This window comes from Bradyrhizobium iriomotense (genome assembly GCF_018130765.1).
Lineage (GTDB): Bacteria > Pseudomonadota > Alphaproteobacteria > Rhizobiales > Xanthobacteraceae > Bradyrhizobium > Bradyrhizobium iriomotense_A.
This window is the reverse complement of record NZ_JAFCJZ010000002.1, coordinates 113,736-171,406: the sequence shown is the minus strand read 5'-3', so window position 1 is coordinate 171,406 and position 57,671 is coordinate 113,736. Positions and strand designations below refer to the sequence as shown.

Annotated in this window: 51 protein-coding genes (2 of these 51 cut by a window edge); 35 read left to right on the top strand and 16 right to left on the bottom strand. The window is 64.7% G+C overall.

The features are described 5' to 3' along the window. Window positions 1-33, top strand: partial view of a hypothetical protein gene (locus tag JQ635_RS04300; RefSeq protein ID WP_211408632.1) — the final stretch only. The gene continues 261 nt to the left of window position 1, outside the view; only the last 33 of its 294 coding nucleotides appear in the window; its start codon lies beyond the left edge, outside the window; it ends in the stop codon at window positions 31-33. A gap of 93 nt (window positions 34-126) precedes the next feature. Here JQ635_RS04300 and purU read toward each other — a convergent pair whose 3' ends face one another. Beyond that, window positions 127-990 carry a formyltetrahydrofolate deformylase gene (gene purU / locus JQ635_RS04295; RefSeq protein WP_211408631.1) on the bottom strand — a complete coding sequence of 288 codons (864 nt, stop codon included), beginning with the start codon at window positions 988-990 and terminating at the stop codon, window positions 127-129. 141 nt (window positions 991-1,131) lie between these two features. Here purU and JQ635_RS04290 point away from each other — a divergent pair, with 141 nt between their 5' ends. Continuing rightward, window positions 1,132-1,971: a uroporphyrinogen-III synthase gene (locus tag JQ635_RS04290; RefSeq protein ID WP_211408630.1), complete on the top strand. Its 840-nt coding sequence runs from the start codon at window positions 1,132-1,134 to the stop codon at window positions 1,969-1,971. Window positions 1,972-1,988: 17 nt separating this feature from the next. On the opposite strand, the gene JQ635_RS04285 is transcribed toward JQ635_RS04290, so the two are convergent. Next, complete coding sequence (locus JQ635_RS04285) at window positions 1,989-2,669, bottom strand: redoxin domain-containing protein (RefSeq protein WP_211408629.1); 681 nt, start codon at window positions 2,667-2,669, stop codon at window positions 1,989-1,991. A gap of 21 nt (window positions 2,670-2,690) precedes the next feature. Further along, window positions 2,691-5,999: an adenylate/guanylate cyclase domain-containing protein gene (locus tag JQ635_RS04280; RefSeq protein WP_211408628.1), complete on the bottom strand. Its 3,309-nt coding sequence runs from the start codon at window positions 5,997-5,999 to the stop codon at window positions 2,691-2,693. 293 nt (window positions 6,000-6,292) lie between these two features. On the opposite strand from JQ635_RS04280, the gene JQ635_RS04275 reads away from it, so the two are divergent. Beyond that, a complete protein-coding gene (locus tag JQ635_RS04275; protein ID WP_211408627.1) occupies window positions 6,293-7,555 on the top strand; it encodes an MFS transporter in 1,263 nt (420 codons plus the stop codon). Window positions 7,556-7,561: 6 nt separating this feature from the next. On the opposite strand, the gene JQ635_RS04270 is transcribed toward JQ635_RS04275, so the two are convergent. After that, on the bottom strand, window positions 7,562-8,236 hold the full coding sequence (locus JQ635_RS04270; protein WP_211408626.1) for a Crp/Fnr family transcriptional regulator: 675 nt from the start codon (window positions 8,234-8,236) through the stop codon (window positions 7,562-7,564). A gap of 330 nt (window positions 8,237-8,566) precedes the next feature. Between JQ635_RS04270 and JQ635_RS04265 the strand changes: the two genes are divergently transcribed. The 6 genes from JQ635_RS04265 (at window position 8,567) to JQ635_RS04240 (ending at window position 15,827) form a co-directional block, all read left to right on the top strand. Beyond that, window positions 8,567-9,388 carry an ABC transporter ATP-binding protein gene (locus JQ635_RS04265; RefSeq protein ID WP_211408625.1) on the top strand — a complete coding sequence of 274 codons (822 nt, stop codon included), beginning with the start codon at window positions 8,567-8,569 and terminating at the stop codon, window positions 9,386-9,388. After that, complete coding sequence (locus tag JQ635_RS04260) at window positions 9,385-11,316, top strand: long-chain fatty acid--CoA ligase (protein WP_211408624.1); 1,932 nt, start codon at window positions 9,385-9,387, stop codon at window positions 11,314-11,316. The genes JQ635_RS04265 and JQ635_RS04260 overlap by 4 nt, the downstream gene beginning before the upstream one ends. A gap of 214 nt (window positions 11,317-11,530) precedes the next feature. Continuing rightward, complete coding sequence (locus JQ635_RS04255; RefSeq protein WP_211408623.1) at window positions 11,531-12,424, top strand: branched-chain amino acid ABC transporter permease; 894 nt, start codon at window positions 11,531-11,533, stop codon at window positions 12,422-12,424. 3 nt (window positions 12,425-12,427) lie between these two features. Next, window positions 12,428-13,501, top strand: a complete 1,074-nt coding sequence (locus tag JQ635_RS04250; RefSeq protein ID WP_211408622.1) for a branched-chain amino acid ABC transporter permease — start codon at window positions 12,428-12,430, stop codon at window positions 13,499-13,501. 43 nt (window positions 13,502-13,544) lie between these two features. After that, complete coding sequence (locus tag JQ635_RS04245) at window positions 13,545-14,825, top strand: ABC transporter substrate-binding protein (protein ID WP_211408621.1); 1,281 nt, start codon at window positions 13,545-13,547, stop codon at window positions 14,823-14,825. A 162-nt stretch (window positions 14,826-14,987) separates the two neighbouring features. After that, window positions 14,988-15,827: an ABC transporter ATP-binding protein gene (locus JQ635_RS04240; protein WP_018643250.1), complete on the top strand. Its 840-nt coding sequence runs from the start codon at window positions 14,988-14,990 to the stop codon at window positions 15,825-15,827. On the opposite strand, the gene JQ635_RS04235 is transcribed toward JQ635_RS04240, so the two are convergent. Then, a complete protein-coding gene (locus JQ635_RS04235) occupies window positions 15,824-16,978 on the bottom strand; it encodes an AGE family epimerase/isomerase (RefSeq protein WP_211408620.1) in 1,155 nt (384 codons plus the stop codon). The two genes, JQ635_RS04240 and JQ635_RS04235, sit on opposite strands and share 4 nt — an antisense overlap. Before the next feature lie 86 nt (window positions 16,979-17,064). On the opposite strand from JQ635_RS04235, the gene JQ635_RS04230 reads away from it, so the two are divergent. Further along, the gene (locus JQ635_RS04230; protein ID WP_211408619.1) at window positions 17,065-18,288 is read left to right on the top strand and encodes a phenylacetate--CoA ligase family protein; all 1,224 of its coding nucleotides are present in this window, start codon (window positions 17,065-17,067) and stop codon (window positions 18,286-18,288) included. A gap of 97 nt (window positions 18,289-18,385) precedes the next feature. Here JQ635_RS04230 and JQ635_RS04225 read toward each other — a convergent pair whose 3' ends face one another. Genes JQ635_RS04225 through JQ635_RS04215 form a run of 3 tightly spaced genes read right to left on the bottom strand, consistent with a single transcriptional unit; the run spans window position 18,386 to window position 21,023 of the window. Then, on the bottom strand, window positions 18,386-19,483 hold the full coding sequence (locus JQ635_RS04225; RefSeq protein WP_211408618.1) for a DegT/DnrJ/EryC1/StrS family aminotransferase: 1,098 nt from the start codon (window positions 19,481-19,483) through the stop codon (window positions 18,386-18,388). A 26-nt stretch (window positions 19,484-19,509) separates the two neighbouring features. Next, complete coding sequence (locus JQ635_RS04220) at window positions 19,510-19,965, bottom strand: acyltransferase (RefSeq protein ID WP_211408617.1); 456 nt, start codon at window positions 19,963-19,965, stop codon at window positions 19,510-19,512. Then, entirely contained in the window at window positions 19,962-21,023 is a 1,062-nt protein-coding gene (locus tag JQ635_RS04215; protein ID WP_211408616.1) for a Gfo/Idh/MocA family protein, read from the bottom strand. Before JQ635_RS04215 ends, JQ635_RS04220 begins: the two co-directional genes overlap by 4 nt. Before the next feature lie 402 nt (window positions 21,024-21,425). Between JQ635_RS04215 and JQ635_RS04210 the strand changes: the two genes are divergently transcribed. From JQ635_RS04210 to JQ635_RS04180, 7 genes are read left to right on the top strand one after another with little or no spacing between them, the layout of a single operon-like run. After that, window positions 21,426-22,802: a CBS domain-containing protein gene (locus JQ635_RS04210; protein WP_246583304.1), complete on the top strand. Its 1,377-nt coding sequence runs from the start codon at window positions 21,426-21,428 to the stop codon at window positions 22,800-22,802. A gap of 20 nt (window positions 22,803-22,822) precedes the next feature. Beyond that, window positions 22,823-24,742, top strand: coding sequence for an N-acetylneuraminate synthase family protein (locus JQ635_RS04205; RefSeq protein WP_246583303.1), 1,920 nt, complete (start codon window positions 22,823-22,825; stop codon window positions 24,740-24,742). Beyond that, window positions 24,742-25,431 (top strand): acylneuraminate cytidylyltransferase family protein, encoded by a 690-nt coding sequence (locus JQ635_RS04200; RefSeq protein ID WP_211408614.1) that lies wholly within the window; start codon window positions 24,742-24,744, stop codon window positions 25,429-25,431. The genes JQ635_RS04205 and JQ635_RS04200 overlap by 1 nt, the downstream gene beginning before the upstream one ends. Further along, window positions 25,424-26,188, top strand: a complete 765-nt coding sequence (locus tag JQ635_RS04195; RefSeq protein WP_211408613.1) for an SDR family oxidoreductase — start codon at window positions 25,424-25,426, stop codon at window positions 26,186-26,188. The genes JQ635_RS04200 and JQ635_RS04195 overlap by 8 nt, the downstream gene beginning before the upstream one ends. Next, entirely contained in the window at window positions 26,185-27,033 is an 849-nt protein-coding gene (locus JQ635_RS04190; protein WP_349631837.1) for a sugar phosphate isomerase/epimerase family protein, read from the top strand. Before JQ635_RS04195 ends, JQ635_RS04190 begins: the two co-directional genes overlap by 4 nt. Next, window positions 27,030-27,791, top strand: coding sequence for an SDR family NAD(P)-dependent oxidoreductase (locus tag JQ635_RS04185; RefSeq protein WP_211408612.1), 762 nt, complete (start codon window positions 27,030-27,032; stop codon window positions 27,789-27,791). Before JQ635_RS04190 ends, JQ635_RS04185 begins: the two co-directional genes overlap by 4 nt. A 14-nt stretch (window positions 27,792-27,805) precedes the next feature. Further along, window positions 27,806-28,645 (top strand): SDR family oxidoreductase, encoded by an 840-nt coding sequence (locus JQ635_RS04180; protein WP_211408611.1) that lies wholly within the window; start codon window positions 27,806-27,808, stop codon window positions 28,643-28,645. A gap of 11 nt (window positions 28,646-28,656) precedes the next feature. Here the strand turns inward: JQ635_RS04180 and JQ635_RS04175 are convergent, their stop codons facing one another. From JQ635_RS04175 to JQ635_RS04165, 3 genes are all read right to left on the bottom strand, one after another. After that, window positions 28,657-29,010, bottom strand: a complete 354-nt coding sequence (locus JQ635_RS04175; RefSeq protein WP_211408610.1) for a hypothetical protein — start codon at window positions 29,008-29,010, stop codon at window positions 28,657-28,659. Between the two features lie 542 nt (window positions 29,011-29,552). After that, complete coding sequence (locus JQ635_RS04170; protein ID WP_211408609.1) at window positions 29,553-30,428, bottom strand: hypothetical protein; 876 nt, start codon at window positions 30,426-30,428, stop codon at window positions 29,553-29,555. A 59-nt stretch (window positions 30,429-30,487) separates the two neighbouring features. Next, complete coding sequence (locus JQ635_RS04165; RefSeq protein ID WP_211408608.1) at window positions 30,488-31,228, bottom strand: hypothetical protein; 741 nt, start codon at window positions 31,226-31,228, stop codon at window positions 30,488-30,490. Window positions 31,229-31,525: 297 nt separating this feature from the next. On the opposite strand from JQ635_RS04165, the gene JQ635_RS04160 reads away from it, so the two are divergent. The 6 genes from JQ635_RS04160 (at window position 31,526) to neuB (ending at window position 39,938) form a co-directional block, all read left to right on the top strand. Continuing rightward, a complete protein-coding gene (locus JQ635_RS04160; protein WP_211408607.1) occupies window positions 31,526-34,012 on the top strand; it encodes a hypothetical protein in 2,487 nt (828 codons plus the stop codon). 103 nt (window positions 34,013-34,115) lie between these two features. Then, window positions 34,116-35,339, top strand: coding sequence for an HAD-IIIA family hydrolase (locus JQ635_RS04155; RefSeq protein WP_246583302.1), 1,224 nt, complete (start codon window positions 34,116-34,118; stop codon window positions 35,337-35,339). 134 nt (window positions 35,340-35,473) lie between these two features. Then, complete coding sequence (locus tag JQ635_RS04150; protein ID WP_211408606.1) at window positions 35,474-36,493, top strand: NAD-dependent 4,6-dehydratase LegB; 1,020 nt, start codon at window positions 35,474-35,476, stop codon at window positions 36,491-36,493. Then, on the top strand, window positions 36,486-37,700 hold the full coding sequence (locus JQ635_RS04145; protein WP_211408605.1) for a LegC family aminotransferase: 1,215 nt from the start codon (window positions 36,486-36,488) through the stop codon (window positions 37,698-37,700). Before JQ635_RS04150 ends, JQ635_RS04145 begins: the two co-directional genes overlap by 8 nt. Beyond that, window positions 37,693-38,871: a UDP-N-acetylglucosamine 2-epimerase gene (gene neuC / locus JQ635_RS04140; protein WP_211408604.1), complete on the top strand. Its 1,179-nt coding sequence runs from the start codon at window positions 37,693-37,695 to the stop codon at window positions 38,869-38,871. The genes JQ635_RS04145 and neuC overlap by 8 nt, the downstream gene beginning before the upstream one ends. Next, window positions 38,868-39,938 carry an N-acetylneuraminate synthase gene (gene neuB / locus JQ635_RS04135; protein WP_211408603.1) on the top strand — a complete coding sequence of 357 codons (1,071 nt, stop codon included), beginning with the start codon at window positions 38,868-38,870 and terminating at the stop codon, window positions 39,936-39,938. Before neuC ends, neuB begins: the two co-directional genes overlap by 4 nt. A gap of 85 nt (window positions 39,939-40,023) precedes the next feature. Here the strand turns inward: neuB and JQ635_RS04130 are convergent, their stop codons facing one another. Next, window positions 40,024-40,635, bottom strand: coding sequence for an acetyltransferase (locus tag JQ635_RS04130; protein WP_211408602.1), 612 nt, complete (start codon window positions 40,633-40,635; stop codon window positions 40,024-40,026). Between the two features lie 198 nt (window positions 40,636-40,833). Between JQ635_RS04130 and JQ635_RS04125 the strand changes: the two genes are divergently transcribed. The 12 genes from JQ635_RS04125 (at window position 40,834) to JQ635_RS04070 (ending at window position 53,759) form a co-directional block, all read left to right on the top strand. Next, on the top strand, window positions 40,834-41,883 hold the full coding sequence (locus tag JQ635_RS04125) for a nucleotidyltransferase family protein (protein ID WP_211408601.1): 1,050 nt from the start codon (window positions 40,834-40,836) through the stop codon (window positions 41,881-41,883). Beyond that, window positions 41,880-42,788 (top strand): Gfo/Idh/MocA family protein, encoded by a 909-nt coding sequence (locus JQ635_RS04120; protein WP_211408600.1) that lies wholly within the window; start codon window positions 41,880-41,882, stop codon window positions 42,786-42,788. Before JQ635_RS04125 ends, JQ635_RS04120 begins: the two co-directional genes overlap by 4 nt. Further along, window positions 42,785-43,483: an acylneuraminate cytidylyltransferase family protein gene (locus JQ635_RS04115; protein ID WP_211408599.1), complete on the top strand. Its 699-nt coding sequence runs from the start codon at window positions 42,785-42,787 to the stop codon at window positions 43,481-43,483. The genes JQ635_RS04120 and JQ635_RS04115 overlap by 4 nt, the downstream gene beginning before the upstream one ends. 13 nt (window positions 43,484-43,496) lie before the next feature. Continuing rightward, window positions 43,497-44,318 (top strand): SDR family oxidoreductase, encoded by an 822-nt coding sequence (locus JQ635_RS04110; RefSeq protein WP_211408598.1) that lies wholly within the window; start codon window positions 43,497-43,499, stop codon window positions 44,316-44,318. Between the two features lie 10 nt (window positions 44,319-44,328). Continuing rightward, a complete protein-coding gene (locus JQ635_RS04105) occupies window positions 44,329-45,852 on the top strand; it encodes an oligosaccharide flippase family protein (RefSeq protein WP_211408597.1) in 1,524 nt (507 codons plus the stop codon). Next, the gene (locus JQ635_RS04100) at window positions 45,853-46,743 is read left to right on the top strand and encodes a class I SAM-dependent methyltransferase (protein WP_211408596.1); all 891 of its coding nucleotides are present in this window, start codon (window positions 45,853-45,855) and stop codon (window positions 46,741-46,743) included. Then, window positions 46,740-47,672: a hypothetical protein gene (locus JQ635_RS04095; RefSeq protein WP_211408595.1), complete on the top strand. Its 933-nt coding sequence runs from the start codon at window positions 46,740-46,742 to the stop codon at window positions 47,670-47,672. Before JQ635_RS04100 ends, JQ635_RS04095 begins: the two co-directional genes overlap by 4 nt. Before the next feature lie 23 nt (window positions 47,673-47,695). Continuing rightward, entirely contained in the window at window positions 47,696-49,084 is a 1,389-nt protein-coding gene (locus JQ635_RS04090) for a surface carbohydrate biosynthesis protein (RefSeq protein ID WP_211408594.1), read from the top strand. Between the two features lie 4 nt (window positions 49,085-49,088). After that, window positions 49,089-50,492 (top strand): capsule biosynthesis protein, encoded by a 1,404-nt coding sequence (locus JQ635_RS04085; RefSeq protein WP_211408593.1) that lies wholly within the window; start codon window positions 49,089-49,091, stop codon window positions 50,490-50,492. Between the two features lie 11 nt (window positions 50,493-50,503). Further along, window positions 50,504-51,253 (top strand): glycosyltransferase family 2 protein, encoded by a 750-nt coding sequence (locus JQ635_RS04080; protein WP_211408592.1) that lies wholly within the window; start codon window positions 50,504-50,506, stop codon window positions 51,251-51,253. A gap of 158 nt (window positions 51,254-51,411) precedes the next feature. Then, a complete protein-coding gene (locus JQ635_RS04075) occupies window positions 51,412-52,374 on the top strand; it encodes a UDP-glucuronic acid decarboxylase family protein (protein WP_211408591.1) in 963 nt (320 codons plus the stop codon). A 41-nt stretch (window positions 52,375-52,415) separates the two neighbouring features. Continuing rightward, window positions 52,416-53,759, top strand: coding sequence for a hypothetical protein (locus JQ635_RS04070; protein WP_211408590.1), 1,344 nt, complete (start codon window positions 52,416-52,418; stop codon window positions 53,757-53,759). On the opposite strand, the gene JQ635_RS04065 is transcribed toward JQ635_RS04070, so the two are convergent. The 4 genes from JQ635_RS04065 to JQ635_RS04050 form a co-directional block, all read right to left on the bottom strand. Next, on the bottom strand, window positions 53,756-54,949 hold the full coding sequence (locus JQ635_RS04065) for a glycosyltransferase family 4 protein (RefSeq protein WP_211408589.1): 1,194 nt from the start codon (window positions 54,947-54,949) through the stop codon (window positions 53,756-53,758). The genes JQ635_RS04070 and JQ635_RS04065 overlap by 4 nt on opposite strands. Then, a complete protein-coding gene (locus tag JQ635_RS04060) occupies window positions 54,942-55,874 on the bottom strand; it encodes an NAD-dependent epimerase/dehydratase family protein (protein WP_211408588.1) in 933 nt (310 codons plus the stop codon). The genes JQ635_RS04065 and JQ635_RS04060 overlap by 8 nt, the downstream gene beginning before the upstream one ends. A gap of 67 nt (window positions 55,875-55,941) precedes the next feature. Next, the gene (locus tag JQ635_RS04055) at window positions 55,942-56,355 is read right to left on the bottom strand and encodes an acyltransferase (protein ID WP_246583301.1); all 414 of its coding nucleotides are present in this window, start codon (window positions 56,353-56,355) and stop codon (window positions 55,942-55,944) included. A 352-nt stretch (window positions 56,356-56,707) separates the two neighbouring features. Continuing rightward, on the bottom strand, window positions 56,708-57,671 hold the 3' portion of the coding sequence (locus JQ635_RS04050; protein ID WP_211408586.1) for a glycosyltransferase. The gene runs 125 nt beyond the window's last position; only the last 964 of its 1,089 coding nucleotides appear in the window; its start codon lies off the right edge, out of view; its stop codon occupies window positions 56,708-56,710.

Genomic DNA, 57,671 nt, shown 5'->3' with positions numbered 1-57,671 from the left:
ACGGGGACGACGTCAGCTGGCGCGGTGCGCTGAGAGACAATCGTCATTCCGGGATGGTCCGAAGGACCAGACCCGGAATCTCGAGATTCCGGGTTCGCGCTTCGCGCGCCCCGGAATGACGGTGCCCTAATCCACGAACACCACGGTCTTGCGGCCGTTGAGGATGACGCGGTCGTCGAGATGGTAGCGGATGGCGCGGGCGAGCACGCGACGCTCGATGTCGCGGCCCTTGCGGACGAGATCCTCCGGTGTGTCGCGGTGGCTGATGCGCTCGACGTCCTGGTCGATGATCGGGCCCTCGTCGAGGTCGCGCGTGACGTAATGCGCGGTGGCACCGATCAGCTTCACCCCGCGCTCATGCGCCTGGTGATAGGGTTTTGCGCCCTTGAAACCGGGCAGGAACGAGTGGTGGATGTTGATGCAGCGTCCCGAAAGCTTTGCCGAGAGATCGTCGGACAGGATCTGCATGTAGCGGGCGAGCACCACCAGATCGGTCTTCGTCTTGCCGACGAGGTCCATGATCTGCGCCTCCTGCTCCCGCTTGGTCTCCTTGGTCACCGGCAAATGGTGGAACGGGATGCCGCCGAAGTCGAGCCCGGCATAGACCTCGCGCGGATGGTTGGAGACGATCGCCGCAAGCGTCATCGGCAACTCGCCGGTGCGCCAGCGGTAGAGGATGTCGACCAGGCAATGGTCGGACTTCGACACCAGCAGCATCACCTTGCGATGCGCGGCGCGGTCGCGCATCTGCCACTCCATGCCGAAACGCTCGGCGATCGCGGCAAAGCCGGTCTGGAGCGCCGCGAGCTCCACGGCAAGATCGGCCGCGGTGAACACCACGCGCATGAAGAAGTTCTTGGTCTCGACGTCGTCGAACTGCTGGGCGTCGAGAATGTTCTGTCCATTATGGGCCAGGAAGGTCGACACCGCCGAGACGATACCGGGACGATCTGGACAGGACAGGGTCAGGACATATTGATGATCGGGCATGGGTCTTGATGAAGGTTTGTGCAACGGCTGCGGAACACCCCGCGATTTGCGCCCTGCTCTAGCACCGACGCTGGCCTTGCGCCAATCCCGGGCGCAGAGTCAGGATGAACGTACCATTGCGATTGATACCGGAGCTCGCCCATGGCCGACCGCTTGAACGGCACCCGCATCCTGATCCTGGAAACACGCGAGGAGGCGCAGTTTTCGAAGCTCCTGGCCGAGCAAGGCGCCGATGTCGTCCAGTGCCCGATGTTCACGATCCACGATGCGCCGGACCCCGCTCCCGTCGAAGCCTGGATCCACCGCGCCATCGAGAGGCCCTTTGACGATCTCGTGCTGATGACCGGCGAAGGCCTGCGGCGGATCATGAAGCTCGCGCGGGCCCGCGGGCTCGATCAAGCCCTGGTCGCCTCCCTCGCCGGATCGCGAAAATTCACCCGCGGACCGAAGCCCGGCAAGGCGCTGCGTGAAATCTCGCTCGAGGCGCAGCAGACCACGGAGAAGCCGACCACCGAGGGCGTGATCGAGATGCTGGGCAAGCTCGACCTGAAGGGACGGCGCCTCGGCCTGCAGCTCTATCCCGACAAGGACCACGGCGCCCTGACCAGCGCGCTCGCGGCGCAGGGCGCCGAGGTCGACACCGTGCTGCCCTATGTCTACGATTCCAAGGCCGCTGATGCCAACATCGTCGCCGCCATCGACGAGATGGCGGAGGGACGGATCGACTCCATCGCGCTCACCAATCTCGGCCAGGTCCGCCGCCTGATCGAAGCCGCCAAGGCACATGGCAGCGAGGCGAAGCTGCGCGCCGGGTTGGAGCGGACGCTGATTGCATCGGTGGGCCCTGCGGTGTCGGGGGAGCTCGCCGCGCATGGCCTGCGCACCGACGTGTCGCCGGCCGATGAGGCCTATTTCATGCGCCCGCTGATCTCGGCGATGGCGGCCGCGCTCGCCGAGAAACGGCCGAAGGTAGCGGGTTAATCACCAGGCGGCGATGCCTAGCTTGCCACCTGCGAGGCGGCCGACATCAACTCCTGAGGGCTCGGAGCCCCGAACATGCGCTGGCCGCCTTCAGGAACTTCGGTAAAGGTCCAACGCACGATTCCCTCACGATCGAGCAGGAACTGGCCGAACAGCTGGCCCTGACCGGTCGCCGCCATCCGCTGATCGGCCTCCATCATCTCGTAGCCGTCCTTGTTGTTGAGGTACTCGGCAGCCGCGGGCCGAATCATCGGCTCGGGCAATTCGCCGGGCATGTCGACTGGCATGCTCAGGATCACATCCATGCCCACCTTGCGCGGCCACTCGGTCTCGTTCTCCGTGAACTCGAGATTGGGCAGGCCGAACGCACGGTGCGAGACCCGCTCGGGGTCGGACGCGGCGAGCAGATTGGGCAATGGATGATAGCGGAAGTAGAGCCGCGCGCGCTCGATGGGCGTATTCACGACCGTGAGACTTTCGACGCCCTTGTCGCGCAGGGCTGCGTCGAGTTGCGCCTGTGCCGCGATATGGCGCCGACAGAACGGGCAGTGCAGCCCTCGATACAAGCCGATCAATATCGGACTATGTCCGCGAAAATCCTGGAGAGCGATCGTTCCATCGCGTGTGATGGCGTCCAGCACGATGTTCGGCGCGCGATCACCCGGTTGAAGCGGTCCATCGACATGAAGTTCTGACATGGTTGAACTCCTTCATATGACCTAGTCAAGAAATGGCAGTACGATCAGCCCGGCGGGATCAAGCCCGTGGCGAGCGCAGACATCATGGGCCAGCGCGAAATATCGGTCGGCCTCGGGCATGTCGCCTCGATCAAGGCTCAGCGTCGCGAGACCATCATAGCATGGAAAGAGCTGCTGCGGTTCGCCGGTTTCGTTCGCCACCTCGATTGCTTCGTTGTAGCAGAGGGCGGCCAGATCGGGGCGGAAATGGCATTGATGGATTTGCCCAAGCACGATCAGGGGCACGGAGAGATGCTCGCGCTGATCGAGCGCACGGTCGATTTCGATCGCCCTTTCGGCTGCCGGCACCCCTTCCTCGGTACATCTGTCCGTGAAGGTGCAACAGGCAACGGCAAAATTGGCAAGCAGACGCGCCTGGAAGCCAAGATCCCCGATCCGACGCGCGACGTCGAGTCCACGCCGGCAGACCTCCACGGCTTTCGCCGGGTCAACGATCGTGTAGAGCACACCGAGATTGGTGTAGCCGCGGCACGCTACGTTAAGGAGCCCGGCCGCTTCGGCGGCCGCGACACTTTGCTCCACCTCACGGACCGCCTCCTCGTGTCGTCCAAGCCGCGCCAGCGCAACCCCCTTGGTGTTGAGGGCCTCGGCAATGGCACGTGCCGCCTCGAGCCCGGCCTGCTCGTCCCCGTCCGCCGGTACTGACCGTGCATAGCCGAGCGCCTCGTCTGCCCATCTTGCGGCGGCCACGTGATCGCCCGTCCGAAACGCGAGACGGCCGCGCTCCTGCAAGAGATGCGCCCACTCGATGGGCGCGTCGGTCCCTCCAAGCAGTTTGGCCGCCTCGGCGTAATGCGTCTCTGCCTTGATCCGCTTGCCGGCGTCCCAGAGCAATCGGCCAAGCTTGCGAACAATTCGCGCTTCGCCGATCCGGTCCTGTATGGCGCGATGCCCCTCCAACGCGCTCTGATAGTGCTCCTCGGCCGTGGTCCGGCGGCCAGCCGCGCCGCAGAGGTCCGCAATCCGCTCGTACAGGACCAGACGTTCCGGCTCCAGTTCGCCGCCGGTCGACAGCACGGCGAGGGCCTGTTGGTAGAGACGGATGGCATCGTCATTGGCATAGCTGGCGCGTGCGCGATCGCCGGCCGCGCGCAGATAGCGCGCGCCTTTCGGCTTGCTCGCGCTCAGGCTGAAGTGATGTCCGAGCAGTATGAGATCTTCGAGGCGCTCGGGCTCATCGCCATAGAGCCTCTCGAGCGCTCCACCAATCCGTCCATGAAGCTCGATCCGGCGCTGCAGAAGCAGGTTTTGATAGATCACGTCCTGAAGCATGGTTTGCGTGAAGCGGTAGGTCCGCAGCGAAATCGAGTTCGAGCCCGCGACCTCCTCGATGATCTCCGCGTCGCACAGACGTTCGAGCCCTGCTTCAACCCTCGCCGGCTCGGTTGCCGCCGCACCGAGAGCCGCCACATCAAAACGCGGGCCGATAACCGCAGCCTCCTGTGCTAGGCGGCGTACTGGATGCGGCAACCGGTCGAGGCGCGCCAGCAACAACGCCTGGATGCTTGCCGGAATATCGGCGGCGGCTTCATCCGACGTCATCCGCCACTGCGCGCCGTCGCGCTCCAGCGTGCCGGCTTCGATGAGGCCCCGTATGATCTCCTCGAGAAAAAGCGGATTGCCGCCGGCGCGATCGAGGATTCGGCTGAACAGGCGTCCCGGTGGGTCACGCCAAACGCGACTGAAGTAGGCCGCGATCAGCCTTTGTCCCTCGGCGTCGCCAAGCGGGGGCAGCCGAAGGGTCGTGTGACTGATTTTGCTCGAACCGAACTGGTCCAGTTCCAGCATCGGCCGATGCGTAAACAGCAGCATCAGCCGCGTCCGCTCCATTCTGTCCATCAGGAACCGCAACGCTTCAAGAGATACCGCGTCCGCCCAATGCAGATCCTCGACGATGATCAGCAGCGGCGACAGTGCCAGGCGGCGTTCGAAGACGGTGCGAATCGCGAAGAATATCTGCCGGCGGAGCTGTTCGGGCTCGACATGCCTGAGCACGGCGGGGTCGCCGAGGCCGAGTACGTGCAGATAGAGGGGCATCAGTCGGTCGGCCTCGTCAGTCGCGAGGCCAAGCTGCGACAGCGCTTCGGCGACCTTCGCCTCCGCCTCTGCGGCGCCGGCCTTCTGCGCGATGCCATAGGCGCTGCGCAGCACGGCGGCGAGTGTGCCGTAGGATTGTTCGCCTAGCGGCGAGCACGCCGCCCGCCGAATCGCCACGTGTGCAAATCGATCCTCGTCGCGGATACGGGCGGCGAATTCGCTGACCAGGCGCGTTTTCCCGATGCCGGCTTCGCCGACCAGCCGCACCAGTTGAGCCGCGCCGCCGCATGCGAGATCAAGGCTGCCGACGATGCGCGCAAGCTCGGCGTCGCGCCCGATGAACGGCGCATTGAGGCCCAGCGCGTCGAGGCCGCGTGCCTCACGGGGCGTGTCGAGCGCCTCCCTCAGACGGTGCACCAGTACGCTGCCCATCTTGCCCTTGAGCGAGACCTCGCCAAGCGAGTCATAGGAGAACGCATGCCGCGTCAGACGGTGGGTCAATGGCCCGACCAGCACCTCGCCCGGAGCCGCCATCGACTGGAGTCGCTGGGCGGTATTCACCGTGTCGCCGGTCACCGAATAGGACTTGGCAACGCCCACACCGAGCCCGCCCGCGACGACGTGTCCGGTGTTGATGCCGACATGGAGCAGCAGCGGTGAACCTGCATACACCTTCGCGCGTTCGCTGAGACGCGCCGTCCGGCCGATCATGTCGAGGGCAGCGCGGACCGCCCGCTCCGGGTCGTCCTCGTGCGCAGCCGGCGCACCAAACAGAGCAAGCAGCGCATCGCCGATGAATTTGTCCACGAAACCGCCAAAGCTTTGCACCGCGGCCGTCAACTCTTCGAACAGTTCGTTTTGAAGCGTCTGCATGACCTCGGGGTCGAGCCGCTCGCTCATCGCGGTGAAGCCGCTGAGGTCGGCAAACAGCACGGTGATGGTACGGCGGTTCGCCTCGCTGTCGATCTTATCCAACTGAAGTCCAAATGCGGCTTGAGCCGCATCCGTCGGCACGAGAGGCGGAGAGGAGGGCCGGATCGGAAGCGTCGTCGGGCTCGTCAGCGCCTGCCCGCCGCGGGCCTCAGAGACGGAGGCGCCGCATTTCGGGCAATAGGCGAAATCCGGTGCGCACGGAAAGCCGCAGCCAGGGCACGCGTTCGGCTGCTTCGTGCCGCACTTCGGGCAGAAGGCAAAGCCGCTCTGGACCTCGAAACCACAGCGAGAGCAGTTCATGGGTCAAGACCTCGCGGAAGCCGCGACGGCGCGATCTACCGGACCTGCCGAATAGGCCCGGGATGCAGACCAGAATGGGCTTTGCGCGCCGGAAGAGCAAGCGGGGGCCAATCTACCTCTCCGTATCGGCTGGCAGCGAAGCGATGCTGCGGGCGCACTGGCGGACCGCACGTCGTCGGCAAGCATGGCGGCATGCGGTGCCGCCAATTGACAGGGGCATCGCCGGGGCTACCCTGCCGAACAGAAGAACAAAAATAAGGGCAGGGAATCGCCGTGAAACCCGTTGTCGCATCTTGAGCACATCCGCGCGACCTTCAGCGCTCGCACCGTTCCGCATCCGCAACTATCGCTTCCAGTGGCCATCCGACCTGCTCACCTCCTGGGCGTTCGAGATCGAAACGCTGGTGCTCGGCTGGTACATCCTGGTCGAGACCGGATCGGTGCTGCTGCTGACCCTTCTCGCCTCGCTGCAATATCTGGGAACGCTGATTGCGCCGGCGCTCGGGATGGTTGGCGACCGCATGGGTCATCGCGATCTCCTCGTCGTGCTGCGCCTCACCTATACGGCGCTGGCTTCGACTATCATGGTGCTGGCGCTGACCGGGCATCTGGCGCCGCTCAACGTCATGATCATCGTGACGATCATGGGCCTGATCCGCTCCTCCGATCTCGGCCTTCGCAGCGCATTGCTCGCCGACATCATGCCGGCCGAGCGGCTGGTCGGCGCCATCAGCCTGTCACGCACGACCCAGGATAGCGCCCGCATTGCCGGAGCGTTGACGGGCGCCGGTCTCTTCGCCGTGCTCGGCATTGGATTGGTTTATGCGGCCGTCGCCAGCCTCTATTTCGTGGCCGCGATTCTCATGTCCTGCCTGACCCGACCGAAAAGGACCGTTGCCACGACGGACCTGCCGACGAACAGCCGCGCCGTTTCAAAACTGCTCGACGAGTTGAAAGAGGGGATTGTCTACGCCTGGAATGGCCCTGGAATGGGTGCTGCGCTGTGCGTCGCCTTCCTTGCCAATCTCACCGCATTTCCCTTCACCGGCGGATTGCTGCCCTACATCGCGCGCGAAATCTTTCACACCGACCAGACCGGCCTCGGTTATCTCTCGGCGAGTTTTGCCGTCGGCTCGCTGATCGGCTCGATCACGCTCAGCCTGGTCGGCGGACTGCGCATTGCCCGGCTGCTGATCGGCGCGACGCTGGCCTGGTACGCCATGCTGCTGGTGTTCGTCGAAATCAGGACGATGCCCGTCGCCATGGCCTGCCTTGTGCTTGCCGGCATCGCCCAGAGCATGTCGATGATCTCGGCGGCCGTGATCCTGATGCGCACGGCGAGCGCGCATCTGCGCGGCCGCGTGATGGGCGTGCGCATGATGGTGATCTACGGCCTGCCGCTCGGATTGCTCGCGGCCGGCAGCCTGATCGATATCGTCGGCTACTCCGCGACAGGGTCGCTCTACGCCGCCGCCGGCTTCATCGCGATGCTGGCGATCGCGATCCGCTGGCGGGCCGACCTCTGGCCGGTGCACGCACCCGCCAACGCGCGGTGACTGCTTCTAGTCCCCGTAGCCGCGCAGCCGTTCGACATTAAGGATGGTGACGCCGCCGTATTCCAGCCGCAGCAGCCCCTCCTTCTCCAGCCGGTTGAGCGCGCGGTTGGCGTTCTGGCGGGACATGCCGGAGAGCGCGCCAATCTCCTCCTGCGTGATCTCCAGATGCGCCGTCGATTCCGGATAAAGGATCGGGTTGAACAGCGAGGCGATGCTCCGCGCAAGCCGCGAGGTGGCATCGAGGGTGCGGTTAACCTCGAGCATCCCGATGAACTGGCCGAGCCGCTCGTTGAGCTGGCGCACCAGGAAGCGGTTGAAGCCGACGCTGTTCTCGAACAGCCACATGAACGCGCTGCGCTCCATCAGCGCGACGCGGCTGTTGCGCAGCGCCACCACGTCGTAGCGGCGCGGCTCGTTCTTGAGCACGCTGCCCTCGCCGAACCAGGCCCCGGCCGTCAACCCGGCCAGGCTCGTCTCCTTGCCGTCGCGCGAGACCCCGCCCATCCGGGCAAGACCGGAGACCATGCCGGCCCAATAGTCGAAATTGTCGCCGCGCATGAACACGGTCTCGCCGGTGCCGTAGGACCGCTCCGTGATTCCGGCACGAGCGACCTCGATCTCCGCTTGCGTGAGCTCGCGCGACCAGGCGGCGACGCGCTTCAGATGATCCTCTGAAATCATGATCGAGAGGCCACCGTTTCGTCACTCCGCCCTTCTGCTGCACTGCAGCACGATCGCCCGACCGCCCGTCCTACGAAAGATGGACGTCGCTGCCGCCCGAAAAACTTTGTCGCAGAATTGTCAGCCGCGAGACATTTCAAAATAGCGCTTTCCCCTATTGAGAGCCACCTCGGGTGGTGCGGCTTTTGATCCCGAACGGGAACGAATGCCGCGCCGGTCCGGTCGAGACCAATAGCTGCATGGTCTGGCCGGCACGGCCGTACTAGGATCGCCCGACAGGAACGGACGAAGAGCGCCAATCAAGCGCCATCACCGGGAGGGATTCGTTTGGTGGCTACCAGTCTCGAAGTGCGCGGCGTGTCCCTGCGATTCGGCGGCGTCCGTGCGCTGACCGACGTCGGCTTCGCCATCAAGGAGGGCGAGCTGTTCTCGATCATCGGCCCCAACGGGGCCGGCAAGACCTCGATCGTGAACTGTATTTCCGGTCGCTACAAGCCGACCGAAGGCCAGCTGTTCTACCAGGGCCGCGACATCACCGGCCTGACGCCGAACGCCCGCGCCTCGCTCGGCATCGGCCGCACCTTCCAGAACCTGGCGCTGTTCCACCACATGAGCGTGCTCGACAACATCATGGTCGGCCGCCACCACCTCCTGAAGAACAACTTCCTCACGGGCTCGCTGTACTGGCTCACCGGCGCACGCAAGGAAGAGCTCGCGCACCGCCACAAGGTCGAGGAGATCATCGACTTCCTCGATCTGCAGTCGGTGCGCAAGGCGACCGCCGGCACCCTCTCCTACGGCCTGCGCAAGCGTGTCGAGCTCGCCCGCGCCATGGCACTGGAGCCGCGCCTCATCCTCCTCGACGAGCCCATGGCCGGCATGAACTTCGAGGAGAAGGAGGACATGGCCCGCTACATCGTCGATCTCAACGAGGAGTTCGGCATGACGGTGGTGATGATCGAGCACGACATGGGCGTGGTGATGGACATCTCCCACCGCGTCATGGTGCTGGATTTCGGCCGCAAGATCGCCGAGGGCGATCCGGGCGCGGTGCTCGCCGATCCCCACGTCAAGCGCGCCTACCTGGGCGAAGAAGACGAGGTGCTGGTCGATCCCGACGATGCTCCTCCGGCGCAGGAGAGCGCGGCATGATGGATTATGCAGGCCGCGTCGCGCAGGCCGATACCTATCCGAAGATGCTCCGACTCAACGCGAAGGAGCATGGCAACGAGATCGCGCTGCGCGAGAAGGATCTCGGGCTCTGGCGTATCTTCACCTGGAACGACTACCAGAGGCGGGTGCGCGATTTCGCGCTTGGCCTCGTTGAGCTCGGCCTCGGTCGCGGCGACGTCATCGGCATCATCGGTGACAACCGGCCGGACTGGGTGGCGGCGGAAGTCGCAACCCATGCCATTGGCGGCCTCAGCCTCGGGCTCTATCGCGACGTGTTGGATGAAGAGGCCTCCTATCTCCTCAATTATGGTGAGGCCCAGTTGGTCTTCGCCGAGGACGAGGAGCAGGTCGACAAGCTGCTCACGCTCGCCGAGCGCGTGCCGAAGCTGAAGCACATCATCTATTCCGATCCGCGCGGCATGCGGAAATATGACGACCCGCGCCTGATGTCGGCGGAGAAGTTTGCCGAGCTCGGCCGCGCCCGCGCTACGCGCGAGCCGGAGCTCTACGACAAGCTGGTCGATGCAACCAGGGGCGAGGATGTCGCGATCCTCTGCACCACGTCCGGCACCACCTCGCATCCAAAACTCGCGATGCTCGCCGCCGGCCGTGTGCTCGGCCATTGCGCGACCTATCTCGCCTTCGACCCGAAGGGTCCCGATGACGAATATGTCTCGGTGCTGCCGCTGCCGTGGATCATGGAGCAGGTCTACGTGCTCGGCAAAGGCCTGCTCTGCCGGATGAAGATCAACTTCGTCGAAGAGCCCGACACGATGATGAACGATCTGCGCGAGATCGCGCCGACATTCGTGCTCTTTGCCCCCCGTGTCTGGGAATCGATCGCCGCCGACGTCCGCGCCAAGGTGATGGATGCGACGCCCTTCAAGCAGCGCCTGTTCGACATCGGCATGAAGTCGGGCCTCGCTGCGCTGGAGCAAGGCAAGCGCTCCGGCTTTGCCGACACCATCCTGTTCCGCGCGCTGCGCGACCGGCTCGGCTTCACCCGCCTGCGCTCGGCCGCCACCGGCGGCGCGGCGCTCGGACCCGACACCTTCAAGTTCTTCCAGGCCATGGGCGTGCCGCTGCGCACGCTCTACGGCCAGACCGAACTGCTGGGTGCCTACACGCTGCATCCCGAGGGCAAGGTCGATCCTGACACCACGGGCGTGCCGATGGCCGACAGCGTCGAGATCCGCATCGACAATGCCGACGTCCACGGTGTCGGCGAGATCGTGGTGCGGCACCCGAACATGTTCCTCGGCTATTACAAGAACCCCGAGGCGAGCGTTGCCGACATCAAGGACGGCTGGATGCTGTCGGGCGATGCCGGCTATTTCAATGCCAACCAGCAGCTCGTCGTCATCGACCGCATCAAGGATCTCGCCGAGACCTCGCGCGGCGAGCGCTTCTCGCCCCAGTTCATCGAGAACAAGCTGAAGTTCTCGCCTTATATCGCGGAGGCCGTGGTGCTGGGCGCCGGCCGCGACGCGCTCGCAGCGATGATCTGCATCCGCTACTCCATCATCTCGAAATGGGCGGAGAAGAATCGCCTCTCCTTCACGACCTACAGCGACCTCGCCTCGCGCCCCGAGGTCTATGCGCTGCTGCAGAAGGAGGTCGAAACCGTCAACGCCACGCTGCCGCCGGGCCAGCGCATCTCGCGCTTCCTCTTGCTCTACAAGGAGCTGGACGCCGACGACGGCGAGCTCACCCGCACGCGAAAGGTGCGCCGCGGCGTCATCAACGAGAAGTACGAAGGCATCATCGACGCGATCTACCGCGGCGATGCCAACATCCCCGTCGACACCGTGATCCGCTTCCAGGACGGCACAACGCAGCGCGTACGGACAACGCTGCGCGTGGTGGACCTCGGCGGACATGGCCACATGGCGGAGGCCGCGGAGTGATGTCGTTTCAAAGCGCGCTGCCGGTTGATGCGCCCTCTCCCCTTGTGGGAGAGGGCATCTCCGCCATCAGCTACACCCCCACTCGGGTGAGGGGTCTTCTCTCCGCATCGTCACTGCGGAGACAACCCCTCACCCGTCTTCGCTTCGCGAAGCCACCGTCTCCCACAAGGGGAGAGGGAAAGAGCGCGCCGGATTTGTCAGCGAGCACCACCGCATGAACACCGCCTTCCTCATCCAGCTCCTGGTCAATGGCCTCGTGGTCGGCACGCTCTATGGCGTGGTCGCGATGTCGTTCGTGCTGATCTACAAGGCGACGCAGGTCGTCAATTTCGCGCAAGGTGAATTGCTGCTGGTCGGCGCCTGGGTGTGCTGGGCGCTGCTGGCGAAATACCAGGTCCCGTTCTGGGTCGGCATGCCGATCACACTGGTGTTCATGTTCGTGTTCGGCATCGCGGTCCAGGTCCTGATCCTGCGGCCGATGATCGGCGAGCCGATCATATCGGTGATCATGGTGACGATCGGCCTCTCCACCGTGCTCCAGGCCACGTTGAAGTGGATGTTCGGCGTCAACCCACAGCCGTTCCCGCGCGTATTCGAGAGCCAGTCGGTCAGCCTGTTCGGCCTCCAGATCCAGACCGTCTATGTGATGAGCCTCGTCGTCTCGGTCGCGATGATGATCGGCATGGCCTGGTTCTTCCGCGCCTCGAAATACGGCCTCGCCATGCGCGCCACCGCGTTCAACCAGCAGGTCGCGCAGTCGCTCGGCATCTCCGTCAAGAGCGTGTTCGCGATGGCCTGGGCGATCTCGGCGACCGTCTCGGCGGTCGCCGGCGTCGTCGTCGCCGTCGTGAACGGCGTCTCCTCGGGCCTTGCCGCCTACGGCATCAAGGTATTTCCGGCGGCGATCCTCGGCGGGCTCGATTCCGTCGGCGGCGCGGTGCTCGGCGGCATCATCATCGGGCTGCTCGAGAACGTCGCGCAATATGTCGACAGCGAGTATCTGCACTGGGGCAATCTCTACGAGATCGCGCCGTTCTACGTCCTCATCATCGTGCTGATGATCAAGCCCTACGGCCTGTTCGGCACCCACGACATCGAGCGGATCTGACCCATGGCCGGCCCTGCCCTCATCCCCGCTGGTGATTTCCGCACCTCCTACGCCGCGGACACCACGATCTTCCCGACCACGACCAGCCGCAACTTCGCGATTCTCGGCGTTGCGCTCCTTTGCCTCGCGCCGCAATTCTTCAGCGGCTACTGGCTCAGCATCCTGATCCAGATCGGCATCTTCTCGATCGCGGCGCTCGGCCTCAACATCCTGGTCGGCTTCACCGGCCAGATCTCGATCGGGCACGCTGCGTTCTTCCTGCTCGGCGCCTTTACCTCGGCCTACATCTCCAACAACGCGCCGATCCCGGTGTTCTTTGCGATCCCGCTCGCGGGCGTCGTGACTGCGCTGGTCGGGCTGATCTTCGGTATCCCGGCCGCGCGGCTGAAAGGTCTTTACCTCGTCATCGCGACGCTGGCCGCGCAATACATCCTGCTCGACTTCTTCTCGCGCGCCGAATGGTTCTCCGGCGGCTCGGTGCCGGCGAGCGCCGAGCCGTTCTCGATCTTCGGCTACACGCTGCGCGGCGACAGGCAATATTTCTACGTCGTGCTGGCCTATGTGCTCTTGAGCTACATCCTCGTCACCAACCTGATGCGCACGCGCGACGGCCGCGCGCTGGTGGCGATCCGCGACCATTATCTCTCCGCCGAGATCATGGGCATCAACCTCACCAAGTACCGCACGCTGTCGTTCGGCCTTGCCGCCTTCTTCGCCGGCATCGCGGGTGCGCTCTACGCGCACTACCAGCTCGTGGTGTCGCAGGAAGGCTTCGGCATCGAGCGCTCGATCCTGTTCCTGGCCATGATCATCATCGGCGGCACCGGCTCGATCATGGGCACGCTGATGGGCACCGCCTTCGTCGTGCTGCTGCCGGAGTCGATGGAATGGATCAGCCTGCATTTGAAGGGCGGCGCGATCGACAAGGCGCTGTCGCTCAACACCAACATCACCTTCCTGCGCGAGATCTCGATCGGGCTCATCATCATCGCGTTTCTGATGTTCGAGCCGGACGGGCTCGCGCATCGCTGGCGGCAGATCAAGGCCTACTGGAAACTCTACCCGTTCTCGCATTGAGCGCGGGCGACTTCACTTTAACGATAACAGGAGGAACCAACCCATGAAGACAAAATCCCTTTTGAGCACCGCTTCCCTCGCGTTTGCGATCGCAGGCTTTGCGGCCAGCGCGCAGGCGCAGATCGCGGTTGGCCATCTCGCCGACTATTCCGGTGCGACCTCGGACGTCGGCACGCCCTATGGCCAGGCCGTGGCCGATACCTTTGCCTGGATCAACAAGAACGGCGGTGTCGGCGGCAAGCAGGTCAATCTCGACAGCAACGACTACGGCTACCAGGTGCCGCGCGCGATCGCGCTCTACAAGAAATGGTCTGGTGGCGAGAAGGTTGCCGCGATCATGGGCTGGGGCACCGCGGACACCGAAGCGCTGACCGGCTTCGTCGCACAGGACAAGATTCCCTACGTCTCCGCCTCCTACGCGGCGGCGCTGACCGATCCGGAAGGCGTGAGCGGAAAGGCCAAGCCCGCCCCCTACAACTTCTTCTACGGCCCCAGCTACTCGGATGCGATGCGCGCATTGGTGACCTGGGCCGCCGAGGATTGGAAGGCCAAGGGCAAGAGCGGCAAGCCCAAATTCGTCCATATGGGCGGCAATCATCCCTATCCGAATGCGCCGAAGGCGGCCGGCGAGGCGATCGCCAACGAGCTCGGCTTCGAAGTGCTGCCGCCGATCGTGTTCGCGCTGACGCCCGGGGACTACTCCGCGCAGTGCCTCAGCCTGAAGAGCTCCGGCGCCAACTACGCCTATCTCGGCAACACCGCCGCCTCCAACATCTCCGTGCTGAAGGCCTGCAAGGCCGCCGGCGTGGACGTGCAGTTCCTCGGCAATGTCTGGGGCATGGACGAGAATGCCGCCAAGACAGCGGCCGACGCGGCCGACGGAGTCGTGTTCCCCCTGCGCACAGCGGTGACCTGGGGCGGCAACGCGCCGGGCATGAAGACGGTGATGGAAATCTCGAAAATGTCGGATGCGAGCGGCAAGGCCTATCGCCCGGTGCACTACATCGCCGGCGTCTGTAGCGCGCTCTACACCAGGGAAGCGCTCGACTGGGCCGCCAAGAACGGCGGCGCCACCGGCGAGAACGTCGCCAAGGGCTTCTACCAGAAGAAGGACTGGGTGCCGGCCGGCATGGACGGTGTCTGCAATCCCTCAACCTGGACCGACAAGGACCATCGCGGCACGCTGAAGGTCGATCTCTATCGCACCAAGGTGTCGGGCGCGACCGACGGCGACCTCAACGACCTCATGGCCAAGGGCACGATCAAGCTCGAGAAGGTCAAGACGGTCGAGCTGCCGCGCAAGCCGGAATGGCTGGGGTGGTGAGCCCGGCTCGGACCACACGCACACTGTCATCCCCCGCGAAGGCGGGGGATCCAGTACGCCGCGGCCTCTCGGGGAACGTCAGGCGTCTCTGGAATACTGGGTCGCCCGGTCCCGATGCGCAATTGCGCATAAGGCCGGGCGACGACAGCGGAGTAACAAAGCATGACTGAGACCGCCGAAACCGTTCGCCCCTCCCCCAGCATCGTGCCCGCACCACCCCTCCTCGCCGTGCGCAACATCGAGGTCGTCTATGACGACGTCATCCTGGTGCTGCGCGGCCTCAGCCTCGACGTGCCCAAGGGCGCGATCGTGGCGCTGCTGGGGGCCAACGGCGCCGGCAAGTCGACGACGCTGAAGGCGATCTCGGGGCTGCTCAAGACCGAGGACGGCGAGGTGACGCGCGGCGAGATCCTGTTCGAGGGCGAGCGCATCAACGGCATCGACCCCGACAAGATCGTCCGCCGCGGCATCTTCCAGGTAATGGAGGGCCGGCGCATCGTCGCCGACATGACGTCGCTTGAGAACCTCAAGCTCGGCGCCTTCACCCGCAGGGACCGCGAGGTCGATGCCGACCTCGACATGGTCTTCAACTATTTCCCGCGCCTGAAGGAGCGCACCGGCCTTGCCGGCTATCTCTCCGGCGGCGAGCAGCAGATGCTCGCGATCGGCCGCGCGCTGATGGCGCGCCCGAAGATGATCCTGATGGACGAGCCGTCGATGGGCCTGTCGCCGCTGCTGGTGAAGGAGGTGTTTTCCATCATCCAGAAGATCAACCGCGATCTCGGCGTCACCATCCTCCTGGTCGAGCAGAACGCGCGCGCCGCGCTGTCGGTGGCGAGCCACGGCTACATCATGGAGCAGGGCAAGGTCGTGCTCGACGGCACCGCCGACGAGCTGCGCGACAACGAGGACGTCAAGGAGTTCTACCTCGGCGGCGCCGGCGACCAGCGCAAGAGTTTTAAAAATCTCAAGAGCTTCAAGCGGCGCAAGCGCTGGCTTTAACCCTCGATTACCTGCTCCGCTTCCGTGACTGCGCAGAGAACATGATAGAACGACGACGCAGGAATGGTGTCGACCAGCGATTTGCCGTCGCGATCGAACTGGTCGTACCAGCCGCCCCTGACGGGATGGCTGAGATAATGCCGTTCGAGCCGCACCAGCGCCGCGCGCGCCTCATCCGCCGCGCCCGCCTCGCCGGACTCGGCCTGCGCGATCCACGCTTTTGCGATCTCGGTCTGCGGCCAAAGCCGGCGCGTGCTGCGGCGGATATTGCCGCCCGCATCGCCCTCGTCGATCAGGCAGCCCGTCGCCTCGTCGCGATAGCGCAGCGCGGTCGCCAGCAGTTCCGCGCGCCGCTGCCCGGTTGGACAACCCGTGATGCGCTCAAATCCCTTCAGCAGCCAGACCCATTCCGCCTGATGGCCCGGCTCGACACTGACCGGCTCGATCTTCGACCAGTCCTCCTCGAAATACTCCGACAACACGTGCTTCTGCTTGTCGTAGAGGTTGGCGAGGAACAGCGCGAAGAACTCGCCGGCGCGGTTCTGGAACGACAGGTCGTGGGTCGCGTCGAAGCACGCGATCATCGCCTCGAACAGGTGCATGTGCGGGTTCTGCCGGCGCGGCAGCGAGACCGGAAGCCCTTCATGAACGCCGCCATGCGGCGAGCGCAGATGGCCGTCGAGGAAGGCGAGCAGCGCGTCGATCTCGGCGCGAACCTGCGCATCCCTGTCGAGCGCGTAGACGGTCGCGAGCGCGAACAGGATGAAGGCGTGATCGTAGGCATCGCGCCGGCCGTCCAGCACCGCGCCCTCCGGCGTCAGCCGGTGCACATAGCCGGGCTTGCCGTCGGGCGCCTTGGCCTTCGCCAGCAAGTGCTCCAGCCCTTTCAGCGCGATGGCGCGCCCTTCCGGATACCAGCCCATCTGCGCCGCCTTGGCGTAGCAGTAGATCTGGCGGGCCTGCACGAACACGCGCCGCGGCGCGGCGGCATCCGCCGTGCCGTCGCGGTGCAGCCGGTCGATGAAGCCGCCCGTGGCATGATCCCAGCCGACGGTCGACCACAGCGGCATCGCATCATCGATCATGCGGCGTTTCAGGCGCGCGACGACGCCGGCCGTCTCCTCCGCCGCCACGATCGGTTCCTCCGCCATCTCGCTCTCTCCACGTCCCGACAATGGCCGTCTGATACCCATGCCAGCGGCGGCGTGCAACGGATGCCAACCCGGAAAGATCAGCCATGACCGCCCATTACGACGCCCTCGAGACGCGCGAGCAAGCGGCGCGCGAGGCCGAGCTGTTTTCGCGCCTGCCGAACGTGCTGCGCAGCGCGATGACGGCGCCCGCCTATGCCGAGCGGCTGAAAGGCGTGGATCCGGACGCCGTGACCACGCGCGCGGCGCTTGCGCGCCTGCCGGTGCTGCGCAAGTCGGAACTGCCGGCCCTGCACAAGGCCTCCGCGCCCTTCGGCGGCTTCGTGGCGGCGGCCCCTGGCTCGTTCGCACGGCTTTTCACCTCCCCGGGGCCGATCTTCGAGCCGGAAGGACGGCAGGCCGATCCGTGGCGCGGCGCACGGGCGCTGTTCGCGGCCGGGTTCCGGGACGGTGACATCGTGCTCAACACATTCAGCTACCACCTCACGCCCGGCGGCTTCATCTTCGACTCGTCGGCGCGTGCGCTCGGCTGCGCGGTGATCCCCGCGGGTCCCGGCAATGCCGAGCAGCAATTCGAGTTGATCGAAGCCTACCGGCCGGTCGGCTACAGCGGCACGCCGGACTTTTTGAAGATCCTGCTCGATGCTGCCGCAACCGTGGGCCGCGACGTCTCCTCGATCAAGCGTGCGCTGGTCTCGGGCGCGGCCTTCCCGCCCTCGCTCCAGGCCGAGATCAAGGCGCGCGGCATCGACGCCTACCAGGCCTTCGGCACGGCCGATCTCGGCCTCATTGCGTTCGAGACCGAAGCCCGCGAAGGCATGGTCGTGAACGAGGACCTGATCATGGAGATCGTCAGGCCCGGCACCGGCGATCCCGTCGCGCCGGGCGACGTCGGCGAGATCGTCGTCACCTCGCTCGACCCGCACCATCCCTGGATCCGGCTTGCGCTCGGCGACCTCACCGCCGCACTGCCGGGCACCAGCCCCTGCGGTCGCACCAACATGCGCATCAAGGGCTGGATGGGCCGCGCCGACCAGACCACGAAGGTCAAGGGCATGTTCGTCCGTCCAGAGCAGGTCGCCGAGATCGGCAAGCGCCATCCCGCGCTTGGCCGCCTGCGTCTCGTCGTCACGCGCCAGGGCGAAACCGACGCGATGACGCTGAAAGCGGAAACGGCGGCGGCAAGCGAGACGCTGCGCGAGGAGATCGCGGGCACCTTGCGCGCGGTGACAAAGCTCGGCGGCGCGATCGAGCTGGTCGGCCCCGGCGCGCTGCCGAACGACGGCAAGGTGATCGCGGACGAGCGCTAAAGCATGATCCGGAAAAGTGCGAAGCGGTTTTCCGGAAAGATCATGCGCAAACAACAACCTAAAGCGCGATGACGCTTCATCCAAATCTCATCGCGCTTTAGAATTTCCGGACGAGGTCGATCACCTCGTCCTGCTGCGGACGGGTGATTTCGGCGAACATCGGCAGCGACAAGATCTGCGCCTGGTCGCGAGATGCGTTCGGAAACTGCTCCGTGCGGTGGCCGAGCCGCTGATAGGCGGGCAGAAATGGCAATGCGCTGGGATAGTTGATTGCCGTCTGCACACCATTGACCTTGAGATGGGCGGCCAATGCGTCACGGCGCGGATGGCGGATCGTATAGAGGTGGTAGACGTGACTGCGCCTGGGCGCGATCGCGGGCACCACGAGTTCCTCGATTTGGCCGAGTCCTGCGTCATAGACTTTCGCGGCAGCCTGTCGTGCCTCGGTCCAGGCCGCCAGATGGGGCAGCTTCGCCGACAGGATGGCCGCCTGCAGACCATCGAGCCGACTATTGATGCCCTCGATCTGGTGCTGATGCTTCACCAACCCGCCATGACGCGCCAACATCGTCATGTGCTCGGCGAGGCCGCCGTCATTGGTGACCACCGCGCCGGCGTCCCCCATCGCACCAAGATTTTTGCCGGGATAGAACGAATAGGTTGCGGCCGCGCCGAAGGTGCCGACCATTTGCCCCTTGTAACGTGCCAGATGCGCCTGCGCGCAATCCTCGATCACCCACAATTTGTGCCTGGCTGCGATCGCCATGATCGCGTCCATATCGGCGGGCTGACCGTAGAGATGGACGGGGATGATGCCAACGGTGCGCGGGGTGATCGCAGCCTCGATCGCCGCCGGATCGATCGTGAAGGTCGCGCCGTCGGTATCGCAGAACACGACATCGGCGCCGGCGTGCGTAATCATCGCCGCCGTCGAAATCCACGAATGCGCCGTTGTGATCACCTCGTCACCGGGCTTCACCTTCAGCGCCTTCATGGCGAGATAGAGCGCATCGGTGCCGTTGGCACAGGACACGCAATGCTTCACCTGTGCTGCCTCGGCGAACTCCCGTTCGAAGGCATCGACATAGGTGCCACGAATGAACGCGCTGTCACCGATCACGCCCGCGATTGCAGCATCGATCTCGCTCTTGATGGTCTGATGCTGCAGATGCAGATCGGCGAAAGGCACGGCCATCGATCGTATTCCCTTAAGTTACCGGTCTACAGCCGGCGCGCCGGATTACCGGCATAGGTGCCCGGCGTCGTAATATCCTTGGTCACCACGGAGCCTGCGCCGATCACGACGTCGTCCGTGATCTTCACCGGCAGGATGGTGGCGTTCGAGCCGATCGACACCCGGTTGCCGATCACCGTCTCGCGCCACAGTTCCTTGCGGCCCCGCGCCGGGCCGCCGGTCGAGAACGTATCGTTGATGAACATCACGCCATGGCCGACGAAGCAGTCCTCGCCGATCGTCACCAGCTCGCAGACAAAGGCATGCGACTGCACGCGCGTCCGCGCGCCAATCACGACGCCCTTCTGAATCTCGGTGAATGGACCGACAAAGCAATCGTCGCCGATCTTGCAGCTATAGAGATTGCAGGGCTCGACGACCTTGACGCCGGCACCGAACGCGACATCGCGAATAGCGGCCTGATGGATGTCCGGCTTGTTCACGTGACGACACCCAGACGGCTCAGCCGGGGCGTAAATCGCAGCGGCACTTCCGCGCCGGTCTCGATCGATTCATACAATGCGGAGATCAGTTCCAGGCTCTTGCGGCCCTCGAGCCCATCAACCAGCGCGGCGCGCTGGTTCACCAGGCAGTCGACCACGTGGTGATAATAGGCCTGATGGCCGAAGCCATAGACGTTAGGCGGATTGACCGAGAACTTCTCGACCACGTCCTTGTCGGACGGCAGCTCGTCGACGAAGCGCCAATGCCGGATCTGATTGACCGCGAAGCCGGAGATTTCCACCGTGCCCTTTTCTCCGAGGATCGAGAGCGATCCCTCCAGATCGGTCGGCCGCGCCGCCGTGGTGGCCTCGACGATTCCGAGAGCGCCGTTACGAAACTTCAACGTTGCAACCGCAGTGTCCTCGGTCTCGATCTTCGCGAGTGCCGTCATCCCGCGCGCATGCACGCTGACGACGTCGCCGAAGAACCATTCCAACATGTCGATGTGGTGGCTCGCCTGGTTAGTCAGCACGCCGCCGTCATAGGCCCAGGTGCCGCGCCAGGCGTCCTGGTCGTAATAGGCCTGATCGCGGCACCAGCGCACCCGCACGGTGCCGAGAATCAGCTTGCCGAAGCGCCCGGCATCGAGCGCCTCGCGCGCCTTGACGACGGGCACGTTGAAACGGTTCTGCTTGACGACGAACATCTTCACGCCTGCAGCATCGCAGGCGCGGATCATGTCGTCGGCATCCTGCAGCCGGAGCGCCATCGGCTTCTCGACGACGACATGCTTGCCGGCCCTGGCGCAAGCGATGACATGCGCCGGATGCAGCCCGCTTGGTGTCAGCACCGCGACCGCGTCGATGTCCTTGCGGGTGAGAAAATCATCCATGTCGTAGACCGCCGGCACGCCGAATTTTCCGGCGATGGCATCGGCGCGTGCGCGGACGGGATCGCAGACCGCAACGAGGCTCGCACCTTCCACGTGATTGCCGCCCAAGAGGTCGGAGTGGCGTTTGGCAATTCGCCCGCAGCCAAGCAGCCCAAATCTAATCATGCAGAGCCTTCATCATACCGGTGAACGCCGGTGATCGCGGACGCGGGCCGGCCCAGGCAAGGCCGGCCGTCGGCAAGTGCCGGGTTCGTCAAATACAGGCAAAGCAGACGGCAAGGCAAGGCGAGCCCTAGACCAGGCAAGCCCAGGCCGACCCCGCATCGCCTGTGGCGCAGCCATCCCGGGCGGGACACCGCGAGCGACCCGCAATGTCCAAAGCCGGCTCTTGACGAAGCCGGTTCCGGCGCTGATGAGCCCATTTGCGGCACCTAGAGGCCCGATTCCGGGAAACTTGCATGATCCGCCCCCCTGCCGTATCTAACGACTCGAAAAATGCGACGCTTTCGGCGGCTCGCCGCGGGGGTTAAGGGCCTGAAATTCCTTCCCCTTTTTGGATCCATACCATTGGCAGAAACGAGCCATCTCACGATCGCCGAAACCGAGACCATTGAGGAAGCCTTTCGGCGCCTCAACGCCAACATGCTCGGTATCCTCTTCGCGCAGGACGCGGCCGGACGAATCGTCGGCGCGGTGACCGATGGCGACATCCGCCGGCGGATGCTGGCGGGCGTCACGATCCACGACCAGGTGGCAGCCTGCATCAACCGCAACTTCGTCTGGGCGCAGGCGGGGGGACCGCGGGAGCAGATCCTCAAGCTGCTCGACCAGCGCGTGCATGTCGTGCCCATCCTCGATATCGAGGGCCGGCTGGTCGACGTGTTCAGCCGCGAGCTGTTCAACCTGTCGGAGGAGAGCGAGGTGTTCGCGCGCGCGCGCTCGCCGGTCCGCATCTCCTTCTCCGGCGGCGGCACCGATCTGACGCACTACTTCGTCGCGAATGACGGCGGCGCGGTGATCAGCGCCACGATCAAGATGTACGCGCACGCAACGTTGCGGCGCCGGAGCGATCCCCGCATCCGGATCTATTCGCACGATTTTCGCCGCACGGTCGAGGCCAACAGTTTCGCCGAGCTCGGCACGGGCGGCGATCTCGCCCTGATCAAATCAGTGGTGCGCCTGATCAAGCCGACCTACGGGTTCGAGCTCGAGGTCTCCGCCGACTTCCCGGTCGGCTCAGGCCTCGGCGGATCGGCGGTGGTCTCTTCCGCCATCATCGGCTGCTTCAACGAATTCCGCAGCGACCAATGGGATCGGCACGAGATCGCGGAAATGGCGTTCCAGGCCGAGCGATTGATGCTCAACATTCCCGGCGGATGGCAGGATCAATACGCCACCGTGTTCGGCGGCTTCAACCACATGGAGTTCTCTTCCGATCAGAACACCATCGTACCGCTGCGCCTCGACGCCAACATCATCGCCGAGCTCGAGGAGAGCCTCGTGCTCTGCTACACCGGCGCGGGCCGCGACTCCGGGGCGATCCATCGCGACCAGAAGGCACAGCACGAGACGACTGACGCAGTGAGCGCTGCCGCCAAGCAGAAGGAGGTGACGCGCGAGATCCGCAAGCATCTCCTGCGCGGCCGGCTGCAGGATTGCGGACGCCTGATCGACGAAGCCTGGCACGCCAAGCGCAAGCTCAGCTCGAAGATCTCCTCCGGCGAGCTCGACGCCCTCTATGATTTCGCCAAATCGCACGGCGCGGTCGGCGGCAAGCTGCTGGGCGCCGGCGGCGGCGGCTACTTCTTGTTCTTCGTGCGTCCGTTCGAACGCTACCAGCTGATCGCGGCGCTGGAGCAGCAGGGGCATAGCTGCTCGCGCATCATGTTCGAAGAAAATGGACTGCGGACGTGGAAATCGCGCCTTCCAGCGCGATCCGCCTGACGCGTGGGACGAGAATGTTAATGATACCGCCCAAACAGCCAGCTCCAGTCCGTATCGGCAACCGCCTCCTGGGCGAGGGCGAGCCCTGCTACGTGATCGCCGAGATCGGCAACAACCATAACGGCGATTTCGACCGCGCCATCGCACTGGTCGATGCCGCGGTCGCGGCCGGCGCCGACTGCGCCAAATTCCAGATGCGCAAGCTCGACGAGGTCTATCGCGCTTCCTCGCTCTCCGGAAAGGACGACGACCTCGCCGTCGAGTACACGCTCGACCTGCTCCGCCGCTTCGAGCTGACCACGGAGCAGCAGAAGAAGATCGCCGACTACTGCGCCTCGAAAGGCATTCAATATCTCTGCACACCCTGGGATGCGAAGAGCGTCGCGGTGCTCGAAGGCTTCGGCGTGCAGGCCTACAAGGTTGCGTCCGCCGATCTGACCAACCTTCCCCTGCTCGTCCGGCTTGCCGCGACCGGCAAGACGCTGATCGTCTCGACCGGCATGAGTACCACGGACGAGATCAGGACTGTGGCCAAATTCCTCGACGAGCGCAACGCCGGCTACGTGCTGCTGCATTGCCAGAGCACCTATCCCGCAGCGCTGCACAACATCCATCTGCGCTTCATGGAGACGCTGCGGGAAATCCACCCGCTCGTCGGCTATTCCGGCCATGAGCGCGGCACCGCGGTGTCGACCGCGGCGGTCGCTCTCGGTGCCGTCGTGATCGAGCGTCACATCACGCTCGACCGCGAGATGGAAGGCCCGGACCATGCCGCGAGCCTGGAGCCGGAGGAATTCAAGGCACTCGTCACCGGCATCCGCGAGGTGGAAGCGGCGTGCGGCGAAAAGCTCGCCGAGCGCGCGCTCAGCCAGGGCGAGCTGATCAACCGCGAGAATCTCGCAAAGAGCCTCGTCGCTGCGCGCGACATCGAACCCGGCACGGTCATCTCCGAGAACGACATCGCCGTGAAGAGCCCGGGCCAGGGCCTGTCGCCGCTGAAGATGCCGGCCCTGATCGGCAAGACTCTCAAGCGCAGGATGGCAGCCGACGACTATTTCTTCCAAAGCGACCTCGAAGCGGGTATCGCGAAGGCGCGGCGCTACCGCTTCGACCGGCCCTGGGGCGTGCCAGTGCGCTATCACGATACCGAGCGCTTCCTCGAGATCTGCGAGCCCGACATCCTCGAATTCCATCTCAGCTATAGCGACATGGAGCGCGATCCGGCGGCCTATCTCTCCGGCACCTACGATATCGGCTTCGTCGTGCATGCGCCGGAACTGTTCGCCGGCTCCAAGCTGATGGACCTCGCAACGCCCGACGAGGCGCTGCGCCGCTACTCGCTCGAGCAGACGCAGGCGGTGATCGACATCACCCGCGGCCTGAAGAAGTTCTTTCCCAAGACGAAGCGACCGCCGATCGTCGCCAATATCGGCGGCTTCACCATGGACGAGCCGTTGCCCCCGGAAGAGAAGGCCGAGCGCTACCGCATCTTCGCGCAGAGCCTGAAGGAGCTCGATATGGACGGCGTCGAGCTGACGCCGCAGACCATGGCGCCCTTCCCCTGGCATTTCGGCGGCCAGCGCCACCAGAACATCTTCATCTTCCCGGACGAGTCGGCCGCGTTCTGCGCCAAGCACGACCTGCGCATGTGCGTGGACATCTCGCACACCAAGCTCGCCGCCAATCATTTCGGTTTCGACTTCGCGCAAGGCCTCGCCCAGCTCGGCCCTCATACCGCGCATCTGCATTTCGGCGACGCCAAGGGGCTCGACGGCGAAGGCCTGCAGATCGGCGAAGGCGAGATCGACTTCGACGAGATCGGACGGGTGCTGCGCAAGCATGCGCCCGACGCATCCTTCATTCCCGAGATCTGGCAGGGCCACAAGAACATGGGCGAAGGCTTCTGGACCGCGCTCGAGCGCCTCGAGGGACACATCTGATGGCGCGCAAGACGCTGGCCGTGATCGCCGCACGCGGCGGCTCCAAGGGCATCCCACACAAGAACCTGCTCGATCTCTGCGGCAAGCCGCTGATCGCCTGGACGGTCGAGCAGGCGCGCGCCGCGCAGGGCGTCGATGTGGTGGCGGTCTCGTCCGACAGCGACCGGATTCTGGAAGTGGCGGAAGCTGCCGGTGCGGTGGGCGTGCGGCGTCCCGACGACATTTCGGGCGATCTCGCCTCCTCTGAATCCGCCTGGCTGCACGCGCTCGAGGCCGTCGACGAGCGGATGGGCCGCTTCGAGCGCATCGTCGCGCTGCAGGCGACCTCGCCGATCCGCGAGCCCGGCGACATCGAGGCGGCGCTCGCGACCTTCGATCGCGAGCAGCTCGACAGCCTGCTCTCGGTTTGCGAGGTCGAGGATTATTTCAACTGGCGCATCGGCCAAAACGGGCCGGAGCCGATCAACTACGACTATCGCAACCGCCGCATGCGGCAACAGATCGAGACGCGCTATTTGGAGAACGGCTCGTTCTACGTGTTGATTCCTTCACTCCTGCGCGAGCAGAACAACCGTCTCGGCGGCAAGATCGGCTTTCACGTGATGGAGCGCCACAAGATGTTCCAGATCGACCGCCCGGAAGATGTCAAGCTCTGCGGCGCCATCATGCGCAGTTACGGCTATGCCTGATCTCAGCGCCTTCTCTCTTGCCGGCAAGATCGCGGTCGTCACCGGCGCCTCGCGCGGTATCGGCGCTGCGATTGCGGCCGGCCTCAAGGAGGCCGGCGCCACGGTGTTCGGTCTCAGCCGTTCCGGGACCGCGCCGCACGGCGTCACTGCAATGGCTTGCGATCTCTCCGACGATGCCGCGATCGGGCGCGCGTTCGATGCCATCGCGGCGCAAGGCGGTCGTATCGACGCATTGGTCAACGCAGCCGGCATCAGCCTTCCCCCGCAGGGTGCCGAAAGCGAGCTGGCTCGCTTCCGCAGCACGGTCGCGACCGACCTCACCGGCGTCTACGCCACGATCCTTGCCGCCTATCCGCTGCTCAAGACCACGGGCTCGGCCGCGATCATCAACGTCACCAGCATCAATTCGACCCGCGGCTTCCCCGGCAATCCCGGTTACGTCGCGGCGAAGGCGGGCCTCTCCGGCCTGACCCGCGCGCTTGCCGCCGACTACGCGAGCGACGGCATCCGCGTCAACGCGCTGGCGCCCGGTTACGTCGCGACCGAGATGACTGCGAAGAGTTTTGCCGATCCCGTCATGCACGAAGACCGGCGCCGCCACACCATGCTCGGCCGCTGGGGGCAACCCGCCGACATGGTCGGCGCCGCCATCTTCCTGGCATCGGACGCCTCGGCCTATGTGACCGGCCAGGAGATCTTCGTCGACGGCGGCTGGACCGCCAAGGGCCTCGCCATCAGTTCGGATAGCAAGTCGTGACCGCAACATTGCAACGCATCGGCTTCATGCAGGGGCGCCTGTCGGCACTGGTCGACGGCAAGATCCAGGCGTTTCCGTGGGATGAATGGCGCGAGGAATTTCCCCGCGCCAAGGCGCTTGGCCTGACACGGATGGAATGGACCATCGATCAGGAACGGCTGCGGGAAAATCCGCTCACGACCGAAGCCGGCCAGGCGGAGATCATCGCCCTGGCGCGCGAGAACGGCCTGCGCATTCCGAGCCTGACCGGCGACTGCTTCATGCAGGCGCCGTTCTGGAAGGTCGACGCCGTCGTGCGCGACGCTCTCGTCGGCGATCTCGATCTGCTGATTGCCGCCTGCAGCCGGATCGGCATCGAGTTCGTCGTGATCCCGCTGGTCGACAACGGCAAGATCGAACGCGAGAGCGAGAGCGACACGCTCAAGCGGGTGCTGATCGCCCGCCGCGAACAGCTTGTCAGACAGAACGTCAAGATCGTCTTCGAATCCGATCTGCCGCCGAGTGATCTCGCCCGCTTCATGGAGGCTTTTCCGGCAGACGTCTTCGGCGTCAACTACGACAGCGGCAACAGCGCCTCGCTCGGCTATGACAGCAGCGAGGAGATCGAAGCCTACGCGCCGCGAATCCTCAATGTGCACGTGAAGGACCGCGTTCGCGGCGGCACCACCGTGCCCCTCGGCACCGGCAACGCCGACCTCGCCAAGACGATCCGGCTGATCGAGCGCTCCGGCTACAGGGGGCAGTACATCCTGCAGACCGCACGCGCCGCCGACGGCGACCATGCCGGCGCGCTCGCAAAATATCGCGACATGACGGTCGGCTGGATCGAGGACGCGGCGCGATGAAGCTCGAGCTGGAAGGCCGCGTCGCTCTCGTCACCGGCGCCAGCCGCGGCATCGGCCTTGCCATTGCCGCCGCACTTGCCGCAGAGGGAGCGAAGGTCGCGCTGGCTGCACGCGGCTCGGATGCGCTAAATGCGGCGCGCGCGACCGTCGGCGGACAGAACTCGGTCCACATCGCCGACGTCACCGATCCCGCCGCCGCCGCGACACTGGTGCGGGACGTCGAACAACAATGGGGCCGCCTCGACGTCCTCGTCTGCAACGTCGGCAGCGGCGCATCCGTCCCGCCGGGTCAGGAAACCGCGGCGGAATGGTCTCGGGTGATGGACCTCAACCTCTTCGCCACCACAAACACGATCGAGGCGGCGCGGCCGCTGCTGGCGCGCGGCAGCGGCGACCGGTCCATCGTCTGCATCTCCTCGATCGCGGGCATGGCCGCGCTGGGCGCTCCCGTGACCTACTATGCCGCCAAGGCGGCGCTGAACGCGACAGTGCGCGGATTGGCGCGACCGCTGGCGCTCGAGGGCATCCGCATCAATGCCGTCGCGCCGGGCAATATCCTCGCCGCCGAGGGGACCTGGGCGCGCAAGCTCGCCGAGAACAAGGCCGCGGTCGAGGACATGCTCGCGCGCGAGGTGGCGCTGCGCCGGCTCGGCAAGCCCGAAGAGATCGCCGACCTCGTTGCGTTCCTTGCCTCGCCCCGCGCCGCCTTCATCACCGGCAGTGTCATGGTCGCCGATGGCGGCCAGTTGCGCAGCTGAACAGGAGCTTTTCCATGGCAAGCCCCTCCTCCCGCTATGATCTCGCCGGACGCACGGCGCTCGTGACCGGCGCCGGCGGCCTGCTCGGGCGGCAGCATGTCGCCGCACTCTCCGAGGCGGGCGCGCGTGTCGTCGTCACCGAAATCAACCTCGCGCAGGCCGAGGCGGCGATCGCCACATTGAAACAGGCCACGCCCTCCGCCGATCTGATCGCGCTCGCACTCGATGTCACCAAGCAGGATTCGGTGCGCGCCGCGAGCGAGCAGCTCGCAGGCCGCGGCGTTACCGTCGATATCCTCGTCAACAATGCTGCGATCGATCCGAAGGTGACATCTAGCCCGGGCGTCATGCACTCCTCGCGCTTCGAGGCTTTCCCGGTGCCGCAATGGCAGACCGAGATCGCCGTGGGCCTGACCGGGGCGATGCTGTGCGCGCAGGAGTTCGGCGGCCAGATGGCCCGGCGCGGCCGCGGCGTGATCCTCAACATCGCCTCCGATCTCGGCGTGATCGCGCCGGATCAGCGGCTCTACCGCCAGCCGCAGGTGACGCGCGAGGAGGAACAGCCGGTGAAGCCCGTGACCTACTCGGTGATCAAGCACGGGCTGATCGGCCTGACGAAATATCTGGCGACCTACTGGGCCGACCACGGCGTGCGCGTCAACGCGATCTCGCCGGGCGGCGTCTTCAACAACCAGGACCCGGCCTTCGTAGACCGGCTCACTCGCCTGATTCCGATGGGGCGCATGGCCGAGGTCGACGAATATCGCGCCGCGGTCCAGTTCCTCTGCTCGGATGCGTCGAGCTACATGACCGGGCAGAACCTGGTCATGGATGGCGGGCGGAGCGTGTGGTAGTTGCGCACAGCTCAGGACGCGGATACTCGGCGGGAGACCGCCTCGATCCGCGCCCATAGCGCGATGATCTTGCACTGACGCCGCGCGTGGTCCGCATCGGCCTCGCCGAGCGAGCGGCACAATTGCGCCAGCACGTCGACCCTGGGATCGCGGAGGTTCATCGAGCTCCGCTGGACCGACGAAAACGGGTCAAGCTGGTCGACGATCGTGAGATCGCTTTTCCCGCGCCGTCCTGCCGCGATGCTAAAGCATGCATGCGGCGCGCGACTGTCGATGCGTAGCGCGAATGACGGCAGGCCTTTGGCAGTGAACACGGCATCCCATGACGATGTCTCGGCGTCCGACGGCCCCGCGAGCATCGACATCGCCACGTCGTCGTAACCGAGCTCTGCAAGAAGCGCGATCAGATGGATGCCGTAGAAGCGGAGAGCACCGCCGCCACTGGCGTCGAACCGCTTCCAGTTCGTCAGATTGGCGCGGTAGTGATGCCGGAAGGACGATGGCCATCGTCCGAGTCAACGCAAACGTCCTCACAATCACGATCGCGAGGAAGAGACTGGCGACCGCCACCGCGAGCTTCATGGTAAGCAGGTTGACCAACCAGTTTATAGAGAAATAGTCCCCGTGCGCGATCAGGAATGATCTGAAATCCGGTCCGGGGTGCATCCAGATCAGAATCTTCGGCACGGCTATCGAAATGCCGACGAGCAGGCTAAGCACGCCAGGCCGAAACCTGTCGGATATGTCGGCCCACCACCAGGCGATAACCAGAACGTTCGAGACGCCCCAGAATCCCAGCACCAAGCCGAGGAATGGAGTCTTCATGCCCTCGTCGAAATTCAGCAATCGGCCAGGACCGCCGAGCGACGACGGCATTGATCCACGCTCCGTCCAATCGAATTCCAAATCAGTGTTGCAAAATCCCGGCGAGATTCATGTGAGCGGGGCGCGAGTGCTCGATGCCCAGGAGCGTCCGCCGGTTATCGTTCGTGCGCTGCAAATGCAGGCTCGCGAGCGTGACCCCGGTGCAGGTGGTGACTGTGCTGCCGCGACCGCCGAACGGCTTGAGGAAGTCGAACACACGACTGCCGAACATATCCACGACCGACATCTCGCGTGCCCCGAGCGGCGGGATCTCGCCGAAGTCCGCTTCGAGCTCCTCGCCGTCCTCGCGGATCAGCCTCGACGTCGGCCGCGCGGCATGAGCATATTCGGGATCGGAAGAATGGTTGATCAGCATCAGGCTGCTGACGATATCTTTGGTCGCAATGATCTTCGGATTGATCCCGGTGAATCCGACATGCGCCTTGAGCCTGCCCTCGTTCAGCGGACGGGCAAACGCGCCGGTGCGATAGATCGCGACGTTGTCCTGATCCACATAGGTCATGGAATAGCTTGCAGGCGAGGAACGAAATCCGTCCATCCGACCGCGCGACATCACGGCGATGACCAGATAGTCGTCCTGAGGCAGCTTGAGCGAGGCGAAGAGGCGCGACAGCTCGATCTCGACGGTGGCGCCCGGCGCATAGCTTTCCGGGAACTCGTAGGTCGCCCGGTAGTCGCCCTGCCGCGACAGGATGTGCAGCTTGAATCTGAGCTTCTTGCTGAAGCCCGAGGCGACAAGGCTGGCGAGCTCGGGAACGAGGTCCTTGACCGTCTCGCGAAAATTCTTGCGCAGGCTGCCGGCGACGAGGCTGCGGAGGTATCGGATGTCGACCGGACGATACCAGGCGGGAATCGAGAAGCCCATGCGCGACTCGATACCCGCAAAGGTCGGGAACATGAACCTGGGCTCGTGAGGCTTCCAGGGACTGGAGGAGAAACGTGTCACGGGCGCGGCCTCTAGAAATGATGCAGGCTGAACTTGCCGTTGGCAAATTCATAATAGCTGAACGGGCTGGCGATGTTGGTGCCCTTGAACTCCAGGGCAAACCCATCGTTCGCCCCCACCAGCTTTGCGGCCTCGGGGAACAGGTCCAGCGTGCTGATGCGTGCCGCGCCCATCGGCGCGATTTCCGGAAGCACCCTCTCGCCCAAGGCGGCGCCATCCAGAGCCATGAGCCGAGCCGTCCCCACCGAAACGCCTTCGGACGCCATGCAGGAGTTCACGAGCACCACGCCGGACTCCTTCAGGAACCGCGTGAGATAGGACTGCATCCAGGCGGTGGTCGGAAACGGCGATGCGGCAACGGGTTCGCGCTCGTGCGACAATGTTATTGCGCCGTGCTGCGAGAAATATTGTGCGTAGTAGCCGGTCGTCACCTTTCGTCCGGGACGCAGCTTGGTCTCATGTTTCGGCACCAGCGCCATCGCCACCGTTCCTGAAACGCGCGGACAGAGCTCCGACGTACGCAGCTGTAATTGCCCGTTAACTCCGAGTTCCCTGTGGAAATATCCAACCTGCTTGCCCGCCCCGTCGAACAACCAGACGTGGGCATCCACGTCCGGATGATCCTTCATGAAGACCGAGAAGTAGTTGAATGCGCAGACTTCCGTGGTGACAGTCTCGTCGTTGCACAGGTAGAGCACCGCGGGCGGATAGCCCCTTGCGACGGCCTCGCCAATCTGCAATTCACCGGGCATGCGACGAAACTCGGCGGGAAGCGACGATCAGGCCCGATTGGCCGATGGATAGCGAAGATTGCGCCCAGATATTCTCGCCCGCATGCTAAAAATCCTGCACAATTCCACGGATGTTTACGCTCAGCCGTATTTGGAATCAACTATGAATGGAGCTGCACCGCCTTCGGAAAAACCCGGCACGGCGCGGCACGCTCGAAATGAAGGGCAGCCATTCGTCGCACCAGGGCCGGCCCGTCACAGGCATCTGCCTGGCTCAGTTAGAAGAACGATAGAGATGTTGCGATGTGGATAAATACGTTGCTCTTGACTTTCGTATTCTTCCTGACTCAGCTCGGCATCGGCCTTTCCATCCTCGCGATTGCGCCGCTGGAATTGATCAAGACGAGCCGACTGACGAAGCCGCAGTTCATCGTGCTGGGATATGCGATCGGCGCCTCCGCCGTCGGCATTCTTCTCGGGCTCTGCTCCGTTCTCATTGACGACATCCGGCTTCATCTGGCGATCATGGTTGCGCTGTCCGCTTTTGGACTGGCATGGACATGGCCGGCTTGGCGCCCGCGCACCGGCGACGCCGGAAACATCCTGCTTTGGTGCCTGTTATCGTTCCCGATCGCGCTCGCGACGTGGTGGTGGACGTTCGGCGCATTCTCGCAATTCCCCTACTCGGATATCGGCGCCGACGTTCACTGGATGAAGACGGCGCAGGAATACGCCGATAGCGGCGTCATCAACCCCTACGCGTCGCAATCGTACGTCGATCTTCGCTCGGCATTGGCCGGTGTGTTGTCAGGCACCCTCGGCCTCGATCTCCTGCACTTTGGCTGGATCTACCGCTACGTCTCGATCCTGTTCTTTCTTCTGGCCTTCTACGCCTTCGCGGAAGGCCTCTATGCAGAACCGGTGCGGAGATGGATCACCTTCTTCTTCGCAGCAGCAGGCAACGGCGTCGGGCTGCTGACGAATGGCAGCCTGGCGCTCGCCGGAAGCGTGGTCTTCCTGGGTGTCCTATTCGCCAATGCCGGGCGGGATGCGAAGGAGGAAATTCCGGCGGGCTCAGTCGTGTTGCTGACCCTGAGCGCGGCTACCTCGCTTCTCACTGCCTTCATGCTCAACAACAACGCGCTGGTGCTCGTGCTCCTGACGGTCGGGCTGTTCCTGCTCAGGATGCTGGGCAAGGGCCATCCGCGCGAAAGCATCCTCTTCGTGGGGTGCGGATGGCCCGCGATGTTGCTCCTGGCGCACCGCGGATCGTACCTGTTCATCCCGGCTGTCCTTGCCGCCTGGTTGAGCTACTTGGTCATCCTGCGCGAGATGTCACGCCGGCCGGCGCAGAGCCTCCGGATTCTCCGCGCCCTATTCGTCGTGCTGCCGCTGATCATATGCGGGATCGTCGCCACGATCGTGGCGATGCGGCTCGACTACCTGCCGTCAGCGAACGCCAACGTCGTATTTTCTCACATCACAGGAGCGGTGCTGGGCAAGACGATCGAGAGTGGCGAGGAACTATTCCTCGGCAGCGGCCCACAGGTCGCAGTCATTGAACTGGGCCGGGCCATAGGCCCACTGTTTGCCGTCTGCATCGCAATGGCGATGGCCTGGTGGTGGATCGATCGCTCGGTCACTCCCCTGGGCACAGCTTCCACCCCTGCCCAAACCGAACGCGCGTCGAAACTGCTGTGGTCGTGGACGATCGGCTGCAGCCTTGTCGTCGCCGTGCTGTCAGGCTTTCCGTTCCTGTACCGGACCACCATGATCGTGCTATCCCTGCTCACGGTCACGGCGACCGAAGCCTTCTGCCAGTTGCTGCTCGACCCCTCTCCCGCCCCCTTCCGCCGGCGGGCGACTGCGGCAATCACGGTTACCCTGCTCGCCGCCGGCCTCGCGCTGGCGGTCTATGCCTTCACTTGGCGGCCCGACCTCCCCTCCGCGCGGTACCAGGATTTCCTCCGGCCGACCGAGATCGCGGGAACGGTTCTCCTCGTGGCGCTCGTGCCGGTGGCGCTCGTCCGGTCGAGATGGATTCATGTCAGCGCGCTCGCGACCATTATGGGTCTGGGCATCGGCCTCGATCGCGCCGGCGTCGCCGGCATATCCAAGAGTTACAGCTACGGACCCCTTCCGGGCGGTGCCACAGCCATCACGCATTACAATGCCAACGACCTCGACACCGCACTCTGGCTGCATGGCAACCTGAAGAGGGGCATCCTGCTGTCCGATCCCTACACGCTGGGCATGATCCAGGCCCTGACCGGTGCCCCGGCGGCCTACACGTTCTCGAATCTGGATACCGTCAACGAGGCGACCGCCAAGCCAGTGCGCGCCGTCCTTTCCGCGATCGTCGAACGGGACGACGGAGCGCGGCGGCTGGCCGAAGCCTGCGCCTCCGTTCGGCCGGTCCTGCAGGATATCAACCAGGAGACGTATTTTCGGATGCACAGGGCCGACGCTCTGGCTGGAATTTTGCGACCTGTCCGTCCCCCAAAAGCGCCGGCGACGGACGAGCCGGAGGCAGCAACTCCGAAAATGCCCGATAGGACAGAAGAGACGGATCGAGAGGCGATCCAGGGGATGCTCGGGACCGGCCAGGATACTTGGCAGCTCGTCGCTGTGATCAATCCCCGTACGATCGCGTGGATTGATCTCGGCGCCGGTCAACGGCTCTCCTATTTTCCGCCGACGCAGCCTCTGGATTCTGAATTCATCAAGTCGCTTCGCGCCGGGCCGTTCCAGGCGCTGTTTGCAAACAACCAGACCGCCGTCGTTCGCATTCCGTGCCTACGCTGACCTCAGGCATTCTCCGTCACGACGAAAGCGCATCTGGCGCAGAGATCAGTGGCGCGCTATGGACATTGGAAATGACACTCGCCTTTCACCGACAGCTCGATCGATGTCGCAAACTCCCCGCTCCATGCTGAGACAGGCCGTTATCCTCGTCGGCGGGCTTGGCACCCGGCTTGGTGAGCGCACCAGGCTGGTTCCGAAGCCGATGCTCGAGATCGGCGGGCGGCCGTTCCTCGACACGCTGATCGACGAGCTCGTCCGCTATGGCATGTTCGATGAAATCGTCCTGCTTGCCGGCCACAAGGCGGAGATCGTCGAGACGCACTACGTCGCGGCCGCCAGGGGACCGACGCGCATCGTGGTGTCGCGCGAGACCGAGCCGCTCGGCACCGGCGGTGCGCTCGTGCATGCGCGCGACCTCTTGCACGACCGTTTCCTGCTGCTCAACGGCGACTCGCTGTTCGACTTCAACCTGCTCGATCTGATCGCGCGCGCGCAGGGCGGGCGCGTTCACATGGCACTGCGCGACGGCGTCGTCGGAGACCGCTACGGGCGCGTCGTGCTCGACGGCGACGTGGTGCGCGATTTCATCGCTCCGGGTGCGGGCGCCACGGGACCGGTCAATGCCGGCATCTACGTGGTCGACAAGTCCGTTCTCGCTGATATCGCGAAGCTGCCCGCTTCGCTCGAGCAGGACGTCTTTCCCGGCCTTGCCTCGCGCGGCGAGCTGCGCGGCACCGCCTATCGCGGCTATTTCATCGACATCGGCATTCCCGATGATTTCGCGCGCGCCGATCGCGAGCTGCGCGAGAAGCTGCGGCGTCCGGCCGTGTTCTTCGATCGCGACGGCGTGCTCAACCACGATTCCGGCTACACGTTCGAGACGCACAAGCTCGAATGGATCGAGGGCGCGCGCGAGGCCGTGAAGGCGGTCAACGACGCCGGCTATTTCGCCTTCGTCATCACCAATCAATCCGGCGTGGCGCGCGGCTATTACGAGGAGCATCACGTCCTCACCCTGCACCGCTGGATGGCGGACCAGATGGCAGAGGTCGGCGCGCATATCGACGCCTTCGAATATTGCCCGGATCATCCCGACGGAACCATCGCGCGCTATTGCCGCACGAGCGACCGGCGCAAGCCGGCGCCGGGCATGATCACCGACCTCGCGCAGCGCTTTCCGGTCGACATGACGCGCAGCATGGTGATCGGCGACAAGCCGAGCGACATCGAGGCCGCCCGGGCTGCCGGCCTCCCCGGCCATTTGTTCGAGGGCGGCAATCTCGAGGCGTTCCTGAGGCAGCGCCTGAACCCGGCCGGCAAGGCTTAGACGGGCCTTACAAAAACTGCTGCATCCCCGGGCATTTGGCAGCTTTCGGGCGCTGCTCTGTTGCGCACAACGGCCAGTGTGCTATAGCGCCATCTTGTTGCGAATACTGGCTTAATCGCCTTCTGGGGTCCGGCATGGCAGATCTGAGGGACGCCCGCGTCCTCGTTACCGGCAGCGACGGCTTCATCGGTTCGCATGTCGTCGAGGAGCTGGTGAAAGCCGGGGCCCGCGTCAAGGCGGTGGTCTACTACAACTCCTTCAATTCCTGGGGCTGGCTGGACACGGTTCCCGCCGACATCATGAAGTCCGTGGAAGTGGTCGCCGGCGACATCCGCGATCCGCATTTCATGATCGCGGCCGCCAGCGGCTGCACGGACGTGCTGCATTTGGCGGCGCTGATCGCGATCCCCTTCTCCTATGTCGCGCCGGATTCCTACGTCGAGACCAATGTGCGCGGTACCGTCAACGTGCTCCAGGCGGCGCGCATGGCCGGCGTGCGCCGCTTCGTGCAGACCTCGACCAGCGAGGTCTACGGCACGGCGCAGATCGTGCCGATCAAGGAGAACCATCCGCTGGTCGGCCAATCGCCCTACTCGGCCTCGAAGATCGCCTCCGACCAGATGGCGCTGTCCTTCCAGGCCTCGTTCGACATGCCGGTCGTCGTCATCAGGCCGTTCAACACCTATGGTCCCAGGCAATCGGCGCGCGCGGTGATTCCGACCATCGTCAGCCAGATCGCGACCGGCAAGCGCAGGATCCGTCTCGGCGCGGTCAGTCCAACGCGCGACTTCTCCTTCGTCACCGACACCGCGCGCGGCCTGATCGCGGGCCTCACCGCGCCGGCCGAACAATGTGTCGGCCAGACCATCAATCTCGGCAGCGGCTTCGAGATCTCTGTCGGGGCGACCGTCGAGATGATCGCCGACGTGATGGGCGTGAAGATCGAGATCGAGACCGACGAGGCGCGCCTGCGTCCGGCCAACAGCGAGGTCGAGCGGCTCTGGGCCGACAATTCCAAGGCGCGCCAGCAGCTCGGCTGGAGCCCGGAATTCGGCGGGATCGACGGCATGCGCCGCGGCATCGAGAAGACGGTGAGCTGGTTCACGAACCCCGCCAATCTCAGCCGCTACAAGGCGGACGTCTACAATGTCTGAGGCAACAGTAGGAACGGCCGCGACAAAAGCGCTCACATTCGATCCGAAGGCCGTGGTCGATGCCGTCCGGCGCGCCGCGGGAACGCCCAACGGCATCCTCGGCCTGCACGAGCCGGTGTTCGCCGGCAACGAGGTTTCCTATCTCGAAGAGTGCATCAAGAGCACCTTCGTCTCCTCGGTCGGTCCGTTCGTCGACCGCTTCGAGCGCATGCTGGAAGAGGTGACGGGCGCAAGGCGCGCGGTCGCCGTCGTCAACGGCACGGCGGCGCTGCACGCCTGCTTCAGGCTCGCCGGCGTCGAGCCCGGCGACGAGGTGATCTCGCCGGCGCTGACCTTCATCGCGACCACCAATGCGATCGCCTATTGCGGGGCGGCGCCGCATTTCATCGACAGCTCGCTCACGACGCTCGGCATGGACCCGCGCGCGCTCGCAACGCGGCTCGAGGCGATTGCGGAGCGAACGCCAAAGGGCACGATCAATCGCGAGACCGGACGCCGCATCGCGGCGATCTCGCCGATGCACACGTTCGGGCATCCCGTCGAGCTCGACGAGATCGCCGCAATCGCGCGCGACTGGGGCATTGCGCTGGTGGAGGATGCCGCGGAATCGCTGGGCTCGACCTACAAGGGCCACGCCGTCGGATCGCAGGCGCGGCTCGCGGCGCTGAGCTTCAACGGCAACAAGATCGTCACCACCGGCGGCGGCGGCGCCATCCTCACCAATGACGAGGAACTGGGACGCCGCGCCAAGCATCTCACCACCACCGCGAAGCTGCCGCACAAATGGGCCTTCGTGCACGACGAGATCGGCTTCAACTACCGCCTGCCCAACCTGAACGCCGCGCTCGGCTGCGCGCAGCTCGAGCAGCTCGACGGCTTCCTGGCGAGCAAGCGCCGGCTGGCGGCGGCCTACGACCGCGTCTTTGCGGATGTGCCCGGCGTCCGCTTCTCGCGCGAGCCTGCGGGCACCACGAGCAATTACTGGCTGAACGCGATCCTGCTCGACGAGGCCTATGCCGGGCGGCGCGACGACGTGCTCACGGCGCTGAACGAAGCCGGCTTCGGCGCGCGCCCGGCCTGGACCCTGATGCACCGCCTGCCGATGTTCGCGCAGAGCCCGCGCGGCGATCTCGCCACCGCCGAATCGATCGAGCGCCGCCTGATCAACCTGCCGAGCAGCGCCAGCATCAGGGCCCGCGATGAATAGCGGCGCGCGAAAGATCTGCTTCGTCACCGGCAGCCGGGCCGATTTCGGACTGCTGACCTGGCCGATGCGCGCGATCCGAGAGACATCAGGCCTGACGCTCCAGCTCATCGCCACCGGCATGCATCTCGCGCCCGAGTTCGGCTACACCTTCAACGCCATCCGCGACGAGGGCTTCGAGGTCGACGAGCGCGTCGAGACGCTTCTTGCCAGCGACACCGGCGCGGGCGTTGCGAAATCGGTCGGGCTCGGCGTGATCGGATTTGCCGACGCATTCGCGCGCCTGCAACCCGATCTCGTGGTCCTGCTCGGCGACCGCTTCGAGATGTTCGCGGCCGCACAGGCCGCGATGTTCATGCGGCTGCCGATGGCGCATCTGTTCGGCGGCGACGTCACCGAAGGCGCGGTCGACGAATCCATCCGCCACGCCATCACCAAGATGTCGCACCTGCATTTTGCCAGCAATGCGGGATCGGCGCGGCGGCTGGTCCAACTCGGCGAGGATCCGTCCCGCATTCACACCATCGGCTCGGTCGGCATCGACGCCATCAGGCATCTCGACCTGATGGACCGCGACAGCATCGGCCGCGCGGTCGGCATGCCGCTCGGCGAGCACAATGCGCTCGTGACGTTCCACCCGGTCACGATCGAGGCCGGCCGCTCGATGGCCGAGCTGGACGAACTGTTCGCGGCGCTGTCGGCGCTCGATCCCGAATTCCGTTTCATCTTCACGCTCGCCAATGCCGATGCCGAGGGACGCGCGCTGAACGACCGCACCAAGGCCTTCGCGGCAAGCCGGCCGAACACGATCGCGGTCGCCTCGCTCGGGCAGCTTCGTTATCTCAGCCTGATGAGCCAGGTCGACGTCGTGATCGGCAACTCGTCGAGCGGCATCCTCGAAGCGCCGTCATTCGGCGTCCCCACGGTCGATGTCGGCGACCGCCAGAAGGGACGCGAGCGCGCGGCTTCGGTGTTTCACGCCGCGCCCGAACGCGGCGCGATCGGTGCGGCGATCTCGCAAGCGCTTCAGCGCGGCCGCAAGGACACCGTCAATCCCTATGGTGACGGCGCCTCCAGCCGGCGATTTGCCGACATCATTGCCGGCATCCCTGATTTCGGGCAGCTCCTGAAGAAAAGCTTCTACGACCTTCCGGCAAGCGGAGCGCGGCCATGACGACGCACACGCTGATCATTGCGGAAGCCGGCGTCAATCACGACGGCAGCCTGGACAAGGCACTGGCCCTCGTCGATGCGGCGGCCGATGCCGGGGCCGACATCGTCAAGTTCCAGACCTTCAATGCGAAGGCGCTGGCGGGCGGAGCGGCGAAGAAGGCCGACTATCAGCAGCGCACGACCGACGCCGCCGAGAGCCAGCTCGCCATGCTGGAGCGGCTGGAACTGCCGCAGGCCGCGCACCACACGCTGATCGCGCGCGCCGCCGAACGCGGCATCGAATTCCTGTCGACGCCGTTCGACGACGCCTCCCTCGGCTTTCTGCTGTCGCTGAAGCTGCCGCGCATCAAGATCGGATCGGGCGACCTCACCAACGCACCGCTGCTGCACGCGGCAGCGCGGGCCGGCGCGACGCTGATCCTGTCGACGGGCATGGCGACGCTCAGCGAGGTCGAGGAAGCGCTGAGCGTGTTGGCGCACGGCTACGCGCAGCGTAACGATCCCGCCGGCATCGCCTCGTTCCGCGCGGCATGGCGCGATCCGGCGGCGCGCGCCGCGCTGGCGCGACACGTCAGCCTGCTGCATTGCACGACCGAATATCCCTGCCCCATCGCCGATGTGAACCTCGCCGCGATGGCGACGATGCGATCGGCATTCCAGCTTCCGGTCGGCTATTCCGATCACACCGACGGTTTCGAAATTTCGGTCGCTGCGGTTGCGCTCGGCGCAACCATCATCGAGAAGCACCTGACGCTGGATCGCAATGCGCCCGGTCCCGACCATGCGGCCTCACTCGAGCCTGATGATTTCAAGAAGATGGTCAGCGCCATCCGCAACGTCGAAGCCGCGCTCGGCGATGGCATAAAGACGCCGAAGGAGTCCGAGGTCAGGAATGTGCCGGTGGCGCGCAAGAGCATCGTGGCGGCACGCGCGCTGGAGGCCGGCGAGATCATCGGCCCGGCCGACATCACCGCCAAGCGGCCGGGCGCGGGGCGGCCGCCGATCGAGTATTGGTCCTTGATCGGAACGGCGGCGCCGCGGGCGCTCGAACCCGACGATCCGGTCTAAAGCGCGATGGGGTGCACCGCGCTTTAGGCTGTTCGTTTGAGCATGATCTTTTCGGAAAACCGCTGCGCACTTTTCCGGATATGCTCTAGCGACGAGGCTTTGCGGGAACCCCGCGCAGCACGGACCCGGGCGGCCATGAACCCGTGACGACAGAGCCCATCGCCACCAGCGTATCGTTGCCGATGGAGATGTGATCGCGGACACGGCTGCCGAGCCCGACAAAGCAGTTGTCGCCGATCTCCGCGCCGCCGCCGACCACCGTTCCCGGAGAAAGATGCGTGTAGTGCCCGACGCGCACGTCGTGCTCGACGACGACGCCCGAATTGATGATGCAGTGATGGCCGATCATGCTTCGCGCATTGACGATCGCGCCGGGCATGATGACGCTGCCCACGCCGATCGTTGCCGACGGCGAGACAAACGCGCGCGGATGGATCACCGACGCCCAGCGCTTGAGCTGCATCCGGCCGATCATCTGGCGGCGCGCGGGCCCCGCCTGCATCGCTCCGATCCCGACCACGAAGGCGGCATCCGGATAGTTCGGCGCAACATCATCGGTTCCGAGATAACGCGCATCGCCCAGTGTTCCCGGCTGGCGATCGAGGAAACCGATGACGTTGAACTGGCCCGACAGGAGCGCCGCCTCATAGACCATGAAGGCATGTTCGCCGCCGCCAATGATGATCAGATCGTCCATCGCGATTCCCTTAAGCCGCAGCGATCTTAGCGACCGGGCCACGGCACTTCAAACCGCCGGACCGGGCCTGAAAACGCGTGAATTAACAAGGGCAACGCAGGATCCCCTGGCGGGGTTGACGCCGCCTCTCGCAGCCGCGATATAGCAGGCTCAGCCGTGGGCCGCCCCCGATATCCGGCGTATACGAGGCAGATTGCCATGAAATCCTGGCGTAAGGCCGTCGTTGGAACGCAGGCGACCGTGGGCGAGGCCATTGCCGCGATCGAGAGCGGGAGCATCCAGATTGCGCTGGTGCTCGACGGCCAGAACCGCCTGCTCGGCGTGGTCACCGACGGCGACGTCAGGCGCGGGCTGCTGCGCGGCATCCCGCTGAGCGGGCTTGCCACCGACATCATGAACCGCACGCCGGTGTCGGCTCCGGCGACGCTGTCCCGCGACGACCGCCTGCATCTGATGCGGCACAAGTCGATCAAGCAGCTACCGCTTGTCGACGAGGGCGGCCATCTGGTCGTGGTCGAGACACTCGATGAGCTGCTCGAGCCGCGCCACTATGCCAATCCGGTCCTGATCATGGCGGGCGGGCTCGGCGAGCGCCTGGGCGCGCTGACGCGCGACGTCCCGAAACCCATGCTCAATGTCGGCGGCAGGCCCCTGCTCGAGACGATCGTCCGCAACGTGGTGCAGCAGGGTTTTTGCAACATCTACATCTCGGTCAACTACAAGGCCGAGACGATCAAGGGTCACTTCGGCGACGGCGCCGCCTTCGGTGCCAACATCCAGTACGTGCACGAGACCGAACGCCTGGGCACCGCCGGTGCGCTCGGGCTGTTTCCGACGCCGCCGGATCTGCCGATGATCGTCACCAACGGCGACATCCTCACCACGATCAACTACGGCGCGCTTCTCGACTTCCACAACGGAACACCGGCGGAAGCGACGATGGCCGTCCGCGAGCACAAGGTGCACGTCCCCTATGGCGTGGTTTCCACGTCGGAAGGCTTTCTCCAGACCATTCGCGAGAAGCCGACCGAAAGCTGGTTTGTCAGCGCCGGCATCTATGTGATTGGAAGCTCCGTCTTCCGCCATGTCGCCCCCGGCGTCAGTATCGATATGCCGATCGTGCTGGAGCGTGTGATCGCCGGCGAGGGGCGCGTCGCGGTCTATCCGATCCGCGAATACTGGCTCGACATCGGCCGTCTGGAGGATTTCGAGCAGGCCCATGCGGAGTTTCACGAGGTCTTCCCGTGACCTCGACAAAAGCCGTCGTGATCGGTCTCGGCTCGATCGGCACAAGGCATGCGCGGATCCTGCGCGAGCTTGGCCTTGAGGTCGCGTCGGTGAGCCGCCGAGAGGGCGGCGACTATGGGTCGATCGGAGAGGCCGTCGCGGGTGCGCATCCGGACTACGCGGTGATTGCCACCGAAACCGCACGTCATGCCGACGACCTGCAGGCGCTCGCGCAGGCCGGCTTCCGCGGCGCGGTCCTGGTCGAGAAGCCGCTGTTCGCGACGGCGGCGGCACCGCCGAAATATCCGTTCGCCCATGTCAGCGTCGGATACAATCTGCGCTTCCATCCGGTCATGACGGCTCTGGTCGAGCAACTGCGCGGCCGCGAGGCGATCACGGTCACCGCCTATGTCGGGCAGGACATCAGGGACTGGCGGCCCGGCCGCGATCATCGCACCACCGCATCCGCGACGACGGACGCCGGCGGCGGCGTCCTCAGGGATCTCAGCCACGAGCTGGACTATCTGCTGTGGCTGTTCGGGCCGTGGCACCGCGTCGCAGCGCTCGGCGGCGCGTCCGGCGCGCGCGATATCGACGTCGACGACCATCTCGACCTGCTGCTCGACATGCAGCGCGCACCGTCGGTCCACGTCCACATGGATTATCTCGACCGCCAGGGCGTCCGCCGCATCCGCGTCAATGTCGACGACGACACCATCGAGGCCGATCTCGTCGGCAGCCGCCTGACCGTCAACGGCAAGGCAACGGAGATCGCCAGCGAACGCGACCAGAGCTATCGCGACATGCATGTCGCGGCGATGCGGGGCGCGAGACCGGCCTGCTCCCTGCCCGAGGCGCTCGGCGTCGTGCATTTGATCGACGCCAGCGAGCGCGCGCTGCGCAGCAAGACCTGGGTATCGCCATGAGCCTTCTCTGCACCATCTGTGCGCGAGGCGGCTCGAAGGGGGTTGTCGGCAAGAATGCGCGCGATCTCCTCGGCAAGCCCGTACTTGCGTGGAGCATCGCGCAGGCGCGCGAGACCGGACTGTTCGATGCGATCGCCTTCAGCAGCGATTCGGACGCTCTGCTCGAGGCGGCGATGAAGGCCGGCGCCGACATCGCGGTCAAGCGTCCGGACGAGATGGCGACCGATACCGCGCCGAAGCTGCCGGCGATCCGCCATTGTCTCGAGCAGGCCATCGCACAAACCGGCACGACGCCGGAGATCTTCGTCGATCTCGACGTCACCTCGCCGCTCCGGCTCGCCTCCGACATCACCGGTGCGGTGGCGCTGCTGCGCGAGAGCGGCGCCCGCAACGTCATCACCGGGGCGCCGGCGCGGCGCTCGCCCTATTTCAACCTGGTCGAGCAGCGCACCGACGGCAGCGTCGGCCTGTCCAAATCCGCCGATCCTCCGATCACGCGACGGCAGGATGCGCCGCGCTGCTTCGACATGAACGCCTCGATCTATGTCTGGCGCGTTGCGCCGTTCCTGGAGCAGCCCGCGGTCTTCTATCCGGACACGCGCCTGTTCGAGATGCCCGAGGAGCGTTCGATCGACATCGATTCCGATCTCGATTTCGCGCTGGTGGAACTGTTGCTGCGCCAGCGACTAGCCTGAGGGAGCTTAAGCGATGACCACGAGCTTCAAGGCTCTGTTCGATCTGACCGGCCGCACCGCGGTGGTGACCGGCGGATGCGGCATTCTCGGGCATCGCTTCGCCGAGGGCCTCGCCGAGTTCGGCGCCAATGTCGCGATCGTCGATCTCGATCAAGCCGCGACCGATGCTGCGGCCGCCGACCTCGCCTCGCGCCACTCTATCCGCACCAAAGGCTATGGCTGCGACATCACCCAACCCGGCTCCGTGCGCGCCACGGCCGATGCGCTCGAAGCCGACCTCGGACCGGTCTCGATCCTGCTCAACAACGCCGCGAGCAAGGCCCGCGACCTCGACGCTTTCTTTGCACCCGTCGAGACATTCTCGCAGGACACCTGGCGGGAGATCATGGCGGTCAATCTCGACGGCATGTTCAACGTCGCGCAGGTGTTCGGCGGCCGGATGGCCGAGCGCGGCTATGGCGCCATCGTGCAAACCGCCTCGATCTACGGACTGATGGCCCCGGACCAGCGCATCTACGAAGGCTCCGAATATCTCGGCCGCGCCATCAACACGCCTGCGGTCTACACGGCGTCCAAGGCCGGGGTCATCGGCCTGACCAAGCACCTTGCGACCTACTGGGCGGCGAAGGGCGTTCGCGTCAATACGCTGACCCCGGGCGGCGTCGAGAGCGGACAGAACGAAACCTTCAAGCAGCGTTACGGTGCCCGCATTCCGCTCGGCCGCATGGCCCGTGCCGACGAGATGGTGGGCGCGATGCTGTTCCTGGTGTCCGATGCGGCGTCCTACGTGACCGGCCAGAACATCGCCGTCGATGGCGGGCTGAGCGCATGGTAGCGAAACGCCAATGATCAAGCGCCTGATCCAGAATACGGTGATTTCGGCGCTTGCCTTCGGCGTGGCCGCGTTGCTTGGCCTTCTGGTCATCCCGCTGATCATCCAGACCTGGGGGGTGACCGAGTTCGGACTGATCGTCATCTCGCGATTGCTGCTGCCGAGTGGCATGATGGCGGTTCTGGACCTCGGCCTGTCCGAGGTTGCCACCCAGGTGGTGGCGCGCGCGCGCGAGCACCGCAATTGGACGCAGGCGGGTCGCCAGATCGCTTTCCTGGGAGTGGTCTCGATCGCGCTCGCTTTGGCCCTGAGCGCGGCGATCTGGCTGGCGACGCCCTTGCTCGTCATCGTCATGAAGGTCGATGCCGCGCATCTGGAGGCGTTCAGCCGGATCATGCATTACACGGCCCTCGCGAACCTGATCTTTGTTCCGGCGCTGGTATGGGAAGGCATTATCAAGGGCTTCGAGCGCTACAACCTGCTCCGCGTCGCGGAGGTCACATCGACGGCGGGGTATGTCGGACTGACATTTGCGGCCGCCTCGATGGCGACAGGCTTTGAAGTGGTCGCTTACATCTATCTCGCCACGCTGGTGGCCCGCGCCGTCGTCATCGGAATCGCCGCGTTCGTCGCCCTGCGGTACAAGCACGTGCGGTTACTGCCTTGGACGCGCGACATCCGCCAGGACATTCTGCATCGGTGCGCGCTGCTCCTCCAGGGCAAGCTGCTGGGCAGCATTTCCGGTCCACTCCAGCCGTTCCTGATCGGCTTGCTGTTCGGGCCCAAGGCTGTCGGCACCTACGATGCACTGGTCCGATTGTCCCGGGTCTCCAAGGTCGTTGTCAGCCTTCTGACCTCCGCACTGCTTCCCGTTGCCAGCCGCCTCGATGAGCGCGGCAGCGTGGGATCGTTCCAGCGCCTCGGCGACCTCGGCCTCGTCATGATGCCGATGTTCGTGGTGCCGCCGCTTGCCGCAACCGCGATCCTTTCGCCCGAGATCATGAACATCTGGATTGGTTCCCTCCTGGCACCCTATGCGTTCTGGATGGGCCTGAGCTTCCTGGTTCCGATCTGCGCGCAATACGTGGCGATCGGGAGCCTGATCTTCCTGACCCGACCCGAGGTGCAGGCCCGGCTCAACAAGCTGATGGCTGCTCAGCTCCTGATCTGGGCGGCCGTCTCCGCCGCGACCCTGCATCTGTTCGCGGAGCGCGCGCTGATTCTCGGCCAGGTCGTCGGCAGCATCGCGGTCCTGCCCTGGCAACTTGGAGAATTGCGCAGCGCACTCGCGCTCGACCGCAATCGCTTCACCAAGGTGCTTGGAACCCAGTTCGCAATACTTGTGTTGGCAAGCATTTTTCTAGCAGCAATTGCAGGTTACATTCGCTTTCACAGCGTGCTAAAGCTCGCGCTCGGTTCCATGGTTTTCTGTCTGATTACCTGGGTGCTCCAATACTTCCTGGTACTCGACAAACGGCACCGGACAGTATTTCCGGCGGTCGGGCAATTGATGGGACTGACATCCAAAAGCAGCTGAATGAACATCCGCGCGACAGACACGAAAGCCGTCCCTACAGGTTTCGCTCCGGCATCGTTGTCGGATAAGGCGGCGACTTATGCGCTCGACGCGGCAAAGAGCATCGGCCGCCTCGCCATGCGACGTGTGAAGCGCACCGCTGATGTCGTGGATTCCGAGTACAATCTGTTGCATTGGCAGCGAACGCTGTCGGAAAAAAGCTGGACGAGGTCCGCAAGCATCGTCGACTTCATCGCCCCGAGGAATTCCGCGAGTGATCTTCGCAAGGTCGACAATCAGATCTGCAGGGTCGCCGCCGACGACTACTATCGCTATCGCGCGAGAGCCCTCGGCGAATTGCTCGCCCGGTACACGGGGGACGCCACGGACATCATCGAGCTCGGCGCGGGCTGTGGCGTCAATCTGCTGTCGCTTCACCTCAATCATCCCGATTGGCGGCTGCGCGGATTCGACATCGCACCGAACGGCATCGCAGCCGGCCGCGAAATCGCCGCGTATTATGGCCTGTCGGACCGGATTTCGCTCGACAGGATCGACCTGACCGACGGCACCGACCCGAGCTATTCCGCGATCAGGGACAAGGTCGTCTTCACCTATTTCTGCATCGAGCAGATTCCATATGACGTGCGAAAGGTCGTGGACAACATCATCGCGGCAAGGCCGAAGCGCGTGATCAACATCGAGCCGACGACCGAGCTTCTGAACTTCACAAGTCCACGAGATATCGTCAGCTTTCTCTACATCCGCTCGGTCGACTACCAGACGCAGCTGTTCTCGACCCTCGACGACTACGAGCGGCAGGGCCGCGTTCGCATCCTGGCGCGTGACCGAATGCCGTTCGCGCCGACGATCCACAATGATGGTTTTTTGTATTGCTGGGAGCCCACATGACGACCATCAACGCGACGGCCGATCGGCCAGCCCCCAAAAAGCAGAAGATCAGCCAATTTCGCCGCCTGCTGTGGCACGTCAACCGCACCGATCTCGGGTGGGTTCTTAAGGCGGCCCTGACCAGCCTGCAATTGCCGGCGCGCGCCAAACGTGTTGCGCTTTTGAAGCAGCTGCCGACAAAGCCCGAATGGGCTGAGGCGAGCCGCAAGCTCGGCGAGGACGGTTATGTCGACGTGACTGCACTCGTCGACCGCAGCCTTGCGGAGGCCGTTGCATCGTTCGCCGACGGCAAGGTGAGCCGCCTCAACGAGCTCGTCGGCCAGCAGAAGGAACGGCACAAATCGTTCTGGGTCAGCCTGCTGGACGAGGATCTCGTCAACGGTGCCTTTGCCACCGACCATCCCTTCGTCCGCAACGCATTGCAGCCGGCCGCATTGCGCATCATCGGCGACTTCATGCACGACTTGCCGCAATTGTCGGATGTGGTGCTGACGTTGTCCCAGCCGACGCCGAACCGGGCGCTGAGCTATTCCCAGCTCTGGCATCTCGATCATGACGACAAGCGCGTCTGCAAGCTCTTCATCTACCTGACCGACGTGCGAGACACTGCCGACGGTCCGTTCACCTTCATTCCGGCGGGGCCGTCGAAGGCTTTCCGCAACACGCTGAAGAGCCACATGAGCGACGCCCAGGTGTTCGCCAAGACCGGCCCCGATGCGGTCAAGGAGATGATCGCGCCCCGCCTGTCCTGCTTCATCGTCAACACCGCCCGCTGCCTGCACATGGGAAGCCGGATTCAATCCGACCACAGCCGTCTGCTCTACACCGCGACTTACATCCAGCAGCCGCGCATCTACCCCGAACCGCGCCCGCGCTTCCGCGCGGTCGGCGCCCTGACCGACCTCGAGCGCACCGTGATGCGGCTCTGACGGACCTGCCGGGAGCTTACATCTTGCGCATAGGCCTGGTGGTCGATCACCCCAAGCGTGACCTGCCGGGTGCAGTCATGCTCGGCTATCAACTCGCGCGGCGCGGCGTCTCGGTCGTGCTGGTGCCGATGTATGAGCAGGCTGTCGACGTCCCGCGGCTCGAGCTCGACGCGCTGGTCGTCAACTATGCGCGGCCCGTCAATCTCGACCTGATGCGCAGCTTCGCCAAGGCGGGCCTTGCGCTTTACGTCCTCGACACCGAAGGCGGCGTGCTCGCCGAGAAGGGCGGCAACTCGCCGCCGGCGATGGCCGTGCATATCAAGAGCAGCGGCTACGCCGACATCCTCTCAGGCTATTTCTTCTGGGGCAGCCGGCTCCACGACGCCTTCCTGGCGGCGGGAACCATGAAGCCGGAACAGCTTCACCTCACCGGATGCCCGCGTTTCGATTTTGCGGCGCCACGCTGGCGCGCGCTGCTTGACGGCGAGCCGCGCGGCTATCTGCTCGTCAACGCCAACTTCCCGCTGGTCAACTCACGCTTCACCGGCAAGCCGGGCGGCGAGCGCGAGGCGATGGTGCGGGCCGGCTGGGACGGCGCCTATGTCGACCGCTTCATCGCGGACCTGAAGCAGGTCTTCACGAACTACCTCGCCGAGATCGACCGGCTCGCCGCCGCGCGGTCCGACCGCACCATTCTCGTGCGCCCGCATCCCTTCGAGAGCGAGGACGTCTATCGCAACGCGCTCGCGCGCCATGCCAACGTCCTGATCGACGGCACCGGCAGCGTGCTCGACCGCATCCGCAATGCGGCCGCGGTCGTGCATCTCAACTGCGGCACGGCCGTCGAATCCGTCCTGCTCGGAAAGCTGCCGCTGCAGCTCGAATATCTGAACACACAGGTCACCGCCGGCCATGCCGCGCTGCCCGCGCGCGTGAGCCGCCCGGTCGCTTCGTTCGACGAGCTGCTTGGCGCGATCGACCACATCGAGCGCGAGACCGAGACCTTCGATTTCGCGCGCGTTCACGCCGCCGATATCGAGGCCTTCTTCCATCTCAACGACGGACAAGCCTCCGAGCGGGTCGCCGATGTCCTGACTGCTGCAGGCAGCTCGCGCCGGCCTTACCTGTCGTTGCTTGCGACCGTAAAGGGCACGCGCGACAAGCCGAGCCTCGGCCAGATCGTCAAGGGCGCCGCGAGCGCCGTGCTCGGATCGGCCGTCACCGAACGGCTGCGCAGCCGGTTCAATCCCGCCCGGCGCGACAAGCGGATCGAGCCGGTCTTCGTCAGGACGCTGCTGCAGCGTATCGCAGCTCATGACGGCGCGAGCCCGTCGCAATTCACCGCGCGACGCGCGCACTGCGCGACGACAGGCTTGCCGCTCGCGAGCATTGCCATCGAACCCGCCCGATAGACTCATGTCCATATCCGCAAAGACCATTCTCATCACCACGCTTGCCGAATACCAGACCCGGTTCTGGATTCCGGTCGCGCAGCGGCTGCGAGCGGCGGGCAACGATGTCGAGTTGCTCGCCTTCGACGATCGCAGCGCCGAGATGTCGGCGGCCGAAGGCGTGCCTGTTACGAACATGTACCGCGAAGGCCTCAAGACCGGCCCCTCGCCCGATGATCGCAGCGCGTTCGACGCGCGCGTCGCCGCCTACGGCCTCGACGGCACCAATTTCCTTTTCAGCCATGAGCGCTTTACCTTCGGCATCCGCGACACGGCCGCGCTGCGCCAGCGCTTCATGATCTACGCCAATGCGATGGAGACGGTGCTCGACCGACTGGAGCGGCAAGGCAAGCGCGTCGAACTGGTGCAGGAGCTCGGCGGCTTTCTCTCGGTGATCGCGAGCTTTTACGCCGCAAGGCGCCGCAGCATCCGCAACTGGTTCATCGAGCCGTCGTTCTTTCGCGGCCGCATGTACTTCACGCCCGACACGCTTCGCGCGCCCGACGTGATGCCGACCGCGGCGGACGCGGTGTCACCGGAGGTGCGCGCCTATCTCGACGACACGCTGACGCAGCGGGCGATCGTCATCCCCAAGAAAGACCAGCATCATTATTCGGCGGCCTTCAAGAAGGTCGTGAACCTGCGCAACGCCCGCCGCCTCACCGAAAAACTGTGGGACCAGTTCGCGCTCGGCAAACACCAGGAGTTCGGGCACAATCTGCGCCACGCCCGCGTGCACGCCGCGATGGCGCTCAATGCGACGCGGCTGCGCAAGCTCTACAAGCCGATCCCCGAGGCGCCCTTCGTCTATTATCCGTTCCACGTCCCGGCCGACATGGCGCTGACGCTGCGCTCGCCCGACTATCTCGACCAGGTCGCAACCGTCGACTTCCTGCTGCGGACGATCCCGGACTCGCACGTGCTGGTGGTGAAGGAACACCCCGCCCAGATCGGCGCGATCTCGGCCGACCGCCTGTTCGAGCTGGCGCGCCGGTTCGACAATCTCGTGCTGCTGCCGCCGCAGACCAACAATTACACCGTACTCAACCGCGCCGATGCGGTCATCTCCGTCAACAGCAAGTCGGGCGCCGAAGCCTTGCTGCTCGGCAAGCCGGTGGTGGTGATGGGCGATGCGTTCTATCGCTCCTGCCCGCTGGTCCATGCGGTCGACCGTCTGGCGGACGTGCCCGCGCGGCTGCGCGAGGCGCTCTCCGCCGGGCCGTTTGATCCCGCCAGGGGCGCGCCCTATTTCGAAGCGGCCTGGCGCAGGTCTTATCCGGGCGAGTTGTATATCAGCGATCCCAAGCTGCTCGACACGTTTGCGGCCTCCTTGCGTGCCGCGATCGCTGAGCCCGCCCGCGCGAATTGAACGGATCCGTCATGCCGCTCGTCTCGATCATCACCCCATCCTGGAACGTCGAAGGCCTGATCGAGGAGACCATCCGCTCGGTGCAGAGCCAGAGCTTTGCCGATTGGGAGCTCCTGATCGCCGACGACTGCTCGACCGACAGGACACCGCAGATCATCGCCGACATCGGCGAGCGCGATCCGCGCGTCAAGCTGATCCAGATGCCGAAGAACGGCGGGCCGGCGCTGGCGCGTCAGGCTGCGATCGACCGCGCGCAGGGCCGCTATCTCGCCTTCCTCGACAGCGACGATCTGTGGCTGCCCGAGAAGCTCGAACGGCAGCTCGCCTTCGCGAAGGAGAAGAAGGCCGCGCTCAGCTACACCGCGTTCCGCCGCATCAACGAGACCAACACGGTCACCGGGCGCCTGATCGAGGTGCCGGCCTCGCTTAGCTATGGGCAGCTCCTGAAGAACACCGCGATCGCGACGCTGACCGCGATGGTCGACCGCGAGATCGCAGGTCCCGTCGCGATGAAGAACGAGGGCTATGACGATTTCTGCCTGTGGCTCTCGATCCTGAAGCGCGGCCACACCGCATACGGTCTCAACGAGGACCTGGCCCGTTACCGCGTCAGGGGCTCCTCGGTCTCCAGCCGCCCGATGCGCTCGGCCAAATGGGTCTGGCAGATCTACCGCAATGTCGAGCATCTCTCCTTGGTCCGATCGGCCTGGTGCTTCGCCCATTGGGGTGCGCGGGCGTGGCTGAAGCGGCGGGAGTTCTAGACGCATCGCCGCCCGCCCCGCCTGCAAAAATGCGAAAACAACCCCATGCACAGTAGAGGTATTTAAATACCTGCATCCAAGCCCACTTGGCTATTGGCGAGTCCAGCCGTTGCCGATACCACTCAGCCCGCCCCGCCGCGGACAACCTGGAACTGATCATGCCGTTTGAAAGCTACAAGAACAGCCGCATCCTCGTCACCGGAGGCGCCGGCTTCATCGGATCGCACATCTGCGAACGGCTGCTCGATGCCGGTGCCGAGGTGGTGTCGGCGGACAATTATTTCACCGGCAGCCGGCGAAACATCGCCCATCTGATCGCAAATCCGCTGTTCGAGGCGGTCAGGCACGACGTCACCTTCCCGCTCTACATCGAGGTCGACGCGATCTTCAACCTGGCCTGCCCGGCCTCGCCGATCCACTACCAGCGCGACCCCGTGCAGACCACCAAGACCTCGGTGCACGGCGCCATCAACATGCTGGGCCTTGCCAAGCGGCTGAAGGCGCGCATCTTCCAGGCCTCGACCAGCGAGGTCTATGGCGATCCGCTGATCCATCCCCAGACCGAGGACTATTGGGGCAACGTCAATCCGATCGGCATCCGCTCCTGCTACGACGAGGGCAAGCGCTGCGCCGAGACGCTGTTCTTCGACTATTGGCGCCAGCACGGCCTGCCGATCAAGGTCGCGCGCATCTTCAACACCTACGGCCCGCGCATGCAGCCCAATGACGGCCGCGTGGTGTCGTCTTTCATCGTCCAGGCGCTGAAGGGCGAGCCGATCAGCGTGTTCGGCGACGGCGGACAGACCCGCTCGTTCTGCTATGTCGACGATCTCGTCGAGGCGATCATGCGGCTGATGCTGACGAACGAAGACATTACCGGCCCGATCAACATCGGCAACAATTCCGAGTTCACCATCCGCGAACTCGCCGAGAAGGTCATCGAGCTCACGGGATCGCGCTCCAGGCTGGAGTTCAAGCCGTTGCCGCAGGACGATCCGCGCCAGCGCCAGCCCGATCTCACCAAGGCGAAGGCGGCTCTGAACTGGGAGCCGAAGGTGGCGCTCGAGGACGGCCTGAAAGAGACCATCGCCTATTTCAAGCACTCGCTGGAAATCGCCTGATACGCTTGCAACTCTCCTCGTCCGCAGCGAGCCCGTCCGCCATGAGCGCACCGTCCAGGATGATCAGCGACCTCCGGTCATGGCTGGACTCGAAGGCTGCGCTGACGGTTCTGGTGCTGCTGCACAGCGCTCTCACCTGCCTGTCGCTGATCAAGGTCGCGACCTTCCAGTACTATATCAGCTTCAACGTGGAGCGCCTCTGGATCGCGGTCATCGTTGCGGTCGGCTTCTCCGTCGTCTCGTTGCTGTTCGTCGTCGCCCGCTTCAGCTTCGGCTATTTCGTCGGGTTCTATTTCTACACGATGATCCTGGGCTTCCTATGGATCGAGGTGTTCTCCTATTACAGCTACGAGCAATTGCCCGCAGGCATCTCGGCGGCGCTGGCGCTGGTGCTCTTCCTGTTGCCGGTGCTATTCGTCAAGGCGCCGCTGCGACAGCGATTTACGTTGTCGAACGCACATTTCGAGCATCTGCTGACGCTGATCCTGGCCGTCTCGATGATCACCATCGCCGTGGCGGCGACCTACAATTTCCGCTTGGTCTCGGTCGCCAACATCTACGACTATCGCGACTCGCTCGAATTTCCGGCCGCGGTGCGATATCTGATGGGCTGGGTCTCCAGCACGCTGCTGCCGTTCGCCTTCGCCTGCTACTGGCTGCTCGGCCATCGCTGGCGTGCCGCGCTGGTCCTCATCCTGCTCCTGTTGTTCTACCCCATCACGCTGACGAAGTTCGCCTTCTTCACGCCCGCCTGGTTGATCGCCCTGGCGGTGCTCTCGCGCCTTCTGGAGGCGAGAACGGCAGCCATCGCATCGATCTTCGTCCCGATGCTCGTTGGCCTCGTCGTGATCGTCGTGACCGGCGCCGCCCTCAACAGCATTCCGGGCAGATACTTCGACATCGTCAACATCCGGATGATCGCGACCGCATCCAGCGCTCTCGACATCTATAACAATTTCTTCTCGAGCCACCCACTGACCTGGTTCTGCCAGATCTCCGTCCTCAAGCCGCTGATGCATTGTCCCTACGATGTGCAGCTGTCCATCCTCATGCAGGACGCTTACGAGCTCGGCAAATTGAATGCGTCGCTGTTTGCGACCGAAGGGATCGCGTCCGTCGGTATCTATCTCGCACCTTTGACCGCGCTCGCCTCGGGCTTCGTGCTGGCGCTCGGCAATCGTGCATCCGCGGGCCTGCCGCCCCGCTTCATCCTGATTTCCGCCGGCCTGCTGCCGCAGACCCTGCTCAACGTGCCGCTCTCGGTCGCCATGCTCACTCACGGCGCCGCTCTTCTCTTCGTGCTCTGGTATGTGGTGCCTCGGAGTGTCTTTGCACAGGAGCGCTCGTCGGACGGGGAGCGCTCCCGATCCGGCACGGCTGGCTAGCGGGCCGCTGACGCCATCACATCCTGGGTCAGCCGGATGAAATCCGCCACGAACGCCTCAACGCGCTGCTCGAGATTGGGCAACAGGTTGCGGGTGGTCGCAGGCCCGGCCGCCTGCGCAAGCTGCGCCATCTGTTCGGCCAGGGTCTCGGCGTCGTGGATGCCGAAATAGCGCGCGCGTCCCTCGGTCTGTTCGCGATGAACGTCGATATCGGACAGGATCATCGGGACGCCGAACGACTTGGCTTCCTCGACCGTCGTGCTCCACCCCTCGCACTCCGAAGGATTGATGAGAGCGATCGACGCGCGCAGGAGGGCATAGACGTGATCCAGCGGAATCATTCCGAGATGCCTGAAATTCGCATCGAGACCGCGCGACCTGACTTGCCTCATGGTCGTTTCGAAGAGATCGGGGTCACGGGAGTCCTGCGTATTTCCGGACGCAGCGACGACGACGTCCAGCCCGCGGCGTTTCAAGAGATCGAGCGCATCGACGACGATCCGGTGGTTCTTGTGCCGCCAGAACTGGTTCGGCAGATAGAAATAGCCTGGCGGCAGGCCGTAGCTTGCGATCACGTCGGACGGATTCGTGGACAGCAGGCTGGCCGGCGGCTCGGTCGCAAAACGGACCACGGAGACGCCGTTCGACAAGCCCGGATAAAACCGCTTGAGATCGCCGAGCGCGCTGGCGCTGCTCACCATGATGTGCCGGCCGGACGCGATCTGGACCCGAAAGCCGAGATCGCGCCGCCAATAGGCGCTCCTGGAAAAAAGGTGCGGGAGCAGGCGGTGCTGGAAATCCGGGAACCAGGCGATCGCCGGGAACGGCAGGCGCCAGCCAAAGAAGCGTGCAGATTCGAATACCATGTCGATCTTGCGCAGCTCGAATTCGGCGACGGCGGGACCGTCCAAACCGAAGGCGATCGCGCGGGCAAGACCTGTCGCACGGGCAAGACCGGTCGCGGCGTGATCGAACACCGGCGAGCGCACGACCTCGACGGCGGGAATGCCGGCCAGCGCTGCAATCTCCTCAGGCTCGTCAGCCGTTCCGGCAAACAGCACGGGCGTCACCGCTCCCGGCGCGTATCTGTTGAGCACCTCGAACAGATTGCGTTGATAGTTGTAGCCTCCCGCCCACAGGCGGCGCGGAATGTTGGTGAATGCGATCCGCAGCGGCGCACGCTCAGGCACGAGCCTGGCCCTTGAACCATGCGACATAGTCGGCAAGACCCCGCTCCAGCGGAATGCGCCAGTCGAAATTCATCTCGAGCACGCGCGCGTTGTCGGCCAGCAGGCTGATCGGATCGCCCAGCCGCGCGACGCCGGAAAACTGCACGGCCGTTTTGCTGCCCCAATGCCCGATCAGGCCTTCGGCAATGCCGGCGACGCTCACGCCGCGCCCGGAACCGCCATTGATCACGTCAAAATCGTCCTGCCACGCCACCTCCGCGACGCGCGCCAGCAGCCGAACGACGTCGCGAACATCGGTCCAGTCCCTGATCTCGGCTCCTGATCCTCCGAGATTCAGCGTCCGCTGCTCACTGCGCAGCCGCGAGCAGATATCCCAGAGAAGCTGCTTGCGAAGGTTGGGACCGTAGACCGAGAACAATCGCACGACGGCGCAGCGTATGCCGAAGCTCCGGACGTAGCTTTGACACAGCTGCTCCATCATCAGCTTGTGGTGGCCGTAGGGCGACATCGGCGTCAGCACCGCGCTCTCGGGGATCGGCCCGGCGTGATCGGCCCCGTAGACGGCAGCGCTCGATACAACGATCAGCCTGCTCTCGGGCGCAAAGCTTCGAAGCCATTCCAGCAAGCGCGCCGTGCTGGCCACGGTCCGCGAAAAGTCCTCGAACGGACGCTCGATCGACAGTCCGACGGACGACCCGCCGGCCAGGTGGAAGACGTGCGAGGGCAGTCCGTGCGTGGCGGCGAGCGCATTCAGATTGGCGGCGTCGACTTCGCCGTTGATCCAGGCCTGCAGGCCGAGCGCGCGCGCATCGGCCGGATCGAGGGCTCCATGGCCGACGCCATGGACAGTATGTCCGCCGCCCGCCAACTCGCGAACGAGATGGCGGCCGATGAACCCGTTCGCACCGGTAACCCATATGGACATTGCGCTACCTGGCGTGCAGACGGTTGGCTTGTGAGCGCATTACAATCCTCGTTGTCATGGATGTCCCTTATCGCTCGTCCGGCGACAACTCCCTAACAATGGTCGCGGGATTACCCGCCACGATGGAATATGCCGGAACGTCCTTGGTGACCACTGCGCCCGCGGCAACGATACCGCCCTCACCGATCGTCACGCCTCGCATCACCATCGCACAAGCGCCAATCCATGCATCATCGCAAATCTTGATCGGACGATCGTCGAGCGAGAGCTTGCGAGGGTGACCCAAGGTGAAAATCTGCTTCGCCTGCTCGTGCCGCTCGGCGGCACGGATCGGATGCGAAAGATTATCGAATATGTTCACTGAATGCGAGATCAGGACGCGGTTTCCAATCTCGATCGAAGCTCCCGACCAGATACGTGTGCCGACTCCGACGTAGCACCACTCTCCAATCGTGATGCGGCCGCCGTGACCGAGGATCATCAACTCGCCCCTGATGTGAGAGCGGCTGCCGATGACGATCCTGTCGCTATCGCCCCGCGCGTTCCTGATCCGCGCGGTATGAGCCAGGAACGCTCCAGGGTGCAAGCGACAGGTCGCCCGCCCGATCAGGCGCTGGACGATATAGTGCCAATTGATGCCATCGATGGCATGCGCGCAATGGCGGACAAGCGTGGAAAGGCTGGACATCAGCGCACCCTCTCACGTCGCAAGATCGAACGTGTTTGGATTCTCATGACACCTCCAACGGAGCCAACCTCCGTCCTCCATTGGATCAGTAAGTTGAAATTCATGCTATCAATCGGGAGGTCGCGCGACGAATGCTGTAGCATGGCTACAGCCGCCCTACGAGATCGACGAACGCTTTCCACTGCACGTCCTTGCCATAAATGCCGCGAATGCGCTCCCGCCCCAGCGCGGCGATCCCGGCCGACCTGGGCCAATCCCGAAGACTGCGCGAGATGACTTCAGCGGCTTGTTCCGGGGTACCATAGGTCTCGATCGTGACGCCGTCCTGCATGCCCTCCGGATATCTTCCGGCGTCGGACACGAGCAGCGCACCGCACCCCATGGCCTCGAAGCAGCGCATGTTGCCACGATCCTCGCCGGCCATATCGATCGCGCCATTGAGCACGATCTTGGACGAGCCGATCAGCTCATAGAGATCTCTCCCGAACACCGGGGGTCTTGCGATGGCCGCGATGGCATCGGGACGCCTGTGACGTCCTAGCGGCAGCAATCGTCCGATCGCGCTCTCGGCGAGCCTGGTCAGGCGCGATGCGTCGAGACACAGCACGATGTTGTGGCTGTCTGCGAGGTGCGCGACCCGCTCCAGTGTTCTGGCCCGTGCGCGATGATGTCGCGAATAGCCGCCGACGAAGACGACGTCGATCGGACGTTCGCCGTGACCGTATTCGTCCATCACCGGATCATGCGCGGGGCGGAACAATTCGCCCCGGCATCCTCTGCTGCGCCAGATGTCGAGGATCGAAGGAAAATTGCCGAGCACAGCGCCATAGGCCGTGAAATCGGCATGTCCCGACGGCGCCGCGCGCCAGCACAGCGTCGTCTTCACGCAGCCCGGCAGCTTGGCAACGAATGTGCTTGGGTAGCGTACCGGATCGAGATTGTAGAATACCTCGGTGGCGTGATGCTCGATCTGCGCGAGCAGGATGGCCTCGAGCGACGGCTCGCCCGGCATGCCCTGCTCGCGCGCCCAGCGGCGCTGCAGGACCTCGTCGTCCCCATTGGTGAAGAAGGCCTCCGGCGATCCATCGAGCACCGGCTTGAGGAAATGC

Bases quoted from the DNA above. Each gene is read 5' to 3' on its own strand.
- purU (WP_211408631.1), bottom strand. From the start codon at position 990: ATGCCCGATCATCAATATGTCCTGACCCTGTCCTGTCCAGATCGTCCC.
- JQ635_RS04290 (WP_211408630.1), top strand. From the start codon at position 1,132: ATGGCCGACCGCTTGAACGGCACCCGCATCCTGATCCTGGAAACACGC.
- JQ635_RS04285 (WP_211408629.1), bottom strand. From the start codon at position 2,669: ATGTCAGAACTTCATGTCGATGGACCGCTTCAACCGGGTGATCGCGCG.
- JQ635_RS04280 (WP_211408628.1), bottom strand. From the start codon at position 5,999: ATGAACTGCTCTCGCTGTGGTTTCGAGGTCCAGAGCGGCTTTGCCTTC.
- JQ635_RS04270 (WP_211408626.1), bottom strand. From the start codon at position 8,236: ATGATTTCAGAGGATCATCTGAAGCGCGTCGCCGCCTGGTCGCGCGAG.
- JQ635_RS04260 (WP_211408624.1), top strand. From the start codon at position 9,385: ATGATGGATTATGCAGGCCGCGTCGCGCAGGCCGATACCTATCCGAAG.
- JQ635_RS04255 (WP_211408623.1), top strand. From the start codon at position 11,531: ATGAACACCGCCTTCCTCATCCAGCTCCTGGTCAATGGCCTCGTGGTC.
- JQ635_RS04250 (WP_211408622.1), top strand. From the start codon at position 12,428: ATGGCCGGCCCTGCCCTCATCCCCGCTGGTGATTTCCGCACCTCCTAC.
- JQ635_RS04245 (WP_211408621.1), top strand. From the start codon at position 13,545: ATGAAGACAAAATCCCTTTTGAGCACCGCTTCCCTCGCGTTTGCGATC.
- JQ635_RS04240 (WP_018643250.1), top strand. From the start codon at position 14,988: ATGACTGAGACCGCCGAAACCGTTCGCCCCTCCCCCAGCATCGTGCCC.
- JQ635_RS04235 (WP_211408620.1), bottom strand. From the start codon at position 16,978: ATGGCGGAGGAACCGATCGTGGCGGCGGAGGAGACGGCCGGCGTCGTC.
- JQ635_RS04230 (WP_211408619.1), top strand. From the start codon at position 17,065: ATGACCGCCCATTACGACGCCCTCGAGACGCGCGAGCAAGCGGCGCGC.
- JQ635_RS04225 (WP_211408618.1), bottom strand. From the start codon at position 19,483: ATGGCCGTGCCTTTCGCCGATCTGCATCTGCAGCATCAGACCATCAAG.
- JQ635_RS04215 (WP_211408616.1), bottom strand. From the start codon at position 21,023: ATGATTAGATTTGGGCTGCTTGGCTGCGGGCGAATTGCCAAACGCCAC.
- JQ635_RS04205 (WP_246583303.1), top strand. From the start codon at position 22,823: ATGATACCGCCCAAACAGCCAGCTCCAGTCCGTATCGGCAACCGCCTC.
- JQ635_RS04200 (WP_211408614.1), top strand. From the start codon at position 24,742: ATGGCGCGCAAGACGCTGGCCGTGATCGCCGCACGCGGCGGCTCCAAG.
- JQ635_RS04195 (WP_211408613.1), top strand. From the start codon at position 25,424: ATGCCTGATCTCAGCGCCTTCTCTCTTGCCGGCAAGATCGCGGTCGTC.
- JQ635_RS04185 (WP_211408612.1), top strand. From the start codon at position 27,030: ATGAAGCTCGAGCTGGAAGGCCGCGTCGCTCTCGTCACCGGCGCCAGC.
- JQ635_RS04180 (WP_211408611.1), top strand. From the start codon at position 27,806: ATGGCAAGCCCCTCCTCCCGCTATGATCTCGCCGGACGCACGGCGCTC.
- JQ635_RS04175 (WP_211408610.1), bottom strand. From the start codon at position 29,010: ATGTCGATGCTCGCGGGGCCGTCGGACGCCGAGACATCGTCATGGGAT.
- JQ635_RS04170 (WP_211408609.1), bottom strand. From the start codon at position 30,428: ATGTTCCCGACCTTTGCGGGTATCGAGTCGCGCATGGGCTTCTCGATT.
- JQ635_RS04165 (WP_211408608.1), bottom strand. From the start codon at position 31,228: ATGCCCGGTGAATTGCAGATTGGCGAGGCCGTCGCAAGGGGCTATCCG.
- JQ635_RS04155 (WP_246583302.1), top strand. From the start codon at position 34,116: ATGTCGCAAACTCCCCGCTCCATGCTGAGACAGGCCGTTATCCTCGTC.
- JQ635_RS04150 (WP_211408606.1), top strand. From the start codon at position 35,474: ATGGCAGATCTGAGGGACGCCCGCGTCCTCGTTACCGGCAGCGACGGC.
- JQ635_RS04145 (WP_211408605.1), top strand. From the start codon at position 36,486: ATGTCTGAGGCAACAGTAGGAACGGCCGCGACAAAAGCGCTCACATTC.
- neuC (WP_211408604.1), top strand. From the start codon at position 37,693: ATGAATAGCGGCGCGCGAAAGATCTGCTTCGTCACCGGCAGCCGGGCC.
- neuB (WP_211408603.1), top strand. From the start codon at position 38,868: ATGACGACGCACACGCTGATCATTGCGGAAGCCGGCGTCAATCACGAC.
- JQ635_RS04130 (WP_211408602.1), bottom strand. From the start codon at position 40,635: ATGGACGATCTGATCATCATTGGCGGCGGCGAACATGCCTTCATGGTC.
- JQ635_RS04125 (WP_211408601.1), top strand. From the start codon at position 40,834: ATGAAATCCTGGCGTAAGGCCGTCGTTGGAACGCAGGCGACCGTGGGC.
- JQ635_RS04115 (WP_211408599.1), top strand. From the start codon at position 42,785: ATGAGCCTTCTCTGCACCATCTGTGCGCGAGGCGGCTCGAAGGGGGTT.
- JQ635_RS04110 (WP_211408598.1), top strand. From the start codon at position 43,497: ATGACCACGAGCTTCAAGGCTCTGTTCGATCTGACCGGCCGCACCGCG.
- JQ635_RS04105 (WP_211408597.1), top strand. From the start codon at position 44,329: ATGATCAAGCGCCTGATCCAGAATACGGTGATTTCGGCGCTTGCCTTC.
- JQ635_RS04100 (WP_211408596.1), top strand. From the start codon at position 45,853: ATGAACATCCGCGCGACAGACACGAAAGCCGTCCCTACAGGTTTCGCT.
- JQ635_RS04095 (WP_211408595.1), top strand. From the start codon at position 46,740: ATGACGACCATCAACGCGACGGCCGATCGGCCAGCCCCCAAAAAGCAG.
- JQ635_RS04085 (WP_211408593.1), top strand. From the start codon at position 49,089: ATGTCCATATCCGCAAAGACCATTCTCATCACCACGCTTGCCGAATAC.
- JQ635_RS04080 (WP_211408592.1), top strand. From the start codon at position 50,504: ATGCCGCTCGTCTCGATCATCACCCCATCCTGGAACGTCGAAGGCCTG.
- JQ635_RS04075 (WP_211408591.1), top strand. From the start codon at position 51,412: ATGCCGTTTGAAAGCTACAAGAACAGCCGCATCCTCGTCACCGGAGGC.
- JQ635_RS04070 (WP_211408590.1), top strand. From the start codon at position 52,416: ATGAGCGCACCGTCCAGGATGATCAGCGACCTCCGGTCATGGCTGGAC.
- JQ635_RS04060 (WP_211408588.1), bottom strand. From the start codon at position 55,874: ATGTCCATATGGGTTACCGGTGCGAACGGGTTCATCGGCCGCCATCTC.
- JQ635_RS04055 (WP_246583301.1), bottom strand. From the start codon at position 56,355: ATGATCCTCGGTCACGGCGGCCGCATCACGATTGGAGAGTGGTGCTAC.